Genomic DNA, 57,671 nt, shown 5'->3' on the forward strand with positions numbered 1-57,671 from the left:
GTGCTATGGGAAGATTACAGGGTTTCGGGGATCGTGCCTCCGATCGTTTCGGCGGAGTCCTCTTTGTTCCGGGAGGAGAGCACCTCTTTTTTAAGAAACCAGCAGATGAAGAACGTCAGAATAACAAAAACGAGCGAGATGGAAAACACGTTCTGGAAGGCGTGTGCGAACACGGTTTTCACTTCGGTCAGCAGCTGCGGCGAGATGCCGGGCGGGATTCCGCCCGCTGCCAGATTCTCCGATGTGCCGGGAGGAAGCTGACTGCTGAGCGGTTCTACACCTTTGCTAATGTGGCCGGAGAGCAGGCTGCCGAACACGCTGAGCCCGATGGTCGCCCCGAGCGATTGAAACAACTGGACTGTGGATAGGGCGATGCCGCTGTGTTTTTTCTCCACCGATTCCTGAACGATCAGCGTATTTCCGCCGAACATCGCCCCCATGCCGACGCCCAGGATCACAAAGCAGACGATGATGTAAAGAACGCCGGTGTGGATACCGATGCGCGACAGCAGGAAAAATCCGGCAATAGGCAGCGTGAAGAACAGGATAAACAGGTTCCGATAAGCGACGCGTGTGATCAGAGAACCGAACACAATGCTGGCCGGGATCACACCAGCCATGAACGCCAGCGACAGATATCCGGAGGCGGTCGGTGTCAGGCCCATGACATTTTGCGAAAAGAAGGGGAAGAGGGCAATCCCGCCCATAATGCCCAGCATCAGGATGAACACAAGAATGGAGAGCACAACAACATTCCGGTTCTTGAATAAATGCATGGGAATGACGGGTTCTACGGCCCGGCGCTCGATGTTGATGAACAGGGCGATCAGAAGGGCGGAGGCCGCAAGCAGCCCGATAATGACGGGAGAGAACCACCCGTAGCCCTGAATGTCAATCAGCACGGGCGCCAGCAGCAGGGACAACAGCGCCAGCATCAGCGTGCCGGCCCCGGTCCAGTCGATGGCCCGTTTCTCCTCGCTCCGCGATTCGTTCAGCCCCTTGGCGAGCAGGATTGCGGAGAGAACGCCGACCGGGAGATTGATCAGGAACACCCAGTGCCAACTGAAATGTCCGACGATGTAGCCGCCAAGTGTCGGGCCGAGCAGCTGCGGAATAATCATCATCGGGCCGGCCAGACTCTGGATTTTGGCGCGCTGCTCCAGCGGAAAGATCTCGCCGATAATGACGAGCGCAAGCGGCATCAGACCGCCAGCGCCGACGCCCTGGATGCCCCGGCCGATAAGCAGCATCGTCATGGACTGCGCGAACCCGCTGACGATGGACCCGCCGATGAACAGCGCCATGCAGCTTAAGTACACCCGCTTGCGTCCGTACAGGTCAGCCAGCTTGCCGAGAATGGGCATGAACATCGTGACAGCCAGCATATAAATGCCCGCCACCCAGCCGTAGAGACTGAGGCCGTGCAGCTCGCGGATAATCGTGGGCATCGCCGTCGCGACAATCGTCTCGTCCAGCTCCGTAAAAATCAGGCCGATCATCAGCGCGGCAAGCACCAGATACTTGTTGTTGTCAAGAACGTTGGTTTTAATGGGAACTCACCTCGAATGAAAAGAATGGTCTTATGTGCAATGAAGCCTTTACCAAATTACAACAGGACTGTAAACGGAATTTAAACGGCTTTCCCTCAGACTGGCGTCAGTACCTTTTCCAGCAGCTTCCGTCTCGCTAAGCTTCGAATTAATTATATGCTGGAGCCGTTGGCGGCCCAAACCATCCGCAAGCCGATTCTGCTCTCGGTCCGGGGATGTATATGGGAAGAAGCCAACCGCTCGGTGTTTAGGCCAAGAACGGATGATCTTTTCCTTAAAAAAGGCACTGTCGTATTCTTGCCCTCTTATTCGGCTGTCCTGCCAAGGAGCGGCGCAATGCGTTATAATGGCGGTGTGGAGGGGATGCATCATGGATCAGGCATTATTCGACCTTGTCTATCAGGCTGTCGTCCAGTGCGACGCACGGTATGATGGGATTTACTATACCGGGGTTCGGACCACCGGCATCGTATGCCGGCCATCCTGCCGGGCCAGAACGCCCAAGCCGGACAATGTAACGTTCTATCCGTCGCTGGAGGAGGCGCTTCAGGCTGGCTTCAGGCCATGTAAAAGATGCCGTCCCGAAGAGGGCGGGCCGCTGCGCCCGGACGCCGTTCTGGCGGCTCAGGCCGATGCCGTGATCACCGCCGGGTACAGAGAGCGGCTGACGCTAAGCGGCTTGGCCGGGCGCCTACAGGTCAGCACCTCTCATCTTCACCGCGTCTACAAGGAAGTGACCGGCCTTACTCTGGCCGCCAAGCTAAACCAGGTGCGGCTGGACAAGGCTTGCGAGCTTCTGCGGCTTGGCCGGATGCCCGTGTCCGATATCGGCAGGGCGGTTGGTTTTCGCGGCGCTTCCCATTTTGCCGCTTGGTTTCACCGGAACGCGGGAGCGTCGCCTACAGAATACAGAGAACGGGTTCAAGGAGGAATGGCGGATGGGCCAGAATACGATATACCGGCACACCCTTAATTTTGGGGGACGGACATGGACACTGTGGGGCGGCGCGGACGGGTTGTGCCGCCTGTCCTTTCAGCATGATACGGAGCAGACGGCGAAGGCCTGGCTGGACCGCTACGCTCCGCGCAGCAGCGTGGCCGATGATAAGCGGCCCTTTGAAGAGTGGGGGGCGATTCGTCTGCTGGAGGACTACTTTGCCGGGCTTCGTACGGACTTCCGGGAGCTGCCGTTCGATCTTAGAGGAACGGCGTTTCAGCGGGAGGTATGGACGGCGCTGGGCGATATTCCGTATGGCGCGGTCATCACATACGGAGAGCTGGCGGGGCAAATAGGGCGGCCCGGGGCGATGCGCGCCGTGGGCGCGGCGAATGGCCGCAACCCGCTGCCGGTGTTTCTTCCCTGTCACCGGGTCATCGGGGCGAACGGCACCCTGACCGGCTATGCCGGAGGGCTCCGGCTTAAGCAGGAGCTGCTGGAACTGGAGGGAATCGCCCATGTAGCGGCGGCCGGACATGAACGATTTGCTTTTTGAGCTGCCGCTGCCGGAGTTGTTCGATTGGAAAGCCTGCCTCGACTATATGGCGCGCTCGCCGCTGGAATGTCTATACAGGACGGACAGCGAAGGGGTGACCCGTTTGCTTTGGGCGGACGGCGGGGCGCTGCTGATCCGGCTGACCGCGCCGGAGCGGGGGCGGATGCGGGTGGAGCTGCTGGAAGGGAAGCGGCCAGGGGTTGCGGGGCTAGAAGACCTGGCGCGCTATATCCGCGACTGGTTCGACCTGGACCGTGACTTGCGGCCGTTCTATAAGCTGGCGGAGGGCGATTCTTTGCTCGGTCCGCTGGCGGAACGCTGTCGCGGCCTGCGCATAGTCGGCATCCCCGACTTGTTCGAGGCCCTGTGCTGGGCGATTCTCGGGCAGCAGGTTAATTTAGCCTTTGCGTATAAGCTGAAGGCGCGGCTTGCCGAAGGCTACGGCGAATCCGTCCTGTGGTCGGGTCATCGCTACCATCTGTTTCCGCCGCCGGAGTCGCTGCTTGGAGCGGCGGAGGCTGATTTGTGCGCTCTCCAGCTAAGCCGGAGCAAGGCGCGGACGATCCTTACGGTCGCGGAGCTTATGGCCGGCGGTTCGCTGAGCCGGGAGGAGCTGCTGGCCCTTGGCTCGCCGGAGGCAGCCGAGGCGAGGCTTACGGCGGTGAAGGGAATCGGCCCCTGGACCGCCCAGTACGTGAGGATGCGCTGCCTGCGCGACGCCACGGCTTTTCCCATCGGGGACGTCGGCCTGCACAATGCCGTCAAGACCGCGCTTGGGATGGACCGGAAGCCGACGCTTCCCGAACTGCGGGAGCTGTTCGCGGGCTGGCGGGGCTGGGAGGCGTACGCGACTTTTTACTTATGGCGGGTGCTGTATTAATAGAGGGAAAGGCGCCTTATCTGTGCTGCGGGGAAGAGAGCGGAAACGGAAAAGACAAATAAACTTCGGCTAAGGCCGAAGCTTGAGGTCCACCTGTGCGGTGCCTTAATCTATTTTTTGGATTGAGTGGGACTTGTATTAACTACCGCAGGGAGCATTTTCTCGCCTTTTTCCATCGGTGAGTTACACAAGGAGCAGGTGGGCTGAATTAAAAAGACAAAATTGTCCCTCATCCAACCGTTGCAGCTTTTGTTCGTACAGGACCATATGGCCGTAAGTTCTTCCGGAATATCCTCCAGAGGCCTTTTCCGTGAATAGTACAAGAAGCATCCCTCTTTCTCTCCCGGATTATTGCAGCAAAAAACAAACGCCCCAAACGCTAGGTTCGGGGCGTGCTTTCTGATTTACAGCTTAACGACGTTTTCGGCCTGCGGACCGCGGTTGCCTTGAACGATGTTGAACTCGACGCGTTGACCTTCATCAAGGGTCTTGAAGCCTTCGCTGACGATTGCGCTGAAATGCACGAATACATCGCTGCCGCCTTCAACTTCGATAAAGCCAAAGCCTTTGTCTGCGTTAAACCATTTAACTGTTCCTGTTTCCATTGTAGAAAACCTCCTTGTTTTTTGAACATGACCTTATTATTTCCTTAAAAATAAAAAATCACATATTGCGCAAAGTTATGCACTCAAAATCATAACCCTCTGCAATATGTGAGTTCAGGTCAAAATTCCAATAAACTAACCATATCATACTCCCTTAAATGATGCAACTCCATATTTAAACTTAACTTAAAATGCTGTCATAACGATGGCGTGGCCGCATCTGTTTACCTCAGCCACGCTTCCTTCAGTGCCCTGATGCCGTCGTCAATACGCTCCTCAGGTATTCCTCCGAAACCGAGAATAAACGAAGGCTCCGTCCAGGGCTATGGGAGGGAAGCGCTGCTGCTAATGCTGGAATACGGCTTCGGCATTCTGAATCTGCACCGGATCGAGCTTGAAGCATATTCGTACAACGAACGCGCGCTCCATGTGTACGAGGGACTCGGTTTTAAAAAAGAGGGCGTGCGCCGGGAAGCGCTGTACTATGATCATGAATACCATGACATCATTACGATGAGCCTGCTGGAAGAGGAATACAGGAAGAAGTTCCGTACCGAAGGTCAAAAAAGGTCAAAATAATCAAAACACGAAATTTTTGCATTAAAAATGCCTGAAGACGCCGGAATTCGGCGTTTTTTGCGTTGAAATCGGTTTTGAGCATCGGAGGGGCAGGGGCTATAATAAAGTCATAAGGTCAAATAAAGTCAAAGTCAAGAAAGGGGAATGAAAGATGTTTGATTTGGTTCCTTTTGGAAAACGGCGGGAAGAGGCTTTTGGCCAACTGACCAAATCCTTGAATGACATGTTTGGGGATGACTTCTTCGCTCCGTTCAAGAGTTCCACTTTGTCTTTCCGTACCGATATCCGCGAAAGCGACAATGCCTACCTGATCGAAGCCGAGCTGCCGGGCTTTGCCAAAGAAGATATCGAGATTGATTACACAGCGCCGTATATGACGATTAAGGCTGTGCGCAAGGAAGAAACCAGCGAGGAAAATCAAGGTCGGCAGATCGTGCGCAAAGAACGCCGGTACGGCGAGTATGTGCGCAGATTTTATGTGCAGGACATCGAAGAAGGGGGCATCCGCGCTTCGCTGAAAGACGGATTGCTGATGTTTGAAGTGCCGAAGCGGAAGAACCCGCAGGGCAGACGCATTGAGATTCGGGACGGCGAATAATCGCCGAAAGCGGTAATGGAAGACGCGTCAAGTGTTGAATAATATATACGAGGAGCGCATTGTAGATGGATTTCCGGCTATAATGCGCTTTTTTGCGAAGCGGTTCGAGCATTGGAACGGATTCGGATTACAGTACCGGGAAAACGGGGAAATAATGAATAGAGGAGAAGGGAGGGCGCCTAAGATGGCGGAATCCGATTTCTATAGTGTGCTTGGCGTCAGCAAGGATGCGTCCAAACAGGAGATCAAAAAAGCGTATCAGAAGCTCGCCAAGCAGTGGCATCCCGATGTGAACAAGGACCCGAATGCGGAGGAGCGGTTTAAAAAAATAGCCGAGGCGTATGAAACGCTTGGGAACGAGGAGAAGCGCAAAGCCTACGACGAAGCTCTAAAATATGGTTTCGGACGCGGGCCGTCGGGCGGTGGAGCCTCCCAGGAATCACCGTTTGGCGAGGGCTGGAGCGGCAGCTATTCTTTCAGCGGCGAGGACATTCCGGGCGGCGACCTGTTTGAAATGTTCTTCGGCGGCAGGGGGGCGGCGGGCCGGGCGGGCTTCGACTTTTTCTCGGGCGGAAGAGGTCCGGGAGCCAGCGGCATGGGCGGTATGGGCAGCATGGGCGGCATGGTGGAAGCCCAACTCGACATTACGCTGGAGCAGGCCTATAAAGGCGGCAGCGTCACCGTCCAGGCCGGAGGACGGACGGTGACCGCAAACATCCCGCCGCGCTCGGGTGACGGTACAGCGGTATCTGTGCCGGGAAGCGGAGAACACGGAGGGCAGGGAGCGGCCGATATGCTGATCGTTCTGCATATCCGCGCCCATGACACTTATGAAGTAAGCGGCGGAGACCTGCGGGGAATCCTGCAAATTGCTCCCTGGCAGGCCGTACTTGGCGGAGGAGCGAAGGTATCCTTACCGGACGGAAGCGCGGTCAAGCTGAAGATTCCGGCGGGCATCCGGAGCGGCAGGACGCTGCGGATACCGGGCAAAGGGCTGACGCGGGAGAACGGAACGCATGGCGACGTGCTGTTTGACATCGAGATCAGTGTTCCTGACTCCATAAGCGAGGCAGAGAAGCAGTTGTACCGGCAGCTTGAGCAGACCTCCGGTTTTCAGGCCGGGGCTAAGAAGCGGAGTACGGATTCCTGGCGCGGAAGGACAGCGGCCGGGTGAACGGATACGGCAGGCAGACTGAAGAACAACGATCCAAGAAGGGAATGAGGCCGAATGGACTTCAATAAATTAACGCAAAAGCTGCAGGAGGCGGTCGCTTCCGCGCAGTCGTTGGCTGCGGGTGCAGGTCACCAGGAAATCGATAATCCGCATCTGCTCAAAGCGCTTCTGGAGCAGCATGAGGGGCTGCTCCCCCGGCTGCTGCAAAAGATGAACGTGCCGGAAAGCGAGCTGCTCCGCCGCACGGATGAGCTGCTCCGGCGCAGGGCCTCCGTAGGCGGCGCGGGCGCCGGAACGGTGCGGCGGTACGCTTCGCCTGCGCTGATCGCCACGCTAGAGCAGGCCGAGAAGGAAGCGGCGGCCATGCAGGATGAATTCGTGGCGGTGGAGCATGCCGTACTGGCAATGGTATCCGGCAGTGGCGGGAATGCGGATATCCGCCGGATATTTGAAGCCCAGGGCGTGACACGCGAGAAGCTGCTGCAGGTCCTGGCGGAAATCCGGGGTCATCAGCGGGTGACAAGCCGGGAGCCGGAAGCAACGTACGAGGTGCTGGAGAAGTACGGCCGCGACCTCGTGGCCGAAGTACGCGCAGGCAAGGTTGATCCCGTCATCGGCCGTGACGGCGAGATCCGCCGGGTCATCCGGATTCTCTCCCGGAAGACGAAGAACAATCCGGTGCTGATCGGCGAGCCGGGCGTCGGCAAGACGGCGATTGTGGAAGGTCTGGCCCACCGGATTGTCCGCCGCGACGTGCCGGAGGGACTCAAGGACAAGACGATTTTCTCCCTCGACATGAGCGCGCTTGTCGCCGGAGCGAAGTACCGGGGTGAGTTCGAGGAGCGGCTTCAAGCCGTTCTGAAGGAGATCAAGGAAAGCGATGGCCGGATCATCCTGTTCATCGACGAGCTGCATACGATTGTCGGCGCGGGCAAGACCGAAGGCGCGATGGATGCGGGCAACATGCTGAAACCGATGCTGGCCCGGGGCGAGCTGCACTGTATCGGCGCGACGACGCTCGACGAGTACCGCAAGTACATCGAGAAGGACCCGGCGCTGGAACGCCGGTTCCAGCAGGTAATGGTCAGCGAGCCGGACGTCGAGGATACGATCTCGATTTTGCGCGGCCTGAAAGAGCGCTTTGAGGTGCACCACGGCGTCAAAATCCACGACAGCGCGCTGGTAGCAGCGGGCGTACTATCGAACCGCTACATTACCGACCGCTTCCTGCCCGACAAGGCGATTGACCTTGTTGACGAGGCCTGCGCGATGATCCGCACGGAGATTGACTCCATGCCGGGCGAAATGGATGAAGTGACGCGGCGGCTGATGCAGATGGAGATTGAAGAAGCGGCGCTCAAAAAAGAAACCGACGACGCCAGCAAACGCCGCCTGGAATCGCTCCAGCGGGAGCTGGCCGATCTCAAGGAGAAACACCTGGAAATGACGGCCCGCTGGGAGAAGGAGAAGTCGGCCATTTCCGGTGTCCGCGAGCTGAAGAAGAAGCTGGAGCAGGCGCGCATGGATCTGGAACGCGCCCAGGAAGAATACGACCTGAACAAATCGGCCGAGCTGAGTTATGGCATCATCCCCGACCTTGAGCGGCAGGTGAAGGCGGCGGAGGAAGCGGCGCAGCAGGACGGCGATTCCCGGCTGCTGCGTGAGGCGGTAACCGAGGACGAGATCGCCGACATCGTCTCCCGCTGGACCGGCGTTCCGGTCAGCAGGCTCGTCGAGGGCGAACGAGATAAGCTGCTGCGGCTGGAAGAGACGCTGCATCAGCGCGTCGTCGGGCAGGACGAAGCGGTATCGCTCGTGTCCGACGCCGTGCTGCGGGCGAGAGCGGGCATCAAGGACCCGAACCGGCCGATCGGTTCGTTCCTGTTCCTCGGTCCGACCGGTGTCGGCAAGACCGAGCTGGCGAAGGCGCTGGCGGAGGCGCTGTTCGACCGCGAGGACGGCATGATCCGCATCGACATGTCGGAGTACATGGAGAAGCACAGCGTGTCCCGGCTCGTCGGCGCGCCTCCGGGATATGTCGGCTACGAGGAAGGCGGCCAGCTTACGGAAGCGGTGCGACGCCAGCCTTACACGGTCGTCCTGCTGGACGAAGTGGAAAAGGCCCATCCGGACGTGTTCAACATCCTGCTGCAGCTGCTGGATGATGGCCGCCTGACCGATTCGCAGGGCTGGATCGTCGATTTCAAGAATACGATTGTCATCATGACCTCGAATATCGGCTCGCCTCATCTGATTCAGGGCACCGACGACAACGGTGATCTCACGCCTGCGGTCAAGGAGCGCGTCATGCGCGAGCTGCGCGGCCATTTCCGCCCCGAGTTCCTGAACCGGGTGGATGATATCGTCATGTTTAAGCCGCTGTCGCTTGACGAAATCCGGCAGATCGTCGGCAAGCTCGTGGACGGCCTGCGGGCGCGTCTGGCCGAGCGTCAGGTCGGCCTTGTCCTCACGGACGAAGCAGTGCGCTTTATCGCGAAGGAGGGCTTCGACCCCGTATACGGCGCAAGACCGTTGAAGCGGTTCATCCAGCGCAGCCTGGAGACCCGGGTCGCCCGGGCGCTGATCTCCGGCGAAGCGGGCGAAGGCTCCGTGCTGAAGGTCGGCGAGTCGGACGGAGGACTGACGGTCATGATCGAGAAGCCGGAAGCCGCGCCGATTGGCAAAGCGTAATACCGATTTCGAATGCATGCCCGCGAACAGGGACTGATGGCGACGGATATTTGCCGGCAGGACGTTCCTGCGCTCCGGGAGATTTCTCCCGGGACGCAGGCCGTTTGCCATTATGTGTGAAGCCCGTGCATAAATGGGACCGTGCCTATACGGGATAAGATAGGATTAAGGGGTTGCCACATAAGTAGTTTTGAGACTACTGAGGGGCAGCCCCTTCTAATATTTTCCGCTAAGTATGACTCATCAATTGTTTCTTAAACCCTCTCTGGTCGGTGGAATAGCCGATGGATTCATAAAATTTATGCGAGGATTGGCGTTTGCTTTCGGATACCAGGATGACATATTTGCAATGTTGGATTTCCCCAAAATCCTCAAGCGCTTGCATAAGCAGCTTTCCTACCCCTTGGCCCCGGTACTGATGCAGTACGACTACGTTTTCGATCAGCAGAAAAGAATTGCAATCGCCAACAAGGTCATAACAAGTGATTCCCATCGAAGTGCCAATAACTTTTTTTCCTTCGCAGGCGACTGCAACGTAATAGTTCGGATTAGCGGATATGACTTCAAGCTGTTTTTTCATTGCGGCTAGATTAGACTCTTTGCCAATAAAGTCAACGAACAATTCGGAAAGTCCTGCAATATCATCGATTTCGGCTTTTCTAACTGTAATATGCTTCAAAGATAGCACCTCCCATGATTTTCTGAATCAGATTACCATATTATGGGGAGCGGTTGGACAATCTTTTTTAGGAAGAAAAAGATGTTCGGCGATCATCCCCTTAAAATGGAATTCGGCGCTGCCATTCGCACAGAAAGACAGGGTTTTCCCTAGGCCGGTAAGGCAGTGGTAGGGCCCTGTTTTGTTGCGTGAAAGAAACCTTTAACGCCGTTCATCGTCTAATCAGATGGGATATTTTTGAAAATATGTAGGGAGGTAAGCATATGACGGTTAAAAAAATGCCGAAACCGGCAGTGTGGCTGGCAGTATTCGCGTTCTTGACGGGAGCGGTTGTCATTCCGGTCCGGGATGTCAAAATCTCTGCCGCCGGCGCGGAAGCCGTAGTGCCAGCCGCTTCAGCACTAACGGCATCCGGCGCCGTGAGTTCCACGGACGCGGTTCGGTTCGACTTGATCAAGCATGAGATGAGAATTAATCTATCAGGCGGCGAAGCGTCGCTGGATGGAAAGGCTGTCAAGGCGGCTACGCCCATAAAGCGAAACGGCCGATTGTATGTACCGCTGCGCGCGCTGGGGGAATCGGGAGCGGTATCCTCCGTTGCCTGGAATTCCGTAAAACGGCAGGTTCGGGTCGTTTCGCGGCGGGAAGAGCTGAATTTCCGCATCGGCTCGACCCGGATATACAACGGGCAGGGCAAGGCTCTGCCGGCGGAGAACTTTACGATTCCGGCGCCGCTGTTGATAGGCGGCACGGCCTATGTGCCGGTGCGCGCGCTGACCTTCTTCGGTCTGACGGCGGGTACGGAGAACGGCCAGCTCTTCTGGAGATGGAGCGAGAAGAAGGCGCAGGTGCTGCAGCCGTACTGGGAGACGGGAGAAGATCAGGCAGTGTTTACCGTACTCTACGCCAAGGAGCTGTATGCGCCGGGAGCCGGGTCTCCAATCGGTTCGGGGGTCTGGTTCAGCTTGGTAAGGAAGATTGTGGGGAAGGACATCTCTCTGGACGGCTCGCTCTATAACCGTATCCAGCTGTCCATGCCGCTGGAGCCGGGCATCAACCCGGTCGAGATCAGTACTATGGGGATGGCAGCGGCAGGAATCCGGATCAGACGCAATGTAAGCGACCCGTCCGCGATTCCGGTGAATATTACAGATGAAGGGAAGAGATTTTTGACTCTGGAATCTCCGGTAAGCGGCTACCTTAAACTTAAATCCGGAGACTCGTTCACGATTTCGGGCAAAGTGATCAATCCGCCCAATCTGCCTATCGATAAATTGACGGTTACGATTCAGCGCTATGTACCGGATGCGGGGGATATAAGAAAGGATTTTACAACGGTTTCCACAAAGGAAATTCAGGTAAAAAACGGGATGTTCAGCGGAAGCGTAACCTTCTCTCAGTCCGGTTCATACCGGATTTATGTGAACGGCTTGACCTATACGACCTTTCCGGGACATGGCCCGGCTTCCGTTACCTGGGCGAACCTGTCGGCGGAAGTGGTGGAATAAGGGCAGTAAATCGCTCGGAGGCCGGATCTGCTAATCAATCGATCCAAGAAACCACTGGCCCTGAGCATTTTTGACAAAATAGAAGTATAGATATTGGTCGCTTACCCCGGCATCCTGCTTGACTTTGCCAATGATTTGAACCTCTATACGGTTCGCATGATCCTGCCTAACGGTGCCGAGCTGATCGAAAGCATAGTCACGGTTTAACAAATAAAGCTGGGCGCTGCCCGATCGGTCGTCGGCAAATACGCTGCGGAACCCCTTCGTATCCTTATCGGCCATGGAGGTTAGTGCCGTTTGCAGCAGTCTTTTGATCTCTTCGTTCAATAAAGGATGACTGCTGTTCTCGATATTTACGAACACTCCCGCTTTAAAAGAGTTTACCGATCCGTCTTGGACAGAGGCTGGACTTACGCTTGGGGCGCTGCTCGCCTCCTGAATGCCGGTATCGGAACTCTTGGTACAGGAGGTTATTAGAACGGCAGCCAACAATCCGGTCAAGCCGGACACGATCAACTTTTTCGTTTTTTACACATCCTTGTGGATTCTTGCTGCTACAGCAGCTCGCCCCGCTGCTTCAAATACCGGAAAAGCGGCACTGCGGACAAGGCGCAGAGCAGGGCACACAGGCCGATGAACACATAGCCTGCCTGAAGTCCGAGCAGCAGGCCGCTCTCGGCACTTCGGCTTGAAGCGACAATGTCTTTGATGCCGGTAATGATCGCGCCGATCAGATAATTGCCGATGACGCTGGATACGCCCATCAAGGTGACAATGAACGTAATGGCGGTGTCGCTACCCTTACGGTAGCGCTGCGCGATCAGTGCCATCACGATAGGATAGATCGGCGCGATGCCGATGCCCGCCGCAGCGAATAGGAACGCCCCCGGTTCACCAGCCGCAATAGCGGCGAAGGTAAGCAGACCGGACAGGGCGGAGAAGACGATAATCGACAGCGTAAAGCCGATTTTATCGGTGACGGGACCGAGAAACAGCCGGGCGAAGGTGAAGCAGAGGAAGAAGACGGACAGCATGCCCGCCGCAGCGGTTCCGCTCCAGCCGTAGGCTTTTTCCAGGAAGTTGACCAGCCAGCCGCCTACCGCCATTTCGGAAATGACACCGAAGGACAGAATAGCGATCAGCATCCAGATCACGGGATCGGCGGCGATCGTTCGCAGTGGAATCCGGTCATCCTCTGTATTGCCGCCGCTAGGGAATTTGCCCGCAATCGCCGGAATCATCGGCAGGACGGCCAGCAGCAGAATCAGCAGATAGACATCCCGCCAATCGATAGCCCGGCCGCCAATGGTCAGTGTCATTAAGCCCGATGCGATCATCGGCGCCACCGTTGAACTCAGTCCATAGAAGAAGTGGGACAAATTCATCATCGTCCCGGTATTTCGGACAAAGATTCGCGCGCCGAGTACGGCCAGCCCGATTTCCAGCATTCCGTTGCCGATATACATCAAAAAGAAGGAGCCGGATAGCGCCGGATAGCTGCGGGACAAGAAGATCAGCACCCCGGATACGACCATGGAACCGAACGACAGCAGGCAGACGGCCTTGATACCGATTTTGCGGATCAGGTAGGCGGTGAAGGAGCAGGCCAGTAAATAGCCGAGCGAGTTCAGCGACAGCAGCGTGCCGATACGCATCTCGTCGAGACCCAGTTCCAATTGGATACGGGGAATGGCCGGGCCTTTGATATTCTCGGAGAATCCGAAGATCAGAAATCCGATAAAGACGGTGAGAAGCTGAAAAATATATATGCGTTTGGACGAAGCGCTTGAAGGTGCTTTTGTTTGACTGATTTCTTTTGGCAGAGTATCCAATGAATTCCTCCATACAGAAGTAATCCGGCGGGCCGTAAAGGCGGGGCAGCCAATATATTGTATTATACACGGCCCTGACCGTCCGGGGAAAGCGCCGACTGGAGCGTAATCATCCGATAATCATGAAACATGAAACCGATTAGGCCGTATAAGCTGTTCATAAGGTGTAATGGGCGCGTTGGCCGTTATTCGCCGGTTGCGTTCATTGTTTTTGTTAAGGTAGACTATACTCAGTGTCAAATGCAGGTGAATGGAGAGAGACAATGGAATTATTTAAGCACTTTTTTGCGGATTTGACTGTGCGCAGGTTTGGAGTTTTGCTGCTGGTAATCTTGTTGCTGTACGGAATCAGGGATATGCTCAACTTGGTGCTGCTGACCTTTCTGATCGCTTATATCATGAACAGCTTTCAGGTGCTGCTGTCTAAGAGGATCGGCAAATACATACGGGTTAACAGCAAGGTTATCATCATCATTCTTTATCTGGCGATGATTTCGACACTGGTGCTCGCGCTGGTGCATTATTTGCCCAAAATATTTGTTCAGGTCAAACAGCTGACCAATTTCCTCACTTCGTTGACCCCGGAAAATATTCCGCAGAACGATATTGTTCAATATTTATTCAGTACCGTCAAGGATCTGAATTATGAAGAATACATGCAGAGCGGCCTCAATTACATCACGACGATCGGCAACTGGGGCACGAGGTTCGTTCTGGCCATTATTCTCAGCTTCGTCTTCATTCTGGAGAAGAACCGGATTGTCGCGTTCACGTCGCGGATGAAGCAGAGCAAGGTTGCCTGGTTCTATAATGAACTGGAGTATTTCGGCAACAAGTTTACGTTGTCTTTCGGCAAAGTCATCGAGGCGCAGATTCTGATTGCCATGTTTAATACCGCTTTTACGGTCATTGGGCTGATCATTCTCGGGTTCCCGTATTTATTTGCGCTTGGGGTTATGATCTTCCTGCTCAGCCTCATTCCGGTGGCGGGCTTTCTCATCTCGCTCATTCCGCTCTGCATCATCGGCTACAACATCGGCGGGCTGATGATGGTCATTTACGTGCTGGCGATGATCGCCGTGCTGCATTTTATTGAGGGCTATTTCCTGAATCCGAAGCTGATGTCATCCAAAATGAATCTGCCGATGTTCTACACATTCATTGTGCTGCTGTTCTCCGAGCATTATCTCGGCGTATGGGGACTCATTCTGGGCATCCCGATCTTTGTATTCGTGCTGGATATTCTGGAGATCCGGCGGGCAAAGCCTGAGGGCGAGCTTCCGGAAGAGCAATTGGAGAAACAGCGGTAAAATCGGAACCAAGACGAAACGAACCTTGTCCTTCGGGCATTTTAGGCTCCTGTTAAGAAGCTCCCCGTTAACCTTAAGCTGGCGCGGGAAGATTTCTTTATAACGAGAAGAATCCCCAAAAGGGGCCGCAAGCCGTCCTTTTGGGGATTTTCGCCTCAGTAGAGCCAATCGCTTAAAGAGTCTGTGCTGCGTTCTTAGCGAACTCGGAGGCCGGGCGGATTTAGAGACTGTACACGCTGCTCCGGATAATATCCGGCACTTCCGCCATGTAAGCCTTATACTGCTCTAGTGTAATGCCTCCGGAAGCAAGGCGCTGATCTAGTTGCCGGGTAAGCTGCTTTGTCTGCAGGTCGATGACCTGCTGAACGTCCGCACTATTCTCCGAGGCGACTTTGGCAAGCGACTTGCCTTCGTACAAGGAATAGTACAGATCCTCGCCGGAAGGCTGCTTCAAAGCCTCCAGCAAATTATCACGGTCCGTTGACGCGGCGGATAAGGAAAGCTTGGCGACCGGACTGGCGTTCACTGTACTGCTTCCCCATGTATTTCCTCCAAATGATATCGCTACGATCATTGAACCGACAATCATCACCCGTTTGATATTCCGTTTGATATTCATAATTTTGTCCCTCATTTCATAGCTCGTATACGTGTTTGGCAGAGCAAAAGATTCATCAATCGCGAAAAAGCTGAAGGTTAAGCGGCTCGGCGGCTTCTTTGGGCCAGGCTTCCAGCAGGAGTTATTCTTATTGTAACCGCCCAATCTGACAGCAGCATTAAGGGAAATTTAAAATAACCTTAAAAATCCTTTTTAATCCATACTTGACAGGTAAGATTAATAGGTTTATGATTCGTTTATAACCTTTTAACGCTGAATAAATGAACAGTGAGATAATACTTCGAGCCGATTGGATCGCCAAAGGCTCCCGAAGCGTCACCCTACTGATGGGCGCGCTCCGGGGGCCTTTTTTGACGCCTTGCGGCGAATTTAAGGAGCAGAGTCTATGGAAAAAATGGATTGGGATGTGCTGGAGGAAGCCGACTGGTTGTTCCGCAAGATGGTCAGAAGGTTCATGAAGGAGCGGGACCGGATTAACATTGAGGGCATCGCGCTGCCGGGCATGATGATTCTGCATAAAATCATCCGCGAGGGCGAGCAGCGTCTCAGCGATTTGGCGGAGCAGTTGGATCTCACATCAGGAGCGATCACCGCGCTGTGTGACAAGCTGGATGCGGCCGGGTATACTGTCCGGCGGCGCAAGGAGGGAGACCGCAGAACGGTGCTGCTGAGCATTACGGATAAGGGGCGGGCCATGTTCGAGCGCAACCGCAGCGTCGGTTCGCGGTGTATCACGCTTCTGTTCGAAGGCTTCGAACAGGAGGAGCTGACCGCCCAGAACCGGGCGTTCGAGAAAGTCATCGGCAATCTCGAAGGGTTCTCGGAAGCCATTCTGGAGCTTGCCAAGCAGCATGACGATGTTCCCGCCCCGGGCGGTCCTGAAAGGAAACAGAGCCGGGTATCGACGCAAAGCCGTTATTTGACCTATTAGAATTCATTCATTTTTAACCCGCCGCTCGCCTTCATCACGCTGGTGCTGTACCGTTACGGTGTGGCCGGATCGGCGGTTCGACGGGGATAGACAATTTCAGATAGGACGGACAAGGACATAAATAGGGACAAGTACACGTTACAAATTTAGAAAAACCTGGTATAATTCTTTGGAAAAAGGAAACGAAGGGAAGGTATGCTTGTGTTCCCCGATAACCTGAATGCCAAAGAAGATCCCGATTGGGAGGAAGCCACCCGCCGGGAGGACGCTCCGCAGGAGTACCGAGGAAGAAGCGCAAGGATTGCCGAGGAGTCCCGTAAGGGCTCGTCACTGAACTTTTTTAACGCTTTTGTCGCGCTGAGCACGACCGTTTGCGTCATTATGCTGTTTCTTTGGCTGATGAATCTGATAAGATAGACATACTATATAAGATGAACTTGAAAAAATAACATCAGGGTAAGGAGTAACGAAGGGGAAGTTTGGAACTGAAGGAGCGATAGCGACCACCCGAAAGCTTTCCGAAGGAAAGCTCGGTTCGAAAGCATAAGCTGTCTCGGGATTTCATCCACTTAGGGCGGTATAATCAAGAAATCTGGGGATGGGCAGCGGCCGGAAGTCCAAACATTCCTCGCAGTTACGAGTGATACCCGAATGGGAAAATCTCAAGTTCATTTTATATAAGCCACCAGAAAAGAGGACCCCAGTGGAAGCGACAGCCCAGGATGTGGCGGAGTGGATGGTGAAGGAGATTCGTTTTACGGGAACCCTGTACCAGACCGACGCAATTGATTATGTAAAAAGAAATTTCGGCGAGCAGTTCGTCTTTGTGAACGAGAACGGCAACGCCTCGCTGTCGAAGGAAGTCAAAAAGGCGTTCCGCAAGCTGCACGGCGGACGGATCGCCTGGGACCGGGACGGCTTTCTATGGGCCTGGACCTGAGGATGCGCCCGGGCTCAGCCGGACGGTCAGCGGCGCCGGGTCACCTTTTGCAATGGTAACCTATGGTAAGGGCAACGGATATCATGTGCCAGAACCGCCGTGGCAATCAGTGCCGGAACCAGCTGGGTCTGAGCCTCTGGGCGCGGCGATCTGCGCTAAAGAGAACCGGCGGCCAAGGCTGCGGTAATATGAAAATCTCCAGCTGTATCCCTTAAACGGATGCGGCTGGAGATTTTTGCGTCCTGGGGCGCTGCTTGCGATATCATCTAATGAATAAGCCGGAATTTCTCCCGGTTATTCATGGGATAAAGGCTTGTTTTTTAATTAAGCTGGAATTCCTCACTCTTATTCTTGTGATTTTGCTGAAAACAGAGGGAAACGCCCTATTAAAGTGGAGAAAATCCTTTTCGTAACCGGTAAAGCTACAATTGCCCAGAAATAAAAGGGAGGAATTCCGTTTGACGCCGGTCTACACAGGGGAAGTGATGGTTGGCGGTACGTACCGGATGGCGATGGTCCAGACCGGATGCCGTCGGTCTACACCGGGACATCCCGGGTGCCCCTCTCCATCGGCGAGCCGCACAGCGGGCAGGGCTTGTGCGCCAGGTGGTCCTCGGCGCCGCCTGTCTTGACGCGCATCCAGCCCGGGCAAGCAGCGGCCGGGCAGCTCCAGACCGCGACCGTGCGCGTGCGGCCGGAGGGGGCGGCTGCATCGGCTGCGCCGTCCGAGCGGCGGAGGCCGCCGAAGCTGCCGGCGCCGCCTGTGCCGGCGCCAGTGCGCTCATCGCGGGCAGCGCTATATCCGCTGCCCGCGCCGCCTCCGCGCGCGGCACCAGCGTATGCCGCGCGGCCGCCCCTGCCGCCGGCGCCGCTGCCAGGCCCGGCTGCGTTCCCGCCGCCGGGCAGCGCTCCTTGCCGCGCGCCGCCTCCGCGCGCGGCGCCGGCGTATGCCGCGCGGCCGCCCTTGCCGCCGGGGCCGCTACCAGGCCCGGCTGCGCTCCCGCCGCCGGGCTGCGCTCCTTGCCGCGCATCGCGTGCGCCGACGCCGAACGCCGCCAGCATAAAGCGGGAGACCGGGGCCTTCCTCCCCCGGTGCATCGCGGGCGAGCTGATGAAGAGCTCTTCCTTGGCGCGGGTGACCGCCACATACGCCAGGCGGCGCTCCTCCTCCAGCAGCGCGAGCGCTTCTCCGCCGCCTTCCGCCGTCTGGCGGTCCTTCAGGCGGCCCGCTTCCAGCGCCGAGCTGTGCGGCAGGATGCCCTCGGACGCGCCGAGCAGCATGACGACGGGGAATTCGAGCCCTTTGGACTTATGAATCGTCATCAGGGCAACGCGGTCCTCCTGCTCTGTACCGCCGGGAGACCGGTGCTGCTCGTTCCTTGACGTTATCTCGTCCAGAAAATCAAGAAAAAGAGGGATGCTGCCGAAGCGTCCCGCCGACAGCTCCAGCTCGTCCAGCATTTCCTTCAGCGTCTCCCGGTGCAGCGTCGCCTGATGGCGCTCGTCCGCCAAAATGAATAGATCGTAGAACCGGCTGCGGATCTGCCGGATCGCCTGAAGCGGCGTAAGCTCCCGCAGATGCCGGAGCATGTCCAGCCGCTCCCGAATGGCAGCTTGACGGAATTCCGCCAGCCCCGGCAGGCTCAGCAGATGGATCAGCGGCCCCCGCTTCGGCTGAACCGCTTCCATCCGGTGGATATGTGCCATTCCCTGTTCCCGGCTCACATAGAGCGTGGGCAGCATGTCCTCAATGGCGGCAAAATCGCGCCGGTTCACGGTCAGCCGCAAGTGGCTGATGACCGGCGAAATGAGCCAATGCTCGTACAGCAGCTGCCCTTCGCCGTAATCGACATAGGGAACATCTCGCAGCAGCAGCCGCTCCAGCACGGCGCGGCTGCTGCTGGATGCCCGGTACAGCACGGCGAAATCGCCGTAGCTCCGTGCGCCTTGCTCCACGGCGGAAGCGATGTACTCCACGATGGCTTCGGCTTCCTCGTCGGCGGTGTAAGGGCGAAGATACCGGGGCTGGAGGCCGCCTTGCGCCGCCGCCCGCAGCGTCTTGGAACGTCGCTGCGTATTGCCTTTGATAATCCCGTTGCCAAGGCCGATGATGGCGGGCCCGGAACGGTAGTTGATGTCAAGCGTAATGACCTTGGCATCCGGGTACAGCTTCTCGAACTCCAGAATGAACTCGCTCCTCGCCCCGTTAAACGAGTAGATCGTCTGATCGTCGTCGCCCACCACCATCAGATTGTTCAGGGGACGGGCGATCATGCGGATCAGCTCATACTGCAGCATATTCGTATCCTGAAATTCATCAACCATAATATATTTGTATTTTCTTTGCAGCTCCGCAAGCAGCTCCGGCCGTTCCTGCAGCATCCGGTAGGCATGCAGCAGCACGTCGTCGAAATCGATTTTGCCATTATCCTGCTTCCACTGCTCGTAGCGCTTCAGAATTTCCTTGATTTCCTTATCCGCATTCGTAAGCTGGGGAAGGGTGTCTACGCCGCCCATGTTCATTTTGCAGGAGGAGAGAAGAGAGAGCAGGCTTTCCGGCGGATACGCGTCTTTGGGCAGGTCCAGCTCGCGCATGATCGCTTTAAGCAGAATATGCTGGCGGCGCGTATCGTGGAATATCTCCTGGCTTGCCCCCTGTCTTCGCAGAAAATACAGAAAAAAAGAATGAAACGTGCGGGCCTGCAGCCCCGAAATATCCCGCCCGCTGATTCCCGGGAGCCTGCCGATCCGCTCCCGCATTTCTGCCGCCGCCCTGCTGGAGAACGTCAGCAGCAGAAGGCATCCGGGAGGAACGCGGCGAACGGACAGTAAATAGCCGGTCCGGCATACCAATACGCTCGTCTTGCCGGACCCGGCCCCCGCCAGCGTCAGCAGCGGGCCGTCGCCATGCCGGACCGCCGCGATCTGCGAAGCGTTCAACAGAATGCCTTCCTGCTCCAGCGTCTGGAAATAACCGGCGTCCGGCTCATCTCCGCGCACCAGCTCCCGGCTCGTCTTGGCGGAAGCCGCCGCTGCCTGCGGCACGCGGGTTCCGGAGGCTCCCTTCGGAACAGGATGAAACAGCAGTTTGTCCATAATGAGTGTCACCTTCACCTAACGTTCGAATTCCATTTTTGCCAACCTACACTATACCATCTTAAGGGAAAGTCGGCTATCTTCCTCCCAGAACTTGAAGCAGTCGTTGATTGAACAGCTCCAGTTCGTCATAGAACACGGCATGCCCGCTTTGTTCAAAGGTCAGCAACTGCGAGCCCCGAATCCCCTGATGCATCAGCCGGGCCAAATCGTAGGGACAAATCTGGTCGAGAAGGCCGTGGAAAATTGTGGTAGGCACCTGAATCCGGGGAAGATCGGCGCGTAAATCCTCGTCCCGCAGCATCAGTGCGCCATAGGCGGTTCCGTGATTGGAGGCAGTTAGGTTTATCGATTGGAACCAATCGCGAAAGGCGGGTGACACCGGCTTGGCAAAAAACATCTCCCCAAACGAGGCAATCGTCTGCGGACGGTCGGTATAAATCCCCGCGATCAATTGATCTATGGCCGATACCGGCATCCCGTACGGGTACCCCTCACCGCGGGCAAACCGGGGCGCCGCCGCCGCGAGCAGAAGCAGTTGCGACAGGCGGCAGCCCCGGTGCCGGGCCGTGTAGTGCAGGACGATAGCGCCGCCCATGGAGAAGCCGACCAGCCGTACACCTTCCAGGCGAAGTGTGTCCAGCACCACCCGGATATCGTCGGCCATCCGGTCATAGGTGTAGCCTTCCCAGGGCCGGTCGGATTTGCCGAAACCGCGAAGATCAATCGAAATACAGCGATAGCCGTATTTGGGAAGATGCGTCACCTGGTATTCATACATTTCATGATTCAGCGGCCAACCGTGTACCAAGACGACCGGCGCTCCGCTGCCGATATCCTCCACGAACAGCTTGACGCCCGGTTCCGTTTCAATATAATACTGCATAGCCTCATCCCGCCTTTCCGTATCATTAATAATCCGATTGAAAAAAGAGGCAGCACGCGGGCCGCCGTATTATTCTGCTATACGATGTATACGCGAAGACGGAGGGGGCTATGATCAAATAACCGGGTCAGGAAGGTTGATTTTAAGCGCGATTAATATTATCATTATCGATAATGATAATATTAACGAGGTGAGATTATGCCAGAGTCGAAGGCTGATCTGATTCTGCACCCGATTCGGATGCGCATCATCCAGGCGCTGCTGAATGGAAGGCGGCGTACAACGCAGCAGCTTCTTCATGAGCTTAAGGATATTCCGCAGGCAACCATGTACCGGCATCTGAACAAGCTGCTGAAGGCCGGCGTGCTTGAGGTTGCCGAAGAGAACAAGGTGCGCGGCGCGGTGGAGAAAGTATATTACTTGTCCCAGGGGGGCGAAGACGCCACGCCCTCCGATACGACGGAGCAATCGGCGGGCGAGCATATGGCGCTTTTTCAAAAATTCGTCTCGTCGCTTGCCGGCGACTTCAGCGCGTATTTGCAGCAGGAGAAATACGACTTGAAAAAGGATGGTTTCTCCATGCGCCAGGTGCAGCTTCATTTAACCGACGACGAATATGCGCAGCTGTTGACGGAAATGAGAGAGTCCATGCAGAAATTTGCCGGGAACGAAGCCGGAAGCGGACGCAGGCGGCGGATGATCTCCACGATCGTCATTCCCGGAGCGCTCTCCGGTTCATCTGAAGGCGTGAATGAAGGGGAGGGGGAGAAAGAGCAATGAATATTAGAACAGAAGCAGGAGAGATGGAAGTCATGAGTACAGCTGAAAAGGACCCGTTTGCGGGAGTATCGGAAAGAACACTGAAATATGTGCCGCTGTACATTCTGGTGCCGGTCATGTACGGGGCTGTGTTCAGTACGGCGGGCTACGCCATAGAGTGGGCTATATTCGGGCTGGGGGCGCTTGGCTGGCTTGTGGCGTTATTCCTGCGGGGGCCGCTTGCCGCGCTTGTTCGGGGTTGGCCGCAGGAGCGGGCCAAGCTGATCGTCGGCGGAAGCTCCGGCGTGCTGGAGGAAGGCGTGAGGCTCGCGCTGCTCTCCCTCCTTGCCGCTTCATTCCCGCAGGCGCTGTCGCTCGGCCAAGGCTGGGCGGCCATTGAAGTGCTGCTCGTCATCGTTAACGTGATCATTATCGTATCGCTGATCAAACGGACCGATGAGAAGGCCATGCAGGCGAAACAAATCCTCCAGGCGCAGGGCAATTTGCAGGCAAGTCCGCTGTGGGGCATCCTGGAGCGGATCTGGGCTTCGGCCTTTCATATCGGAGCCGCGCTGATTATCGCCCGTACCCCGTGGTCGGCGGCGCTGCTGATTCCGCTGCACAGCGGATTCAACCTGGCTGCGGTGCGACTTGCAAGAACCGCAGCGCTGCCGCTGGTCAGCCTCTTTGCCGCCGTGGTCGGCCTGCTGACGCTTGCAGCGGGCCTGCTGCTCTGGTAAAGCGGCTGACAGCCGCTTTTACGCCCATACCCTTCATCGCCATCGTTCATACGCTAGAGTAAATAGACGACTGGAGATGAGCGTATGTCCCAAGCCCATGAAGGACCTGCCATAGATGTACTGATTCCGGCGATTGAGAAGGATCTGTCCACTCTGCCGCATGTGGTTGACGCTGTAAGGAAGCATGTTAGGCATCCGATCCGCAGCATTATGATCGTTGCTCCCCGCAAGCCGCGTATCCTCGATTTTTGCCGCAGGAAAGGCTGCACCTTTGTCGATGAAAATACGGTGCTGCCCATCACCAAGAAGGATATTCACTACCGCTCGCGTACCTGGGAGCGCTCGGGCTGGCTGTTTCAGCAGCTGCTGAAGATGGGCGGCGACAAGCTGTGTACGGCGGATTATTTTTTGGTCATTGACGCCGATACGGTCCTGATCGCGCCGCACCGGTTCCGCTTGAGCGGCAAGACGGTATTCTACTGCCGGAACTGGAGCCAGCCGGAATACTTTGTGACCTACCGAAAGCTGATGGGTAAAAAGCCGGTCCGCCCTTCCTCTTTTGTAACCCATTACATGCTGTTTGAGCGCAGCCGGCTTGCCCGGATGAAACGGGAGATCGAGGCCAGACACGGGACTTCATGGTATTCCGCCATCCTGCGCAGCATCAACCGCTCCCGGCAGTTTGGGTTCTCCGAGTTCGAAACCTACGGCAACTACCTGTATGCCAAGGACCCCGGGGGGATGATCCTAAAGAAAGCCCGCAACAAAAGCCTGAATATGAGCGGCTCGCAAATTTCCGCAGCCACAGCGGCAAAGTACGCCCGCACCTACCGGTCACTTTCTTTTCACAAGCGGAAAGGTTACACTCGGACGCCGAAGCCATAACGGGAGAGACGTAAAAAGACTCCATCCGCACAGGCACGCCGCCGGCAGCTACCCTCGTCATTAGACAAGCGCAGCTAAGCGTTTTATCAACAATTAGGAGAGGCCGGGCTCTTTCCGCCCGGCGAATGGCGGAAAAAATTATAAGTTCCTTTCTAAAAGTTCCCCTACTTTTTCTGCCATTTCCCGTGGTGGATAAGGCATCCCATTTTTTAGCCACCATTCCACTACACCTACATAAGCATTTGCAACAAATTCGACAACTATATCTTCGCTTTGACCTAGATTTTTGCCTTTTGTTACATCCACATCTTTTTTGTACTCTTCGATATTATGTTGAACAAACCGGCTCCGAAAATACGCAGCTCCTTCACTCGCCAACATTGTCGAAAAAAACAAATAGTTATTTTCCAGATATTCCATACAGTGCACAGTCGATTCGATCCAATCCATTTCAGCTTCCGACTCACAAAGATTACTCATGTTATTGATATGTTCTTCCATGATCTTATCCAACAGATCGAATTTATCCAAGTAATGAAGATAAACAGTTGCACGGTTAATATTTGCCCTGTCAGAAATATCCTGAATGGTAATGTTGTCAAAATTTTTTTCTCCCATCAATTCAAGAAATGCTTTTTTTATTGCTTCTTGAGTTCTAACTATTCTTCTATCCACTTTTGCCATTGTTTTAACACCATACCTTTCTTGAAAAAGTCGACAATTTTTGTTGATTTGTTGTTTAAACAACGAAACTGATTAAATTAGCGATTTATCTGCCTTGCTTTGTTTATATTTGTAATATAAATTATATACAGATGTCGAGAAAACATCAATCGTGGTTTATATTTACCATGAAAGGATGTTATTTAATATGTCAACCTAAATTTTGAGTTAAGCGATAAGGTAACAAGGAAATCGGTTGGTACGCGTCCATTTTTAGATAGGAATCGAATTGGTGTAATCGGTATGTGTGGTAGCGGTAGTTTTGGGATAGTGCAGCGCAAGTTGATAGACGAATCAAGGCTGTCGCCACAGTCAGCATGTACGATATAGGGGATTGGATATAAATTGAAAAAGAGGGGGGATTTAGCATGCAAAATGTTACGCTGAACAATGGTGTTGAGATGCCGATACTCGGATTTGGGGTTTATCAAATTGATGATGAAGATGTATGCGAAGAATCGGTTTATAACGCCCTAATGGAAGGTTACCGCTTGGTTGATACCGCTGCTGTTTATGAAAATGAAGAAGCAGTCGGCCGTGCCATCAAGCGGAGTGGCGTGCCTAGAGAGGAGATATTTGTTACAACAAAGCTTTGGATTCAGGATGCAGGTTATAAGAGTGCAAAGATAGCATTCGAAACATCACTGAAAAAACTGCAACTGGATTATCTGGATCTGTATCTCATTCATATGCCGTTTGGCGATGTCCATGGTTCATGGCGTGCGATGGAGGAATTATATCATGAGGGTAAAATCAGGGCAATCGGCGTAAGTAACTTTCTAAATGACCGCTTGATGGATCTAATCGTTCATCATGAAATCGTTCCTGCCGTAAACCAGGTTGAAACGCATGTTTTTACACAACAAGCAGAAAATGCTCAATTTATGAAGGATCACCATGTTCAGATTGAGTCATGGGGGCCGTTTGCTGAAGGAAAAAATAACATCTTCAAAAATGAAGTATTGGGTTCAATAGCTGAAAAACATCATAAATCTGTGGCCCAAGTGGCTTTACGTTGGTTGATACAAAGAGGAATTGTTGCGATTCCAAAGTCCGTTCATAAGGAAAGAATCATCGAAAACTTCAATATCTTTAACTTTGAATTAAGTGAGGAAGATATGGGGAAGATTGCTGCGTTAGATACCAAAGAGAGCTTAATCTTATCTCTTCACGATCCTAAAAACGTGGAACGGCTCAGCAACATGAAATTTCATGACTAATTTTGGGTAGTACCAGCAAAGCTGAATCCGCAATCACCAAAATGAGGAGCTATCTAAATGAGTGTAAAGACCAATAACCATCCTGTCCTATTTGCCTTGATGTTATCCGCCTTTTCTGCATTAGGGCCATTTACGGTCGATATGTACCTTTCATCGCTTCCGCAAATGATGGATTATTTTGGCACGAGTGCATCTATGATCCAAACGAGCTTAACTGCCAGCTTGTTAGGGTTAGGTTTAGGGCAGCTCGTCACAGGCCCTTTAAGCGATGTTTATGGCAGACGAAAACCTTTGTTAATTTCCATGTTTCTCTATTTACTGGCTTCTTTGGCTTGTGCCTTTTCGCCAAACATCGGTATTTTTATAACCTTGCGCCTCATCCAGGGATTTGTCGCTTCCGCAGGGCTTGTCATCTCCCGTGCGATTGTTCGTGACCGGTACAGTGGAGTAGAAATGGTCAAATTCATTGCACTGTTGACGATGATTAGTAATGTTGCTCCATTGATTTCCCCTACTACCGGAAGCGTGGTAACTACGTTCAATTCATGGATCGGCGTATTTATCTTTTTAGGGTTTTTAGGGCTTTTTCTAACGGGCATGACCGTGTGGGGAATCAAAGAAAGCTTGCCTGCAGATCGGCGTGTTCCGGGCAACTTTATGGAAGTGTTAAGGAACTATGGTTCCTTGGTTCGGGATCGGGGCTTTATGGGGTATGCTCTTGTCAATGGCATTTTGTTCTCTGGTGTATTCGCTTATGTTGCCGGTACTCCGTTTATTTATCAAAATATGTATGGCATATCACCTCAACTGTTTTCGGTTCTGTTTGCCTTAAATGGTCTCGGTATCATTTTAGGATCACAGTTCGTCAAACGGCTGGCCGGACGGATGGATGAACGCCGTATTTTTCGGATCGGGTTGCAGTTAGCTTTTATCACTACCGCTGCCATCTTGATTGTTGTTTTATTCCATGGGCCATTCTTTCTTTTGTTTATTTCGATCTTCTTGTTTGCAGCATCAATTGGAATTATCGGCCCAGTTTCATTTACGTTGGCTATGGAGTCACAAGGGCATATTGCAGGGAGTGCTGCCGCCGTATTAGGCACTTTGCAATTTGCATTAGGAGCTGTCACTTCTCCCCTCGTAGGGATCGCAGGAGAAAACTCCGCATTGCCTTTCGGAGTCACGATTTTCATGACAAGCATATTGGCTGTCATCTCCTACTTATTCTTGGTTAAAAAGCCGGCTTCAGCTTCACAATAAATTAAAAAATTGCTTATTAACCTATTGGAGCAGTTTTTTACTGATGGCATTTTAGCTAATTTTTATTTTTTTAAGATAGGAGTTGTTTTTTTGGCTGAACGAAATAAATTGTTGATTTTCATATTAACCATAGGCGTTTTCGGCATTTTAAATACTGAAATGGGGGTTATTGGGTTATTGCCTTCCATTGCTGATCACTTTAATGTCAGTGTATCTCAAGCAGGGTTGCTGGTGAGTATTTTTGCCCTTGGTGTTGCCGTATCTGGTCCAATTTTGCCGTTATTGTTCTCGGGTATAAATCGTAAGAAGGTCATGTTACTTGTTCTTGGCATTTTCGTTCTGGGGAACATTGTGTCCATAATTGCATCTAACTTCACCATTGCATTGGTTGCCCGTATCATCCCAGCCTTTTTTCATCCAATTTATTGTTCTTTGGCATTTACAGTAGCTGCTTCCTCAGTAAGTAAAGAAGAAGCTCCAAAAGCTGTTTCTAAAGTATTTATAGGAGTATCTGCTGGTATGGTAGCCGGCGTACCGATTGCAAGTTTTATTGAAAGTGCCGTTTCATATGAAATGGCGATGGCATTCTTTGCTATTATTAATGCTTTTGTATTCATCGCTACATTGATTTTTGTACCATCTATTCCTGTTGAAGAAAGACTTTCTTATGGTACACAAATTTCCGTAGTAAAAAAACCTATTCTATGGCTTTCCATCGTGACTGTCATTTTATTAAACTCAGCTATATTTGGGGTCTATAGTTATCTTGCTGAATATCTGCAAGCAGTAACGAATATGTCTCCGAATACCATGAGTTTAACGTTATTCATCTTCGGTGGAGCCAATATTATTGGAAACATTGTCGCAGGAAAGTTACTTACGCATAGTGCCATTAAGTCTGTAGTATCTTTTCCTTTGTTATTGGGTGCTGTTTACATCATTTTATTCTTCGCAGGACAGTTTACCGTACCTATGGCAATTATAACTTTTATTTGGGGAATATTAGCTGGAGGAATAATGGCAAATATTAATCAATATTTGATTGCGTCTTCAGCTCCCGAAGCGCCTGATTTCGCCAATGGCTTATTTATATCATCCTGTAACGTAGGAACAACAATTGGTGCAGCTGCAGGCGGGTTATTTATATCAGAAATGGGTACCGGGTACGTCGTATTAGTGGGAATCCTATCATTGATACTAAGTTTGGTAACTATTTTACTTAGAATCTACATGTTTACTCCTACACAACAACAACTTTCTAGATAAGGATTGAAACCCTAGATTACCCAAATGCAGTTTTTTAAGCTTCGAGTTTGGCGGCTTTGGTCCCGGGCGGCATGAGTGCCAAAACGTCCCTATCCTACTGGAAAATCATCTAATAGTTTGCAATAATTTGTCCCCATAAGTGTGCTATATCTTGAAGGGGCTGTCCGAAAAGTGATATGCTCCCCATACGGCAAGAATCCCCTTCCTCTCCCTCTGGTCAAGCATAAGCGTAGGGAGGGGAGTGTTCAAAGTTAGTGGATATACGCGAAACGATGGGAGTAGAGAACATTGGTCAGAGCAACAATCGGGGACGTGGCCGCAAGGGCCGGTGTATCCAAAAGCACGGTATCCCAATATTTGAATAAACGGTATCAGCATATGGGGGCGGAGACTCGCGCCAAGATCGCAGAGGCCATTGAAGCGCTGGATTACCAGCCGAATGTGCTCGCGAGAGGGCTGAAGCAGAAGCGGACTTCAACGGTCGGCGTTATTGTGGCTAATATTATGCACAGGCTCTCCACCGAAATTTGCCGAGGCATCGAGGATTACTGCCAGGAGCAGGATATCAACGTTATTCTGTGCAACAGCGATGAAGACGGGGAGAAGGAGAAGAAGTACGCCGAAATGCTTCAAGCGAAGCAGGTGGACGGCATGATTCTGCTTCCTACGGGGAAGAACGGTTCCCTCTATAAAAAGCTTGCCAGGCACGGGTACCCCATTCTGTTCATGGACCGGCGGGTGGAAAGCGTCAAGGCCGACACCATTGTCGTCGACAACCGTGAGTCGGTCTATGAAGCGGTGTCGCATCTGAAGGAGCGGGGACACCGGAGAATTGCGCTCGCTACGGCGCCGCTGACGATCAGCACCCGGCTTGAGCGGACGGAAGGCTTCCGGAAGGCGATGGACGATTTCGGATTAACATACGGCAGCCGGAGCATTATTAATGCGGAAATCTCCGCCTTGCGGGGAAGATTCGAGAAGCTGTTTGACGGCCCGGAGCCGCCGACGGCGCTGATCGCGGGCAATGACCTGGTGCTGCTGGAGGCGCTTGCTTTTGTGAAGGAACGGAATCTCCGGGTGCCGGAGGATCTGGCGCTGGTCGCCTTCGACAACATTCCTTTTGCCCACCTGCTGACGCCGACGCTCACTACCATTAACCAGCCTTCGCTGGAAATGGGAAGAAAGGCGGCCGAGCGGATCATCAGTCGCATTCGTTCCGAGGAGGATCTGGAGCCGGAAGAGCTGGTCTTTAAATGCGAGCTGGTAGTGCGGCAGTCGTCGGATTTGAGGCGGCAGTGACATTTTAAAGTGTAAAGAAACGCCTTCTCCGCTGCGGAGAAGGCTTTTTTTACATAACCTTGCTGTATTTGACGAGGTAATAATAACGGATGCTGTAGGAGAACAGATAGAACGCCACCACGGCAAGCGTAATCCAAAGAGGCGAATCCGCAAGGATCAGCAAAAAGGGAATCAGCATCATGATTTTTACTGTAATATCAAAGGCTTTGGCTTTCGACAGGTTGTTGATGGAGACGCTGCGTTCATCTCCTGCTTCAATCTCCTGCTGTCTCTTGATTGCCGGACGCTTCGCATAATAGCGGATCATGATAAGGTTGGCAATGCTCATGCCGATCAGCCCGGAGCCTATACCTATGCATAGGCCGGATACGTTCCTGGCCATGTCCCCCACTCCCAATAGACCGGCACCCAACAGCAAAATCCCCGTTGCCAGCACGATAGCATTACGCACAGCAGAGCCTTTTTTCACAAGTTATTCCTCCTCATAGATAAAAATCTCTTCAATCGGCAGTTTGAAATAGCGGGCGATCTTGAACGCCAAAATGATCGAAGGGTTGTAGCGCCCGTTCTCCAGCGACCCTATCGTCTGTCTGGAAACCGCCAAAGCCTCGGCCAATTCCTCCTGCTTGATTCCGTGTTGTTTTCGGATTTCCTCCAGACGGTTTTTCAACATCACACCTCTATTCGATGGAAAGTAAGCTTTACATATCCAATATAACATCCGACGCATAAAATGTAAAGCTGACTTTCCATTATGGGCAGCCTATTAACAGAACCTGATGCTGTGAAGCAGGCTTGTAATAAAAATGACAGCGCTTCAAAGAAAGGGCTTGCAAAGATCGCAAGGCTGAATTATAATTTGAGCATAAACAGTAAATCGGTTTACTAAACCGGTTTACAAACGGCAATATTCGACGAATGGATGCAGCAGAATTGATAATCAGACGTAGACGTAGGCATGGCCCCGGTGGGCTAGATACGGCACAATCCGATATACAGGGTCTACATTTTGGTTGAAGGGGGACGTTATGATGAATGCGGTTTTTATTCCAACCTCCGTATTTGGAAGCGCTTGCGGAACACAGTATGGCCTGACGGAGCCGATACGCTCCGGGGGAGCGGATGGCATTGAGATTCGGCGCGAGCTGTTTCCGCCCGGGGCTCTTCCGCTGGCCGAGTGCCGCGAGGCGGTCCTGCGCAGCGGTCTGCGCTGCATATACTCTGTTCCGATGGAGCTGTGGAACCCGGAGGGGAAGCTTAATGAAGAGACGCTGTCGCACATTCTTGCTGAAGCCGAAATTTTGAAGCCGGAAATGCTGAAAGTATCGCTCGGGCACTATGCGGGCATTCCGGGATTTGCATCGGAGGATGAGCTGAAAGAGGCTGAAAAGGAACGACTCGGCCAGCTTGAGCGGCTGCTTCGGCAGTACCGAAAGACAGCAGGAGCGCTGACGCTGCTGATTGAGAACGATCAGACTTCTTACGGAGGCCGAGCCGAGAATTTGAAAGCGTTTTTTCGGGCGGTGGAGCGCTGCGGGCTTGACGGTGTGAAGATGACGTTCGATACGGGCAACTGGTTGTACAGCGGAGAGGACCCGCTAAAGGCGGCGGAAACCTTCGCTCCTTATGTGGCCTATATTCACTGCAAGTATATCATCCGTTCGGGCGGGATGTGGGTTGCGCTGCCGCTGCCGCAGGATGAGGATGCCCTGTGGAGGAAGCTGCTTCGGCTGCTGCCGGGCGATGTGCCCCGCGCGATCGAGTTCGGGCTCCCAGGGGAAGGATGCCTTGAAGGATATATCGAGATGCTGCGCGAAGGCTATTCTGGGACAACAGGGGCAGGAGCCGCAGAAATCACCGCAGAAATCGGAAAGGGGATTGCGTGATGAGCCTGAAGGATGTGGTCACTTTTGGAGAAGCCATGGTGATGTTCGTCGCCGATAAGCCCGGGGATTTGAAGGACATCGACAAATTCAGCCGCCGTCTAGCCGGAGCGGAGGTGAATACGGCGGTCGGCTTCGCCCGGCTGGGGCTTTCGGCGGGCTGGGTCAGCCGATTGGGCGACGACGTTTTTGGGGAATATATCCGCGAGTATCTGGAAAAGGAGAACATCGATATTTCCGGCGTCACGCACGATTCCCGGCATCCGACCGCCTTTCAGCTGAAATCGAAGGTGCTGGAAGGGGATCCCCAAATTCAGTACTTCCGCAAAAATTCGGCGGCAAGCACACTCTCGGGCGCAGACGTGGACCCCGGCTACTTGACGGGCTACCGCCATCTGCACATGACCGGTATTCCTCCGGCACTGACGAAAGAGACCCGCGAATTCAGCTATGCGGCGCTGGCAGCGATGAAGGCGGCGGGACGAAGCGTTTCCTTCGATCCGAATTTACGGCCTTCGCTCTGGTCTTCCCGTGAAGAGATGGTGTCGGTCATCAATGACCTGGCTTGCCGCGCCGACTGGGTGCTGCCGGGAGTGGAAGAGGGCGAGATTTTGACCGGATCAAGGGACCCGCGTGAGATCGCCGGATTTTATCTGAACAAAGGCGTCTCGCTCGTTGTCGTCAAGCTGGGGCCGAAGGGCGCGTACTTCCGCACACAGACGGACGAAGGGACCGTACAGGGCTTCAAGGTGGAAGAGGTTGTGGACACGGTGGGAGCCGGAGACGGCTTTGCCGTCGGACTTGTCAGCGGCATGCTGGAAGGGCTTACCGTCCCTCAGGCGGTGCAGCGGGGGAACGCGATTGGCGCGCTGGCCGTGCAGTCGGAGGGCGATCATGACGGTTACCCGACAAGACCTGAGCTTGAAACCTATCTTCAACATTATCTTACGGGAGTGAAATAATGATGAATAACAACAAAAGTGGCGGCTTCGTCGCTGCGCGCTGGCTGCGGCTGATGCCCATCGTCTTCATTACGTACAGTCTGGCTTACCTCGACCGGGCGAATTACAGCTTCGGCGCGGCGGCCGGCATGGCCAAAGATTTGCAAATTACGGCCTCGATGTCTTCGCTGCTGGGCGCGCTCTTTTTCCTCGGCTACTTCTTCTTTCAAGTGCCTGGCGCGCATTACGCCGAGAACAAGAGCGCCAAGAAGCTCGTCTTCTGGTCCCTCATTCTGTGGGGCTTGCTGGCTGCGGCCACCGGTATTGTCCATAACGTTCATTTTCTAATCGTCATCCGGTTCTGTCTCGGCGTTGTTGAGAGTGCAGTTATGCCGGCGATGCTGGTCTTCCTAAGCCACTGGTTTACGAAAAAAGAGCGCTCCCGCGCTAACACGTTCCTAATCCTCGGCAATCCCGTAACCGTGATGTGGATGTCGATCGTATCCGGTTATCTCGTATCCTCCGTCGGCTGGAGATGGATGTTCATTATCGAAGGGCTGCCGCCGATTATCTGGGCATTCTTCTGGTGGAAGCTGGTCAACGACAAGCCTTCCGAAGCGAAATGGCTGAACGATGAAGAGAAGAAGGCGCTGGAAGGCGCTCTTCAGGAAGAGCAAAAAGGGCTCAAACCTGTGAAAAACTACGGTGAAGCGTTCAAGTCCCCGCTCGTTATCAAGCTCTGCTTGCAGTATTTCTTCTGGAGTATCGGCGTGTACGGGTTCGTAATGTGGCTGCCTTCGATTATCAAGTCGGCTCCCGATATGAACATGGTGACGACCGGCTGGCTGTCGTCCGTTCCTTACGTGCTGGCGGTTATCGGCATGCTGACGGCTTCCTATTTCTCCGACAAGACGCTTAACCGGAAAATATTCGTCTGGCCTTTCCTGATGGTCGGCGCCATCGCTTTCTACGCTTCGTACCTGCTGGGCGCGGATCACTTCTGGCTTTCGTTTATCCTGCTCGTGATCGCGGGCGGCGCCATGTACACTCCGTACGGACCGTTCTTTGCGATCATGCCGGAAATTCTGCCCCGCAACGTGGCGGGCGGCGCGATCGCGCTCGTTAACAGCATGGGTGCGCTCGGATCTTTTGCCGGCTCGTATATCGTTGGCTACCTGAACGGCTCCACCGGTGGATTTGGCGCTTCCTATATCTTCATGGCGGGTTCGCTGCTCTTGTCGGCGATTCTGACGATGACAGTCGGCAATTCCCGCAAAGCGTCTAAGCAGCGGCCTGAGCCGAAGCTGGAGGTGTCCACGCGGTGAAGATCCAATTGGCGCTCGACCGGATGAGCATAGAGGAAGCGGCAGCGATGGTCCGGCGCACGGAGCCCTATATCGACTGGATCGAGGTGGGCACCTCGCTGATCAAGGAGTTCGGCATGGCGTCCGTGGAAGCGCTTAAGCGTGAATTTTCGCATAAAGTCATTGTGGCGGACATGAAGACCTTCGACAACGCCAAGTACGAATTCGAGCTGTGCTATGGTGCCGGGGCGGATGTCGCGACCGTCATGGGCGCGGCCCCGACGGTAACCGTGGCGCTATGCATGGAGACGGCGCGGCGGATGGGGAAGCAGGTCATGATCGACCTGCTTCATACTTCGCCGGAGCAGCAGCGGGAGCTGGCGCGGCATGACGGCGCGATCCACTGCCTGCATGTCAGCAAGGACCAGCAGGAAGGCGGCGGCCTCCGGCTGGAAGGCAAAGGCAACGCAGATGCGGGGCAGGAGAGCGGTGGCGGAACGGGTGGCGCTGCGGGAGTTCAAGGCGGCAGCCGCGCAGGAGCGCATGGCGCTGCCGGGGGCCCAAGCGGCGACCGAGCCGGAGTGCAAGGGTCTGCCGGGGTTCGGGAGGGCAGCGGTGAAGGCGCATACGGCGGCGATCTGGGCGCCGAAGGCGCGGCTGGCCTCAGGATTGCCGCCGCCGGAGGCATTACGCTGGAGTCGCTGCCGGGTCTGCTGCCGCTGAAGCCGGAGGTCATTATCGTCGGCTCGGCGATTACCAAGGCGCCTGATCCGGAGCAGGCGGCCCGCGAGTTCAAGGAGCGTATTCGGGAATATACCGGAGCGGGCCGGGAGAGCGGACGTTCTATATACGATGAACTTTAAAAATGACATCAGGGTAAGGAGTAACGAAGGGGAAGTTTGGAACTGTAGGAGCGATAGCGACCGCCTTTGTCTTCGGATTTCATCCGCGAAGAGCGGGTTAAATCGAGGGAATCTGAAGATGGGCAGCGGCCGGAAGTCCAAACGTTCCTCGTAGTTACGACTGATATCTGATGAGAAAATCGTAAGTTCAGCTTATATAGCTGACAACGTTAATTGTGAAACGAATACAGGGAGCATCCCCACGGGATAAGTTAGTTAATTCAGCGATTCATAAGCAGATAAGGGGTGACGCCAAGATGAGCAAGCTGAAGGAAATCCTTTCGGAAGCCAAGGAAGTGCTGGAGCGTGTGGATGAAGCGGCTGTAACCGAGACGGCCGTGCTGCTGGCGGGAGGGAAACGGATTTTTGTTGTGGGCGAGGGCAGGTCGGGCTTTGTGGCAAAATCATTCGCCATGCGGATGATGCATTTGGGCGCGACCGTCTACGTCGTCGGCGAGACGATTACTCCGTCCATCTCCCCAGGCGACATTCTGGTCGCCGTATCCGGGTCGGGAACGACGCACGGCGTCGTCTGGACGGCGCAGAAGGCGCGGGAGCTTGGCGCGTTCGTGATTGCCCTGACGACGGATGATGGCTCGCCGCTGGGCCGGTCCGCCTCCCGGCTGCTGATCATTCCGGCGGCGACCAAGCACCGCCGGGAGGGTGAACGCCGAAGCGTCCAGCCGCTCGGCTCCCTGTTCGACCAGTGCGTCCATCTCGTGCTGGACAGCGTCTGCCTGAGCTATGCGGAGCTGCGGGGCGTCGATCATGCCGCGGCGTACAAGCTGCACAGCAATGTCGAATAGCGGCGGCTTCCCGCATCTATAGAATTTTAGCAGTCCCCTGCGCCTTTGCGGCGGGGGACTGCTTTTTTTTAATTGGTTGTGTTAAATTAACAACCCAAAGGGCGGAGGCACAAATAGTTCATCTTGCCGCCGTCATATACTTATTGTAGATTGTTGACTTTAATTGAAATAACTCGTATAAGAGATTTCTAACTTCTTCATCTTGGCTGAATACATACTTGTTTTTCAATACATTAAACATTGTTATTGCTCGATCCGAAACTATATTTAATGCCCAAGGGAATAGGCACTCTTGCTCCATAGATCTCCTTGTTAAATAGGTGCATACGGGTAAAGGTGTATGCCTAAGCAGATAATTAATGCATTGTCCTACGCTGTTATCGTTACTGCTTAACTTTCCAATCGATAACCATTCTGTGTAATTATTATCTTTCTCCGCAGTTATGACGACTGTTTTGTCGAACGATATATATATTTCAATGCGAAAATTACTAGGGTTAATATTGTATTTTGGAGTCATTTGTTCCATACCCGATGCCAAATTTTTCATAGATCCTGCACATCTCCTTTTGGTCATTGCTAGTCCCACGGTACTTAGCTTTGTCAGCATGTTTATAGGCTTTTCGTTCAATGATACTCCTTTTTACCCTTGACTTCCTACCCAGCCGGATTTTTCCGGGAGCGTGAATTTCCGAAACGGGGATTATTCGTGGTACAATATTTTTTAGTGTTTAAGCTTGTCGATAGAATGTAGGAGGCAGTTATTTGATATGAAATCCAGAAACTTGGCTGCAATTTCACTTGTGGCAATGGCGTGCGGCTTTCTGCTGACACTGTTCTTGCCTGAGAATACAGCGGTAAAGCTGCTCCGGGGCGGCTTTGAGGCCGGACTGGTCGGCGGCATTGCCGACTGGTTCGCAGTTACGGCGCTGTTCCGCCATCCGCTGGGCCTTCCTATTCCGCATACTTCCTTGCTGCTGAAGAACCGGAATAAGATTGTAGAGTCTCTAATTTCGGCAATGGAGAACGAACTGCTGAACAAGGAGAGCATCGAGAACAAGCTGCGCGGAATCAGGTTCATCTCGCTGGGGTCTTCGATGCTCACAAAGTTCATCAGCCGCAAGCAGACGCGAATGGACATTTTGGCCCGCCTGAGTGGCCTTGTGACCCAGATTCCGGCGGAAAAGGCGCTGCCGTATCTTCAGTCGGCGCTTGCGGGTTATGTCCGGAACGCGGACCTCAAGCAGACCGCCGATACGGTCGTTACGAGGCTGCTGCATGACGGCAGGGACAAGGAGGCCCTTGATTACGGGCTCGGACAGGCAGAGGTCTGGATCAGCCGTCCGGAGACGAAGGCCATGCTCGGCCAGCTCGCTTCCTCCAAGCTTGCCGAGGTGAAGCTGGGCGGATTTAAGGGAGTGGCTTTTCAGGCGTTCGTCGGCTTCGTCGATGAAGAAATGCTGGGCGAACTGCTGCAGAACATGCTGCGGTCTGCCATCCGCGATATTCAGGATGAGGATAACGTCTACCGCGAGGACATTATCCGGGAGATCCGCGTTGCCCTGTTCCAGCTGGTAAATGACGAAGAGCGGATGAAAGCTCTGGCGGACTGGGCTGCGGCCGAACTTGAGGGGCAGCAGGCGGGAGCCTTTCTGCTGGCCCGGCTTGAGGAGATTCGCGGCAGGGTACTCGCTCTGCTGGAAGAAGACCGCGTTCACGGGGGGCGCGGGCTGTTCGCCGCCTATGCGCTGCTTGCCCGCCGCATCGCCGGAGAGAAAGAATGGGTCTCGGAATGGGAGGATAAGATCCGTTCCTCGCTCGTCGCGTTCGCGGAGGCGAACCATTACCGGATCGGCGTGCTGGTGAAGGAAAACCTCGACAAAATGGACGACGCCAGCCTGGTCGCTATGCTGGAGCAGAAGGTCGGGAAGGACCTGCAATGGATCCGCGTAAACGGCGCGGTGTGCGGGTTCGTGGTCGGTCTGGCGCTTACTTTAATTCAATGGATTCCGTTCACTTGAACGGGATGCGCTAATATTTAAAGGGCAAGGCTGCCGGAGCCTATATATAAGCATCCGGGGCCTTGCCCTTTCTCTTTTAGTCTATCTCTTTTATGAAAAATAATGCCGACACATCCGTACAGTCATGGCAGGATTTGGGGTTCGGGGTTCCTGCCATAAGGGGGTTCCGCCGCTGAATCGCCGTTAATTACAGTTCTTTTTTGCCGGTACTGATTGTATACGCTTCCAGCACGGGGAGTACGAAAATTTTACCGTCCCCGAAAGAGCCGTGATCGCCGGTTCTTGCCGTCCGCTTCACAATGTCGATGACTTCCTCCTTGTCATCCTCAGGAATGACCATCATCAGCATTTTTTTGGAAATCTGGTCGTAGTGGTTCGTGCCGACTTGAATTCCCTTTTGTTTACCGCGTCCCAATATATCCATTTTACTGATGGAAGGAAAACCTGCGGCCAGCAGTTCCGCCATCACTTCATCGGCCTTCTCCGGTCTTACGATAATTTTGAGCATCAACATAACAATCCACCCTTTCCACGGACAAAAGATATGCAGGGTGTTGCCGACTAGGGGGCTAAGATGATTATTTCGGCATGGCAACGCTTACATCATCATTATACAACGGATAAGAATGCCTAAAAGTGAATATTGTCATTGCATAACATTTAATTTTGTTGCCGGCGCTGGCAGAGTCCGGAGTACAGAAGCTCCAAGCGATCAGCCGTCCGCGCCCAGCCGAAGGCCTGAAGCGCGTCCCGCCGCCCTTGCATCCCGATGGCAGCGGCCCGCTTCGGGCTGCGGGCAAGCGGCAGCATCATTCGGGCGAAAGAAGCGGCCTCCCGGTAGCGGTCCACTAGGAAGCCGCCCCGGCCGGGTGATATGATTTCGCGGATACCGCCATTATTGGAGGCGATGACCGGCAGTCCGGCGGCCATAGCTTCCACATTAACCAGCCCGAATGATTCATGCCGCTGTGAAGGGCAGACCAGACAGTCGGCGATCTGGTAAATCCGGTGAATTTCCTCGTGCGGAACACTGCCGATAAAGGAAACGGATAAACGCAGCTGCCGGGCGAGCAGCTTGAGCCTCTGCACATAGGCCGGATTCCCCGTGCCGGCGATAACAAGATGCACAGGCAGCCGTCTATCCAGCATAGCGGCCGCCCGCATCAGGACGCGCACGCCTTTGCGGGGGATGAGCCGGCCGACGAACAGAACCGTAAAGCGGCGGCGGGGCAGCCGGTATTCCCGGCGGAGCAGCTGCCGCTGATCGTCAGGAAGCGGCGTGAACCGGGACAGGTCGGCGCCCAGCGGCACAACCTCAAGCGGGAGGCGGGCAGCAGCGAATCGGCGGTCCAGCCTGCCGCGCAGCGACTGGCTGTTGACGGCGATAAGATCGGCGAAGCCAAGGCTTAGGGCGACCTTGGGGTCCCTGGGCACAAAGGTCAGGGAATGCAGGAAGAGCACGACCGGAATGTGAGGAAAGGCCCGCTTCACGGCGGCCGCCAAATGAGGACGGTTATCTGCCTGAATAAGCTCATACGGCTCCTCCCGGAGGGCCTTCAGCGTTTCGGCAAGGTACAGGCCGGGAGTATCCGCAGGCAGGCGGATCAGCCTGACTCCTTCGCGTTCTTCCAGCCTGGGCAGTCCCGGCATAATCCGGCTGATTACGGTAACGTTGTGGCGGCGGGCAAGCAGCCTGGCTGTCTCCCAGATACAGATTTCCACGGAACCGCTGCCCGGAAGCGGAAACCGTCCCGGCGCTATCATGCAGATGTTCATCGTTAGGCTCCTTTCCCATGCAGCGATTTTCTTCCTGCTTGCACTATATGCTCATGTCTCGACGGGAGACACTTTCTTTGCCGGAGAGCGGCGTCTATCCAATGCGAAAACTGCCGCCGAAGCATAGCTTATCTTGTGTCATATCATGCTTCGGCAAGGAAGTTTGTAGACGGGAGTGTGGAATGCAAGGATGAAAGCCATATCGACACTGACAAGCAAATGGATCAAGACGAAGGTGCTGCTCCGCAGTCCGGAGATTTCGGCGCTAATTCCGGAGACGGTAAGACTGACCCGCGAGAATGCCAAAAGAATGCTGGACAAATACGGAATGGTGTATATCAAGCCGGAGGTGGGCACTTACGGAAACGGAGTAATTCGGGCCGAGCGCCGATCGGGCGAAAAGGGAGCTGCATACTGGTATCAGAGCGGGACCAAGCAGAGAACCTTCGCCACCTTTGAGGCCTTCTACACCTCGCTTAAAGGGAAGACAGGCAGCCGCAGGTACCTGATTCAAAAAGGGATTGACCTGCTGAAAGCGGGGGGCCGGCGCTTTGATATCCGCATCATGGTTCAGCGCAGTCCCAGCGGAGTCTGGGAAACGACAGGACTGATCGGCAGAGTGGCCGGGGAGGGAAAGATCGTGACGAACTACCATGCCGGCGGTAAGCCGACGGCGGTGGAGAAGCTGCTTGCTCCGCATATGAACGATACGCTTAAGGCTGAGACGATAAAGCGTTTGCGGAAGCTCGGCAAGGATGTCGGACAATTTTACAAGAAAAACTATCCGGGGTTCAAGCAGCTTGGGGTCGATGTCGGCCTCGACCGTTCCCTGACTCCATGGATCATTGAGGTCAACACCAATCCCGATCCGTACATTTTTAATCAGCTCTCGGATAAATCCATGTACCGCAAGGTTATGGCCTACCGCCGGGCACAGCAGACAACTAGTCCCAAGCGCTAGAACCTGCACTCTTTTCTTTCTGAAAATGAATTAAATCTAAGAAAAACTTGCATATTGCGTTTCATCCTGCACAATAAAGGGTAATTACAAAAAAATTGCGGAAAAGATCAAATTTCGTCAGAAGCAGTAACAACGCAGTCTGTAGAACAGTCCGTCTATTATTCATTTTTGGAAGAAGGGGTGGGAGTTTGAACGGATCGCTGACGTTGTCGATAGCCATTTGCACCCGGAACAGACATGAGGATTTGAGGAAATGCCTGAAATCGATATTTAGCCAGCGGGATATTGCCGGTACGGAGATTGAAATTCTGATCATTGATGACGGCGATACGCAGGAATCCTGGCTGGAAGAGGTTAGGAGGGAACTGCCTTCCGGTATGGAGCTGGGCTATCACCGGAAGAATCGGGAGGAAGCGGGCCTGCTTAAATCACGGATTTATGCGACTCATGCCACTAAGTATGAGACCCTTCTGTTCCTGGATGACGATGTGGAGCTGGAAGCGGATTATTTGGCCGTACTTCTGCGGACTTTTGAACGCTATCCTGATGCCGTCGGCGTCGGCGGCGTGGACCAGAGCTTCTCCTGCTCCCTGAAGGGCAGACTGCTCATGCTGATCAGCGGCCGAAGCCGGTTCGCCCCCGGGAAGCTGTCTTACAGCGGATTTGCCTCCGCCATGAATTTGTGGAACCGGCAGAAACGGATCTTCCGGACCGAATTCTTGCACGGATGCAATATGTGCTTCCGTAAATCGGCGCTGCGGGATGTAAAAGTGGTTGAATGGCTGAACGGCTACAGCCTTGGCGAAGACCTGTATCTCTCTTATCTTGCAGGGCTGCACGGACCGATGATTATAAATCCGGAGCTCAAGCTGGTGCACCACGGGTCGCCGGCTTCCAGAGACAAGGAGGAACAGGTCGCCTATACCAAGGTTATCAACCACTATGAGCTGCTAAAGCTCAGAACCGGCATAACGCCCTTCCGCTATGCCATGCTGCTGTGGACAGCGGGATTTTTATACGCGGAAACGGCCCTTAGGCGCCGGAAGGAGGCAAGCAGCGGATATCTCCGAGGCATACGGGAGCTCAGGGGGGCGCAGACCCGAAGCTGATCCCCTGGTGCGCATTCGCGGCCTCTGCGCGGAGACTGTACCGTACTTATATCTGCCTTTTACGAAATACCGGAGCACCCGAATCATGGGCGAAAGAAGCCTTGGCGGGTGCTTCTGTGTTGAATGAGCCGTTAACAATTCCGGATTAGAGAGGCTTTTCCCTAATAGCCTTCATGCTCCCTCGTATGTTTACCTTCCTGTTATCGTATACTTGGTATGTTAGAGTTCTTCGTATATCATCGGCTTTACGCTACTCGGAAAGGGGCCTTATGGAATGAACTGCGTGGCAGTGCCGGCATACATTAGCAGAGAAGTGCACGACCGCGGACAGCGGGATTTTGCCATGAGGCCTCCTCTTGCATCGGAAACCGGAAGGGTCCGGCTCTGGCGGCGGGCTGCTGCTGCTTTATGACGAATACCGTTACCGGAAAAAAGCTTAATCTTGAGCCTTATACCCAATGGGCGCAGGGTGTCAGATTTGCCTCGTCCGCCTGCGGACCCTCCACGATGGCCGCGATCACGGAGTACTGGAGCCGGAAGCTGGGGAAGCCGGACCTTATCGGCAAGGAGCGTTTCGGCTCGAAGGCGGAGCATATCAATTATTTGTACGGGAGATATGGAGGAAGGCCTTGGGGGATGAGCGCGCGCGGTTTCGCCAAGGGGATTAAGACGTATCTCCGGGCGTCCCTCGGAAACGCACCCGCGATTCGGCTGCGGAGCTTCAATGATTTCGCCTTGTACAAGGCGGAAATCGACGCGGGCCGTCCGGTGGCGGTAAAGTTCGACAAATGGTTCTCCCTGCGCTGGTTCGGGGACTACGCGTACGACTATCACTGGACGGTGGGAATCGGCTATGAGATGACGGGGCCCAGTCCCCGGCTGATTGTCCAGGACAACGGAGCGAAACGGGCGAACGGAGCGTTTGCCGCAAGCCGGGAACGCCGGATTGAATACGCTGCAAATCGTAAGGTAATTACGATGGTGGCTGTGGATTTGCAGTATTTTACAGAAAATCGGATAATTAGCTTGCAAAAAACGGAAATTTAGCAGATTGACACCAGATTAGGCGCATTATATAATCCCGGGGAATACAAGAAAAAACGGCGTGCCTGTCCATTCAGAGACCGCATCCGTTATGATAACTAATCAAACGTTTGCTCTGCGCGATCGGGCAGATCGCCAAGAGCGAGAGCATAAAGGAGCCATGATCGATTTGTCGGTACAAGGGGGAAAAGGGGAGCCGATGGATTACGGCGATCCTGCGGTCGTGGGGGGTGTCCCCGTCCATGTTGGCGGCTTTGACGGTTTGCCCGGTTACGAGGGCGACGATTTGGGCGTGAGCTACACGCCGGAGCGCTCAGCGTTCCGGCTATGGGCGCCGACATCCCGGCAGGCGGAGCTGGTGCTGTACGATTCCTGGCAGGGAGATGCTTCAGCCGTTCTGCCGATGACCCGCGATATCGGGGGAACCTGGATATTGACGGTAAAGGGCGATTTGGAAGGCAAATTTTATACGTATCGCGTATGGTTCGAAGACCGGTGGAACGAAGCGGTCGATCCCTACGCCAGAGCCGTCGGCGTAAATGGCGACCGGGGGGCCATTCTTGATCTGCGAAAGACGGACCCGCTGCGCTGGACCGAAGACAAACCGCCTTTTGATAATCCCGTGGACGCCGTCATCTATGAGCTTCATCTGCGGGACTTATCGGTCCATCCGGCCGGAGGTATCCGGCAAAAAGGGAAGTATACCGGCCTTGCCGAGAGCGGCACACGCGGACCCGGGGGAATTCTTACCGGACTGGACCATATCGCCGATCTTGGCGTTACCCATGTGCAGCTGCAGCCGATTGCCGATTACGCGACGGAAAGTGTGGATGAAACGAAGCTCGATCAGCCGCACTACAATTGGGGCTACGACCCGAAGAACTACAATGTTCCCGAAGGCTCCTATGCGACTGATCCTTACGTTCCGGGGGTCCGGATCAAAGAGCTGAAGTGCCTGATTCAGACGCTGCATGACCGCGGACTGCGGGTCGTCATGGACGTTGTATATAACCATGTTTATGACAACTTCCGTATGAATCTGACCAAGCTTGTTCCGGGCTACTACTTGCGTTATAAAGCGGACGGTACGCTGTCGAACGGATCGGGCTGCGGCAATGACTGCGCCACCGAGCGCAAGATGATGTCCCGCTATATTGCCGATTCCGTGCTGTATTGGGCTAGGGAGTACCATATCGACGGCTTCCGCTTCGATCTGATGGGCCTCATGGACATCGGAACCATGACGGAGATCCGCCGGCGGCTCGATGAGCTGGACCCTTCCATCCTGACGATCGGGGAGGGCTGGGTGATGGACACGGAGCTTGCGCCTTCGCAGCGGGCGAACCAGCAGAACAGCGCCTCGCTGCCAAGGTTCGGCCAGTTTAACGACGGCTTCCGTGACGCGGTTAAGGGAAGCATTTTTCTGCATAACCGCAAAGGCTTCGTCAGCGGAGGAGCCGGAACCGAGAACGGGGTTATGGCCGGAATCGCCGGAGGAATCACTTACGGGCCGGGGATCTGGCAGTTCGCCCAGGAGCCGCAGCAGTCCGTCAACTTTGTGGAATGCCATGATAATCATACGCTGTGGGATAAACTGCTGCTGTCTACCGAAGGGGCGACGGACGAGGAACGCCGGGCTATGCACCGGCTTGCTTCCGCAATGGTGCTGACGAGCCAGGGCATTCCGTTTCTGCATGCCGGGCAGGAGTTCATGCGGACGAAGAACGGCATTGAGAACAGCTATAACGGTCCGGAAGACATCAATTGGCTCGATTGGCAGCGGTGCGCCGCCCATCAGGATGATGTTGAATATATGAAGAAATTAATTGTGCTGCGCAAAGAGCATCCGGCGTTCCGGCTGCGGAGCGCGGAGGAGATTCGCCGGGGTCTTTTCTTTGAACGTAGCCCTGGCGGAGCAGTAGCCTATACGCTGCGTAATCACGCAGGGGGAGATTCGGCGAGCCACTTGTACGTGGTTTATAAAGCGAATGTAGGTGAGATGTCGCTGGCGCTTCCGAAGCTGGGAGAATGGCAGCCGCTGCTGGGCGGAGAACAAATTGTCCGTCTAACCAAAGAACAGGCCATTATCCGGGGCATCGGAATGACGGTGCTGGCGGTGCCGTGATTGTTCGGACCCCTAGACCCCTTTTGGGGTCTTTTTCTTATTCGAAGAGACTCACGGGTTGTGCCGCCAGGAATCAAGTTAAATTGATTCAAATTTGAAATTTATGTGATAATGGCAAAATGATGTTCTCGATTTCAACAAAAGGTGACATTGCTCACGTTCGGATACGGAAAGCGGATGGTACTATGTAGTCACTTATTACTTCTAATTTTAAATGTGGCGGACAACCGTACAGCCGGCGTCAATCGCCCGGTTGCGGCCTGCTGCTTTGCTGCTTTACAGCGTCATACGAACGGGCGCTCGGAAGGGACTGAAGTCCTTGGTGTAAGCGGCACCCTAGAATACATCGCCGGCCGGTCCGGCGGAAATCCAAGAAGACACGGAGGATGACAGGGATGGGTAAATCTACGGGATTTATGGAATATCAGCGTGTAACGCCTTCGGAATGCGAAGCGCTGGAGCGGATCAAGAACTGGAATGAATTTTCGGTACCGATGGATGAGGAGCAGCTGCGTGAGCAGGGTGCGCGCTGTATGGACTGTGGAACGCCTTTTTGTCATGTGGGGCGTCTGCTGTCGGGCATGGCCTCCGGCTGTCCCCTTCATAATCTGATTCCGGAATGGAATGATCTTGTATACAAAGGGAATTGGGAGGTAGCCCTGAAGCGGCTGCAGAAGACCAATAACTTCCCTGAATTTACGAGCCGTGTATGTCCTTCGCCTTGTGAGGGCGCTTGTACGGTGGGAATGAACGGCCAGCCCGTGACCATCCGTACCATCGAGAAAGCAATCGTGGACAAAGGCTTCGAAGAAGGCTGGATCAAGCCTGAGCCTCCGCTTGCGCGCACCGGTAAAAGCGTGGCCGTCGTCGGCTCGGGACCGGCGGGTCTGGCGTGCGCGGCGCAGCTTAACAAAGCGGGCCACACGGTCACCGTCTATGAACGGGCTGACCGGATCGGCGGACTGCTAACCTATGGCATCCCGAATATGAAGCTCGACAAGAAGAAGGTACAGCGCCGGGTTGATCTGCTTGAGGCCGAAGGGGTTAACTTTATAACCGGAAAGGAAATCGGCAAGGATATTTCGGCTGAGGAACTGAAGGCGCAGTATGATGCGGTTGTGCTCTGCGCGGGTTCGACGAAGACCCGGGATCTTCCGATCGAAGGAAGAGGGCTGTCCGGCATCTACCAGGCGATGGAATTCCTTACCCTGAATACGAAGAGCCTGCTTGATTCGGAGCTTCAGGACGGCGAGTACCTGTCTGCGGCCGGCAAAGATGTTGTCGTGATCGGCGGCGGCGATACCGGCACCGACTGCGTGGCGACCTCCATCCGTCATGGCTGCAAGAGCGTAATCCAACTGGAGATCATGCCGCAAGCGCCGCTCACCCGCCAGCCGAGCAATCCGTGGCCGGAATTCCCGAAGGTGCTTAAGGTGGACTACGGACAGGTGGAAGCGAAAGCATTGTATCAGGAAGATCCGCGCCGCTATCTTGTATCGACGAAGCGGTTCGCCGGGGATGAGAACGGGCATGTGAAGGAACTGCACACGGTACGGATCGAATGGGTGCGCAGCGAAGATGGCCGTATGGTGCCCAAAGAAGTTCCGGGCAGCGAGGAAGTCATTCCCGCGCAGCTCGTGCTGCTGGCGCTGGGCTTCACCGGACCGGAAGATCCGCTGGCAAGCCAGCTTGGTCTGGAGCGCGACGAGCGGTCCAACATCAAGGCCGAATATGGAGTGCATACGACTAATGTAGACGGCGTCTTTGCCGCCGGCGACATGCGCCGCGGACAGAGCCTTATCGTGTGGGCGATCAGCGAAGGCCGCCAGGCTGCACGGGAAGTGGACCGTTATCTGATGGGCTCCTCGAATCTGCCTTAAGGCCTAAGCAGCCGCAGACAAGAAGCAAGCACGATAGCAGCAGCGGGGCGTCCGGCTAAGGAGCCGGCCCCCCTTTACCGGTATTATTTTCGGGGTCCAGGCATAATATCTGACCAACATCAAGGAAAGGCCTCACTTTGTGGGGCTTTTTGCGTGTCCGGGACGTTGGTATAGTGGTAATAGTACATATCCAAAACAGGAAAGGGCGGGAAATGCATGAAGCTGATGTTTATTTCCGATATTCACGGTTCGCTGCACTGGTTAAAGAAAGCGCTGGAGAAATTTGCTGAGGAGAAGCCGGACGGCCTCGTTATTCTGGGAGATTTCATGTACCACGGTCCCCGCAATCCGCTGCCCGAAGGTTATGACCCTAAGGGAGTGGCGCAGGAACTCAATGCGATTAAGCGGCAGATTACAGCTGTGCGGGGGAACTGCGACTCCGAGGTGGATCAGATGCTGCTCGATTTTCCGATGATGGGCGACTATACGCAAATTCTGTATGAAGGCAGACGCATTTACGTCACGCATGGACATGGCTTCAGCATTGAGAATCTGCCGGACCTCAGCGAAGGGGATATTTTCATCCAGGGGCATACCCATGTTCCGGTGGCCGACGTCAAGGAAGGCATCTACGTGCTTAACCCCGGCTCCATTTCGCTCCCTAAAGAAAACAATCCCAATTCCTATGGCGTACTTGAGGGCGGAGAGTTTACGGTAAAGAGCTTTGCGGGTGAGACGGTGAAGTCGATCCGGATATCCTGATTCGCAAAAAGAATACGCCCGCCGCTGCGGGCATGAATGAAGACCGGGCGCATGCGTCCGGTTTTTTATGCGGCCGATCATTCCTCTGCCGGAAAATGCCGGATTTCAGTCGTCCTGGCGCAATTGAGCCCGCGTTGATAATATTGTATGATGGGTAAGGAATGCCGGGAAAGTGTATTCCGAAGACTAATGTAAAGTGAGCTAAAATGATGAATCCTAAAGCTTTAAATTATAGCATGCCGCCCGAATGGGCGAAGCATGAGCGTACGTTTATTTCCTGGCCGGTGCAGGCATCCATGTGCTTTCCGGACGACCATGAATCCGTATGCCAAGGATATGCGGATATTATCCGGGCCATCGCCGAATTCGAGCCGGTGACGGTCGTTGTGGGTCCGGACGAGCAGGAGGAGGTCATGCGCCTGGTAAGCGGGCCCGGAATCACCTTCCTGCCGATTGAACACAGCGACGCTTGGCTGCGGGATAACGGGCCGACCTTTGTCATGAACACAGGCGGGCAGCTTGCCGGTATCAACTGGAAGTTCAATGCCTGGGGCGGCAAATACTCGCCATGGGATCTCGACGACAAGGTTGCTCCGCAAATAATCGAGACGGTGAAGGTTGCCCGGTTCGACGCGCCGATTGTAATGGAAGGAGGTTCCTTTCATACCGACGGCGAAGGGACGCTGATTACGACCGAGGAGTGTCTGCTGAATCCGAACCGCAATCCCGGGCTGGGACGGGGAGATATTGAGGAGGTTCTTCGCCAGTACACCGGCGCGGACAAGATTATCTGGCTGAAGCGCGGCCTCAGCGGCGACGAGACCGACGGACATGTCGATAATATCGCCTGCTTCGCTGCTTCAGGCAAGGTTATCATTCAGGTCTGTGAAGACCCGCAGGACGAGAATTATGAAATTACGCAAGAGAATCTGCGCATTCTAGAGAATGCGACGGATGCTAAGGGCCGGAAGCTGGAGATCGTCAAAATCCAGCAGCCTCCGCGCGCGGATCATGAGGGTAACCGGTTGACGCTCAGCTATCTGAACTTCTATTTTGTTAACGGCGGGATTATCCTGCCTGTGTTCGGTGCGGCCGAGAGCGATACGCTCGCGGAGGAGACGCTAAAGCGTCTGTTCCCTGACCGGCGAATCCGCACGGTGAATGGAATGGCGGTCATCCGTGAGGGCGGCAATGTGCACTGCACGACGCAGCAAATGCCGGCCCCAATAGTTCATGCATTTTGATTTCAGTCATAGCAAGGAGGAACAAGCTTGAGAAACGTAAAAGTAGCCGCAACGCAGATGAGCTGCTCCGGAAATATCGAGGAGAATATTGCCAAGGCCGATAAGCTGGTTCGGGAGGCGGCAGCGCAGGGAGCGCAGATTATTTTGCTGCAGGAGCTGTTCGAGACGCCGTACTTCTGCCAGAAGGAAAAATCGGATTATTATGAGTACGCGACGGAACTGGAACAGAATAAAGCCGTGAACCATTTTAAAGAGGTGGCAAAAGAGCTGAAGGTCGTGCTGCCGATCAGCTTCTATGAGAAGAAGAACTATGCGCGCTACAATTCCTTGGCCGTCATTGACGCCGATGGCAGCATCCTTGGCAAATATCGGAAGAGCCATATTCCGGACGGTCCCGGCTATGAGGAGAAATTCTATTTCAATCCCGGGGACACCGGCTTTAAAGTATGGAACACACGTTACGCCAAAATCGGGGTAGGCGTATGCTGGGATCAATGGTATCCGGAAGCGGCGCGCGTCATGACGCTGATGGGCGCCGAGCTTCTGTTCTATCCGACGGCCATCGGCTCGGAGCCGCAGGACAGCTCCATTGATTCGAAGGATCACTGGCAGATGTGCATGCTCGGCCATGCCGCGGCCAACCTGATTCCTGTGGTGGCCTCCAACCGCATCGGCCCTGAAGAGGACGAAGAATCGAGCATCAATTTCTACGGGTCCTCGTTTATCGCCGGTCCGCAGGGCAACAAGATCGCCGAGGCCGGACGGGACGAAGAGACGGTGCTGGTCGGCGAGTTCGATCTGGACGCGCTGGAGACTCTGCGGATTGAGTGGGGCATCTTCCGCGACCGCCGTCCGGAGCTGTATCGCCTGATTGCTTCCTATGACGGAGACCTAACTTTTTAACAAAATTTCACAGATTTTTATACCAGGGCACTGACCAAGATGTTACACTCTTGGCAGTGCTCTTTTTTGAAAGATAAATTGTTACAAACTTCCGATAATGTGTGATGTAACATAACATCATGAGGAAATGATAATTGTCATCTGCGCTTTAATCTGTTAAAATCTCTTTGTATTATAGATAATTTCTCAGGGGGATTGAGAGAGTGGAGACCAGAAAAGAGATGAAGACCCGAAATAAATGGATTTTGTCAGCTTTAATCGCAATTTTGGTATTGGCTATAGCGGGCTGCGGATCGGATAACGCAAATAATGCAAGCAGCGCAAGCAATACAGGCAGCAGCGCCGCAGAAACAAACGCCCCAGAAACAGTCGTTAAGTTCGCGAGCGACGCTACTTATGCGCCGATGGAATACATGGACAAGGATACGATCAAGGGCTTCGACATCGACTTTATCGCTGCGGTTATGGAAGAAGCGGGAATGAAATACGAAGTGGTAAATACCGGCTGGGATACGATGCTTCAGAGCGTGCAGCAGGGTACGGAATATCAGGCAGGCCTGTCTGCTGTGTCCATTACCGATGAGCGCAAGCAGACTTATGATTTCTCTATTCCTTACTTTGAATCGACCAATATGATTATGGTCAAGGAAGGCAGCGACATCAAGAGTGCGCTGGACCTGAAAGACAAGACGGTTGCCGTACAGACGGCCACTACCGCCGATGAACTGATGAGCAAGATTATGGGCGTGGGCAACACGAAGCTGAAGCGCTTTGACAGCAACGCGGTAGCGATGATGGAGCTGGACAATGGAGGTGCGGACGCGGTTGTGGCCGATATCGCGATCGTTCGCGAGTACATCAAGAACAATCCTAAGATGAAGCTGGTCGGCATCAAAGATACGCCGAACTTCGGCTCCGAGTATTACGGGATTCTGTTTCCGAAGGGCAGCGAGCTGAAAGCAAAGCTTGATCCGGCGATCCAAAAGGTAATTGAGAACGGCAAGTACGAGGAGATCTACAAGAAATGGTTCGGAGAAGCTCCCGATCTAACTAATTTGAAGAATGCGAAGTAAGCGGTGCAAGACGACAACAAGCATGCGTAATCAACACTATTGCGCGTGCTTGTTTTTTTGACAGAGAAGCTACAGGGAACGGTGGCATACCGTCTACCCGCGAAAAGAAGAGAAGGGGAAGAGAAAGATGGATTTCAATTTCGACATCATTTGGGGGTACTTGCCATTATTTTTACGGGGAACCTTGTATACGATCGGTTTTTCAATCGCCTCTATTATACTGGGGTCCATACTCGGACTGGGGATCGGATTCGGCAGAATGCTGAAGAGCCCGCTTTGGCGCTGGCCTTTTGACGTCTATGTCAATATCTTTCGGGGCACTCCGCTGTACGTGCAGATTTTGATCGTACATTTCGGGCTGGTGCCTTTCCTTTACGGAAGTACGAACGCGCTGATTTCCGGCGTTGTCGCGCTGTCGCTCAACTCGGCGGCCTATGCGGCGGAAATCTTCCGGGCGGGCATTCAGTCGGTCGATTCCGGCCAGCGGGAGGCGGCGCTGTCTCTGGGTATGACCAGGCGGCAGTCGATGCGGTTCGTGGTGCTGCCGCAGGCCATCAAGCGAATGGTGCCGGCTTTCGGCAATGAGTTCATCGTGCTGGTCAAGGATTCTTCGCTGCTCGCGCTCGTCGCGGCGCCGGAAATCATGTACTGGGGCAATACGATGAAAGGCCAGTACATGCGAATTTGGGAGCCGTATTTGACGGCGGCGGTTATTTATTTTATTCTCACCTATTCGCTGAACAAGCTACTGGCCTATATCGAACGGAGGATGTAAACTATCATGGAACCGATTATTTCAGTGAGACATCTTCGCAAGTCGTTTGGAAGCCATACGGTGCTTGGCGATATCAGTATTAACATTAACAGCCGGGAGGTTGTCGTCGTAATCGGGCCTTCGGGCTCGGGCAAATCGACCTTCCTCCGTTGTCTGAACCTGCTGGAGCAGCCGCAGGGAGGCGAGATCGTGATCGAGGGCGTCAACTTGATGGACAAGAAGACGCGGATCAACGAGGTCCGGACCGAGGTTGGGATGGTATTCCAGCAGTTCAATCTGTTTCCGCATAAAAAGGTGATCGAGAATATTATGCTGGCGCCGATTCAGGTTCGCAAATGGCCAGAGGAGCAGGCCCGCCGCAAGGCGCTGGAGCTGCTGAAAAAGGTCGGGCTCGCCGAAAAGGCCGAGGCATATCCCGCTTCCCTGTCCGGCGGACAGGCTCAGCGCGTAGCTATTGCCAGAGCGCTGGCCATGGAGCCGAAAATAATGCTGTTCGACGAGCCGACATCGGCGCTCGACCCGGAGATGGTCGGCGAGGTGCTGGCCGTCATGAAGGATCTGGCCCGCGAAGGGATGACGATGGTCGTCGTCACGCATGAGATGGGCTTTGCGCGCGAGGTGGGCGACCGGGTGCTGTTCATGGAGCAGGGCGCCATTGTGGAAGAAGGGGCGCCTGAGGCGCTGTTCGGAAATCCGCAGCATGTGCGGACCCGGGAATTTTTGTCGAAGGTATTGTAGGCAGCGGGGGAAATGATTGTCCGCCGTATTGAAACAAATTCCATTTCTAAGCGTATGACTTTGTATATGCATTTTTTGAAAGTGAGGGATCACGCTTGGCTGGAATTCATTTGGCAAAGGGCCAGAACATTGATCTGACCAAAGGCAATTCAGGTCTGAAGAACGTGATCGTCGGTCTGGGCTGGGACCCTGCAGAGAACAAGGAATTGTTCGGCTCCAGGCAGAAGGCCTATATCGACTGTGACGCCTCGGCCCTGCTGCTGAATGTTGATGGGAAATTGACGAAGAAGACCAATCTGGTCTGCTTCCATAATATGCAGAGCGCTTGTAATTCGGTCGTTCATTCCGGCGATAATCTGACGGGCGATGATGACGGGGATGATGAGCAAATCAGGGTGAACCTGGACGCGGTCCCATTCGATGTGCATCGGATTCTGGTTGTCGTCAATATCTACGACGCCATGGATCGCGAACAGGATTTCGGTATGATCAAGTCGGCGTATATCCGTGTGAAGAATGCTTCAGGCGGGGCCGAGCTGGTGAAGTATAACCTGTCGGATAACTACTCCGGGTTCACCGCCCTGATCAGCGGAGAGCTGTACAGACACGAATCGGAGTGGAAATTTGCGGCGATCGGCGAAGGCAGCCACGCGGCGCATATCAGCCAGTTGGCGGAGCGGTATGTATAACCTGGGACGCGAACAAATAATAATATGATTTTACCGGAGGCAAGCGAAGATGGAGGGATTATCAAATTTTTTTAGGAGCATGAGCGACAGCTATGGCCATTTTTTCTCATGGCATGATGTAATCGCTACGCTGTCGGACCCCGTAAGCTGGGGCATTATCGCAAGTCTGGTCCTGCTGGAAGGTCTGCTCTCGGCGGACAACGCGCTCGTGCTTGCCGTAATGGTCAAGCATTTACCCAAAGAGCAGCAGAAGAAGGCGCTCTTTTACGGGATTCTGGGAGCTTATCTATTCCGTTTCTTGGCCATCGGTCTTGGCACTTACCTCATCAAGTTCACATTGGTTAAGGTGCTCGGCGCCCTCTATCTCTTCTACATAGCCTATAAAGGAATCTTCAAGGGCGGCGGGAACGAAAAGGTAGAGAATAAGGGAGCCTCCTTCTGGAGAACGGTGCTGCTCGTTGAACTGATGGATATTGCCTTCAGTATCGACAGTGTCATTGCCGCCTTCGGCCTAAGCAGCGAAGTATGGGTGCTGTTCATGGGCGGTATTCTGGGCGTGCTGATGATGCGCGGCGTGGCGCAGATCTTCCTTAAGCTGATCGAGAAATTCCCCGAACTGGAGCAGATGGCTTTCCTGCTGATTGCGATTATTGCCGGTAAAATGCTGGCCGGCGCTTTCGGATACGAAATGCCCCATGTTATCTTCTTTGCCGTCATTATCGCTGTCTTTGTCGGAACAATTCTGTACAGCGCAGGCCGTAAGCAGAGTGAAGCGAAGAACGAAGTCCGTCATTAAACAGCCGGTCCCCGATATGCAGATGCTAAAACAGCTGCAGCGGACCACAGGCTACGGCAGCTTTCTGAACCGGGACAACCCCCTTCTATTGAATAATTGCCAGGCTTGTCCGATTTGATCGAACAGGTCTTTTTTTCATGCCGCTGCAATCATAATCCCTCTCTCCTGCACATACATTGCGACAGGGCGCGGCAAATACGGGGGGAGGGGCTGTCTTATGATCCTGGGGGGCCTGATTCTCGTGCTTCTTGTAGCGGCAAGCAGTAAGAAGGCGGCAGGAATCGCCGAGCTTAATAACGACAGGAATTCCTGACAATAGAGATTATTCGCCAATCTTCGAGGTTTGTTGTTTCAAGCGTTTTTTTGCGGTTTATTGGGTATAATAAGTCCGAAGCTCGCGTTATCCCAAAAGGCTGCTAAAAATACGACAACCTACGGAGGAACTATGGAGAATGAAGCCCTATTAAAAGTCGAGCAGTTGGCGCTCAAGAAGCAAAAGGTATACCGCAACAGTCTATTCCGCTACATTGCCCGCGCGATGCTGGCCAGTATGTTTATCGGGTTCGGGGTTATTGTGGCATTTAAAACCGGGAACTTTTTTTACATGGAGCATTCTCCAATGACCTATCCCATGGCCGCCGTTACATTTGGAGCCGCTATCATTCTTATTTCATATGGCGGGGGCGACCTGTTTACCGGTGATACGTTCTACTACACCTATGCGGCGCTCCGCAAGAAGATGCAGTGGACGGATGTAGGGCGAATGTGGGTGTGGAGCTACATAGGGAATATTCTGGGTGCAACAGCGTTTGCACTGCTCATCTATTTGACCGGTCTATTCTATGATCCGAATGTAAACGGGTTCCTGCTCAATGTCGTTGCTCATAAAATGGAGGCTCCGGCGATCCAGCTGTTCTGGCGGGCGGTCCTTTGTAACTGGCTCGTTTGTCTCGCTTTTTTCGTGCCGATGTCGATGAAGGCCGACGGCGCCAAATTGTTCGCCATGGTATTGTTTGTATTCTGCTTCTTTATTTCGGGCTATGAACACAGTATTGCTAATATGTGTACGTTCGCGATTGCGCTTGTGCTGGATCACCCGGGAACGATCTCCTGGGGCGGTGTCGTGCACAACCTGGTTCCAGTCACCCTCGGCAATTTGATCGGCGGCGGCGTGCTGATGGGCGTCATGTACTTTTATGTGAACAAGCCTTTCCTGGACGATGAAGCACACTAAAAATAGGGATGGGAAGCTCGCGGTCTGCACGCTGCGGGTTTCCATAACAAGCAAGATCTTTGCCTGCAGCCAGCATAGAGGGCTCTATTTATCAGCGAGGGAAACTCCGGATCTGGTCATTCGTCATAAAGAATAGTTTAGTACAAACCGATAAAAGAAGTGGTAAACTCACTTTCTACCAGCCTCTGGCCTCTAGAAGCGCAGATGGGGAGAGTGGTTGGTGCGTCCAGTAATTTGATGACGCCAAGGCAAAATGCAAAGTCGTGATCTTGCAACGCCAGGAATTATCCAAAAAATGGTCACAAGGAGTTTCTAAGAATGAAAAGAAAGTTGCTCTCAATTGCTATAATTATCACAATTTCAATTATGCTTTTATCTGTCTCTGCTTTTGCGAATGATCTTGGGGGTGTGGGTATACCGGACCCTGTTCCAAATTCAAATTTTGACATACCAATTGACCCGGGCCCAGCTCCAGTTAACGCGGTAGCGGTATCTCAGGAATCCGAGGACAAGGAGTTTTCCCTATTACAAAATGATCGTGTTCAATTGCAAGAATATATCGCTGCCCATTTTAAAGATTCTTATGCCGGCGCATATACTGAAAAAAACGGAAGTAATGTGGTACTCTTAACTAGCAAAGTCAAGTCTAATAACCTTGAAACTGTATTAAAGAAAAAAAGTAAACGGAAAGATAAACTGAAATTCAAATATGTGAAATACTCCGAGGATGAACTTTACAAGGGAAAGGAAAAAATTTTAAAAGCTGCAGAGTCTTTAAACCTTGAAGGCGTCGGAATTGATAACAAACAGAATAAAGTCAATGTTTATATTACGCAAGAGAATTTAAATGAAAAAAAGAACAAGATTTTGAAATATTTAAATGAAGACATAATTAACTGGATTGTTGGCGATTTAGAAATTAAAGATAATGCCTATAATTTATACCCGGGTGAACAGATTGAAAAATACAGTGATGGATCTTCATGGGAAAGATGCAGTCTTGGTTTCAATGGAAGAGTGAATGGTTATGATGTGGGTGTTACAGCAGGACATTGCTTAAACGGAACGTACTATGATTTGTCCGATGGAGCTATTTCCATAGGCTCAATATCAAACGCAAATAGCAATTCGGCTTCGAATTATGATGCAGGGTATGTTACATATAATTCTGGACTTAATCCAAGTGTACATCTTAGTGGAAGTACAATGACCATTGGTACTACTGATTATTCCGGACAGTATCGCCAAGTGGGTGATTACGTGAAAATTCATGCGACATCTTTAGGCGGTACTGGCACTCCTCTTTTAGAAATACTAGATAGTGATTTAAGTCTTCCTGGAGTCACTATGCATTTAGTGAGAACAGAATATGGCGGACTTACTCCTGGTGATAGCGGAGGTCTGGCTTATTCGATCGCAAATAATGGGGTAAAGAATTATGCTCGCGTAGAAGGCATCTATAAAGGGAGTTTTACTTCTGGCGGGACTCCGGTAGGAGAAGTTTTTTCTAAATATAGTTATGTCTTTGATGGCTTAGGTTTGTCTGGAGTTTATACGGATAATACTTATTAGACCCAAACCAATCGCCACCAAAAAAGCGGCCCTCATGCGGCTGCTTTTTTGGTGTGCCCAGCATGGACGCTATCTAACCTTTGCAGACAGCAGGATTTAAACCTGCGGCGGCATTGGCGGCATATGCCAGCAGAGCGGCGCTTCCTCCCGAAGCGCGCCTTCCAGCGGGCCGCCTTCCCGCCGCCAATACTCGATGCCGCCGAGCATCTCTTTGACCCGGTAGCCCTGCGCGGCCAGCCGAGCGGCCGCTTTGGTGGCCCCGTTGCAGGCCGGACCCCAACAGTACAGGACCAGCACTTTATCCTGCGGAAGTGCTGCAAGTCCGCCGCTGCCAAGATGTCCCGAGGGGAGAGAGACGGCGCCGGGCAGATGCGCTTCTTCATAGGAACGGGCGTCGCGGACATCGACCAGAGTAAAGCTTTGGATTCCTTCGCGGATATCGTAAGCGACGTCAGCCACATCGGTCTCAAATCTTCCTTTTGCGGCAAAATAGGCTTCGGCCTCGGCAGGAGAGGTAGCCGGGGCGGCCAGCACCTGCGATTTCGGTTTGAAATTCATGCTGTCATCCTCCTTGAAATTATGAATTGGCTGTTTTCTTTATTTTAGCTTGATTCGGTCATTGTAGTTATCTATAGTATTGGATAACAATTATCGAAATTAATGATATTTAAATGGGAGGATGCGGGATGGAGCTTACCTATTTGCGTACCTTTTGCGAGGTTGCCGCTAGCGGCAGCCATACACGGGCGGCGGAAAACCTGGGGTACGCGCAGTCCAGCGTAACCGCTCAGATCGCTAAGCTGGAGGAAATGTACGGGGCGAAGCTGCTGGAGCGTTCGGGGAGAGGCATGGCCCCGACCTTTGCCGGCCGAACGCTGCTCCGTTATGCCCGCCAAATGCTGGCGCTGAGCGAGGAAGCGAAGGAGGTCATCGCCGAAGGGCAGACGGGAGAGCTGGCGATCGGTTCGATTGAGACGCTTGCCGCCTATTTTTTGCCGCAGCGGTTGCATCATTACCGTAAGCAGTATCCGGATATCCGCATCCGTGTGCTGCCGGGCTCCGAAACTGACATTATTGCCGCTGTACGAAATAAATCCGCCGATTTCGGCCTGATTTTTGACATGCCCTATGCATCGGATGAGCTTCAAGTCTTGGCTCTTCAGCCGGAGGAACTGTTCATCATCGTCCATCCCGGACACCCGCTGGCGGGCCATGGTTCGGCAGAGTTATCCAGGCTTGCCGCCGAGCCGCTCGTTCTGACCGAGGATACGTGTACGTACCGGAATTTTTTGCTGCAAAAAATGAGAGGTTTGGGATTGACGCCGAGAGTGGAGCTGGAGTTCGGCAATCTGGAGGGGATCAAGCAGGCCGTCAAGCATGAATGGGGCATTGCTTTTCTTCCGGGCTACACGGTTTCAGAAGAACTGCGGCGGGGGGAGCTAAAGGCGATTCCAGTGTCGGAAGACGGCGGCAAAGGCTTCTTCATCCAACTGATATACCGCAAAGACCGCTGGCTGTCCTCCTCCTTCAAGCGATTTATCGAATTGATGCAGGCAGGCGGGTAGAATAAAAAAAGTTAAGCCTTTGGAGTTACACGCATACGGAAGGTG

At 53.7% G+C, this 57,671-nt stretch carries 56 protein-coding genes and 1 pseudogene; 41 read left to right on the forward strand and 16 right to left on the reverse strand.

From position 1 onward, the window contains the following. Positions 1-14: 14 nt before the first annotated feature. The gene (locus tag VK70_RS23440) at positions 15-1,499 is read right to left on the reverse strand and encodes an MDR family MFS transporter (RefSeq protein ID WP_081754870.1); all 1,485 of its coding nucleotides are present in this window, start codon (positions 1,497-1,499) and stop codon (positions 15-17) included. A gap of 421 nt (positions 1,500-1,920) precedes the next feature. Between VK70_RS23440 and VK70_RS23445 the strand changes: the two genes are divergently transcribed. Genes VK70_RS23445 through VK70_RS23455 form a run of 3 tightly spaced genes read left to right on the forward strand, consistent with a single transcriptional unit; the run spans position 1,921 to position 3,923 of the window. Then, positions 1,921-2,523, forward strand: a complete 603-nt coding sequence (locus VK70_RS23445) for a bifunctional transcriptional activator/DNA repair enzyme AdaA (protein WP_025695900.1) — start codon at positions 1,921-1,923, stop codon at positions 2,521-2,523. Beyond that, positions 2,489-3,043 carry a methylated-DNA--[protein]-cysteine S-methyltransferase gene (locus VK70_RS23450; RefSeq protein WP_025695901.1) on the forward strand — a complete coding sequence of 185 codons (555 nt, stop codon included), beginning with the start codon at positions 2,489-2,491 and terminating at the stop codon, positions 3,041-3,043. The genes VK70_RS23445 and VK70_RS23450 overlap by 35 nt, the downstream gene beginning before the upstream one ends. Next, complete coding sequence (locus tag VK70_RS23455) at positions 3,024-3,923, forward strand: DNA-3-methyladenine glycosylase family protein (protein WP_046723821.1); 900 nt, start codon at positions 3,024-3,026, stop codon at positions 3,921-3,923. The genes VK70_RS23450 and VK70_RS23455 overlap by 20 nt, the downstream gene beginning before the upstream one ends. 110 nt (positions 3,924-4,033) lie before the next feature. Here the strand turns inward: VK70_RS23455 and VK70_RS27525 are convergent, their stop codons facing one another. Together VK70_RS27525 and VK70_RS23460 are read right to left on the reverse strand one after the other, a co-directional pair. After that, complete coding sequence (locus VK70_RS27525) at positions 4,034-4,246, reverse strand: cold-shock protein (RefSeq protein ID WP_081754719.1); 213 nt, start codon at positions 4,244-4,246, stop codon at positions 4,034-4,036. Between the two features lie 81 nt (positions 4,247-4,327). Then, a complete protein-coding gene (locus VK70_RS23460; RefSeq protein ID WP_025332779.1) occupies positions 4,328-4,528 on the reverse strand; it encodes a cold-shock protein in 201 nt (66 codons plus the stop codon). A gap of 318 nt (positions 4,529-4,846) precedes the next feature. Between VK70_RS23460 and VK70_RS23465 the strand changes: the two are divergent. The 4 genes and pseudogenes from VK70_RS23465 to clpB form a co-directional block, all read left to right on the forward strand. Then, positions 4,847-5,107: pseudogene (locus VK70_RS23465) on the forward strand (GNAT family N-acetyltransferase); the annotation flags it as partial. A gap of 151 nt (positions 5,108-5,258) precedes the next feature. Then, positions 5,259-5,705: an Hsp20/alpha crystallin family protein gene (locus VK70_RS23470; protein ID WP_025694074.1), complete on the forward strand. Its 447-nt coding sequence runs from the start codon at positions 5,259-5,261 to the stop codon at positions 5,703-5,705. Positions 5,706-5,889: 184 nt separating this feature from the next. Further along, positions 5,890-6,879, forward strand: coding sequence for a DnaJ domain-containing protein (locus VK70_RS23475; protein WP_025694075.1), 990 nt, complete (start codon positions 5,890-5,892; stop codon positions 6,877-6,879). A gap of 54 nt (positions 6,880-6,933) precedes the next feature. Beyond that, on the forward strand, positions 6,934-9,570 hold the full coding sequence (gene clpB / locus VK70_RS23480; protein ID WP_046723823.1) for an ATP-dependent chaperone ClpB: 2,637 nt from the start codon (positions 6,934-6,936) through the stop codon (positions 9,568-9,570). A gap of 229 nt (positions 9,571-9,799) precedes the next feature. On the opposite strand, the gene VK70_RS23485 is transcribed toward clpB, so the two are convergent. Beyond that, positions 9,800-10,249, reverse strand: a complete 450-nt coding sequence (locus tag VK70_RS23485; RefSeq protein WP_233277727.1) for a GNAT family N-acetyltransferase — start codon at positions 10,247-10,249, stop codon at positions 9,800-9,802. A gap of 263 nt (positions 10,250-10,512) precedes the next feature. Here VK70_RS23485 and VK70_RS23490 point away from each other — a divergent pair, with 263 nt between their 5' ends. Continuing rightward, positions 10,513-11,757: a stalk domain-containing protein gene (locus VK70_RS23490; RefSeq protein ID WP_025694328.1), complete on the forward strand. Its 1,245-nt coding sequence runs from the start codon at positions 10,513-10,515 to the stop codon at positions 11,755-11,757. 30 nt (positions 11,758-11,787) lie between these two features. Here the strand turns inward: VK70_RS23490 and VK70_RS23495 are convergent, their stop codons facing one another. Together VK70_RS23495 and VK70_RS23500 are read right to left on the reverse strand one after the other, a co-directional pair. Beyond that, positions 11,788-12,267: a hypothetical protein gene (locus VK70_RS23495; protein WP_155986867.1), complete on the reverse strand. Its 480-nt coding sequence runs from the start codon at positions 12,265-12,267 to the stop codon at positions 11,788-11,790. A gap of 44 nt (positions 12,268-12,311) precedes the next feature. Beyond that, a complete protein-coding gene (locus VK70_RS23500; RefSeq protein WP_411431711.1) occupies positions 12,312-13,580 on the reverse strand; it encodes an MFS transporter in 1,269 nt (422 codons plus the stop codon). Positions 13,581-13,852: 272 nt separating this feature from the next. Between VK70_RS23500 and VK70_RS23505 the strand changes: the two genes are divergently transcribed. Continuing rightward, entirely contained in the window at positions 13,853-14,899 is a 1,047-nt protein-coding gene (locus tag VK70_RS23505; protein WP_025694331.1) for an AI-2E family transporter, read from the forward strand. Positions 14,900-15,119: 220 nt separating this feature from the next. Here the strand turns inward: VK70_RS23505 and VK70_RS23510 are convergent, their stop codons facing one another. After that, entirely contained in the window at positions 15,120-15,518 is a 399-nt protein-coding gene (locus tag VK70_RS23510; protein WP_036638716.1) for a hypothetical protein, read from the reverse strand. A 385-nt stretch (positions 15,519-15,903) separates the two neighbouring features. Between VK70_RS23510 and VK70_RS23515 the strand changes: the two genes are divergently transcribed. The 3 genes from VK70_RS23515 (at position 15,904) to VK70_RS23525 (ending at position 17,389) form a co-directional block, all read left to right on the forward strand. After that, the gene (locus tag VK70_RS23515) at positions 15,904-16,449 is read left to right on the forward strand and encodes a MarR family winged helix-turn-helix transcriptional regulator (protein WP_025694333.1); all 546 of its coding nucleotides are present in this window, start codon (positions 15,904-15,906) and stop codon (positions 16,447-16,449) included. 201 nt (positions 16,450-16,650) lie between these two features. After that, positions 16,651-16,866 (forward strand): hypothetical protein, encoded by a 216-nt coding sequence (locus VK70_RS23520; RefSeq protein WP_144415295.1) that lies wholly within the window; start codon positions 16,651-16,653, stop codon positions 16,864-16,866. A gap of 286 nt (positions 16,867-17,152) precedes the next feature. Continuing rightward, positions 17,153-17,389, forward strand: coding sequence for a DUF6953 family protein (locus tag VK70_RS23525; RefSeq protein WP_025693967.1), 237 nt, complete (start codon positions 17,153-17,155; stop codon positions 17,387-17,389). 537 nt (positions 17,390-17,926) lie between these two features. Here VK70_RS23525 and VK70_RS23530 read toward each other — a convergent pair. Both VK70_RS23530 and VK70_RS23535 read right to left on the reverse strand, forming a co-directional pair. Then, positions 17,927-20,485, reverse strand: coding sequence for a UvrD-helicase domain-containing protein (locus VK70_RS23530; protein WP_082210256.1), 2,559 nt, complete (start codon positions 20,483-20,485; stop codon positions 17,927-17,929). A 76-nt stretch (positions 20,486-20,561) separates the two neighbouring features. Continuing rightward, the gene (locus tag VK70_RS23535; protein WP_025699300.1) at positions 20,562-21,371 is read right to left on the reverse strand and encodes an alpha/beta fold hydrolase; all 810 of its coding nucleotides are present in this window, start codon (positions 21,369-21,371) and stop codon (positions 20,562-20,564) included. Between the two features lie 198 nt (positions 21,372-21,569). Between VK70_RS23535 and VK70_RS23540 the strand changes: the two genes are divergently transcribed. From VK70_RS23540 to VK70_RS23550, 3 genes are all read left to right on the forward strand, one after another. After that, complete coding sequence (locus VK70_RS23540; RefSeq protein WP_025699302.1) at positions 21,570-22,151, forward strand: helix-turn-helix domain-containing protein; 582 nt, start codon at positions 21,570-21,572, stop codon at positions 22,149-22,151. Continuing rightward, complete coding sequence (locus VK70_RS23545) at positions 22,148-22,870, forward strand: YhfC family glutamic-type intramembrane protease (RefSeq protein ID WP_025699303.1); 723 nt, start codon at positions 22,148-22,150, stop codon at positions 22,868-22,870. Before VK70_RS23540 ends, VK70_RS23545 begins: the two co-directional genes overlap by 4 nt. A gap of 84 nt (positions 22,871-22,954) precedes the next feature. Then, positions 22,955-23,755 carry a DUF6492 family protein gene (locus VK70_RS23550; protein ID WP_025699305.1) on the forward strand — a complete coding sequence of 267 codons (801 nt, stop codon included), beginning with the start codon at positions 22,955-22,957 and terminating at the stop codon, positions 23,753-23,755. Positions 23,756-23,893: 138 nt separating this feature from the next. On the opposite strand, the gene VK70_RS23555 is transcribed toward VK70_RS23550, so the two are convergent. Continuing rightward, positions 23,894-24,439, reverse strand: a complete 546-nt coding sequence (locus tag VK70_RS23555; protein ID WP_025699307.1) for a TetR-like C-terminal domain-containing protein — start codon at positions 24,437-24,439, stop codon at positions 23,894-23,896. A gap of 407 nt (positions 24,440-24,846) precedes the next feature. Here VK70_RS23555 and VK70_RS23560 point away from each other — a divergent pair, with 407 nt between their 5' ends. From VK70_RS23560 to VK70_RS23575, 4 genes are all read left to right on the forward strand, one after another. Beyond that, a complete protein-coding gene (locus VK70_RS23560) occupies positions 24,847-25,698 on the forward strand; it encodes an aldo/keto reductase (protein ID WP_025699309.1) in 852 nt (283 codons plus the stop codon). A gap of 57 nt (positions 25,699-25,755) precedes the next feature. After that, the gene (locus VK70_RS23565) at positions 25,756-26,958 is read left to right on the forward strand and encodes a multidrug effflux MFS transporter (protein WP_025699311.1); all 1,203 of its coding nucleotides are present in this window, start codon (positions 25,756-25,758) and stop codon (positions 26,956-26,958) included. A 90-nt stretch (positions 26,959-27,048) separates the two neighbouring features. Further along, positions 27,049-28,224: an MFS transporter gene (locus VK70_RS23570; RefSeq protein ID WP_025699313.1), complete on the forward strand. Its 1,176-nt coding sequence runs from the start codon at positions 27,049-27,051 to the stop codon at positions 28,222-28,224. A 288-nt stretch (positions 28,225-28,512) separates the two neighbouring features. Then, a complete protein-coding gene (locus tag VK70_RS23575; RefSeq protein WP_025699315.1) occupies positions 28,513-29,523 on the forward strand; it encodes a LacI family DNA-binding transcriptional regulator in 1,011 nt (336 codons plus the stop codon). Positions 29,524-29,572: 49 nt separating this feature from the next. On the opposite strand, the gene VK70_RS23580 is transcribed toward VK70_RS23575, so the two are convergent. Both VK70_RS23580 and VK70_RS23585 read right to left on the reverse strand, forming a co-directional pair. Further along, on the reverse strand, positions 29,573-29,992 hold the full coding sequence (locus VK70_RS23580; RefSeq protein WP_025699317.1) for a hypothetical protein: 420 nt from the start codon (positions 29,990-29,992) through the stop codon (positions 29,573-29,575). A gap of 3 nt (positions 29,993-29,995) precedes the next feature. Beyond that, entirely contained in the window at positions 29,996-30,193 is a 198-nt protein-coding gene (locus VK70_RS23585; protein ID WP_025690607.1) for a helix-turn-helix transcriptional regulator, read from the reverse strand. A 358-nt stretch (positions 30,194-30,551) separates the two neighbouring features. On the opposite strand from VK70_RS23585, the gene VK70_RS23590 reads away from it, so the two are divergent. The 5 genes from VK70_RS23590 (at position 30,552) to hxlB (ending at position 35,359) form a co-directional block, all read left to right on the forward strand. Further along, positions 30,552-31,409: a sugar phosphate isomerase/epimerase family protein gene (locus VK70_RS23590; protein ID WP_081754999.1), complete on the forward strand. Its 858-nt coding sequence runs from the start codon at positions 30,552-30,554 to the stop codon at positions 31,407-31,409. Beyond that, a complete protein-coding gene (locus VK70_RS23595) occupies positions 31,409-32,368 on the forward strand; it encodes a sugar kinase (RefSeq protein ID WP_025699321.1) in 960 nt (319 codons plus the stop codon). Before VK70_RS23590 ends, VK70_RS23595 begins: the two co-directional genes overlap by 1 nt. A 2-nt stretch (positions 32,369-32,370) precedes the next feature. Continuing rightward, a complete protein-coding gene (locus VK70_RS23600) occupies positions 32,371-33,672 on the forward strand; it encodes an MFS transporter (protein WP_046723826.1) in 1,302 nt (433 codons plus the stop codon). After that, positions 33,669-34,514, forward strand: coding sequence for an orotidine 5'-phosphate decarboxylase / HUMPS family protein (locus tag VK70_RS29095; RefSeq protein WP_046723827.1), 846 nt, complete (start codon positions 33,669-33,671; stop codon positions 34,512-34,514). Before VK70_RS23600 ends, VK70_RS29095 begins: the two co-directional genes overlap by 4 nt. Positions 34,515-34,810: 296 nt before the next feature. Further along, positions 34,811-35,359: a 6-phospho-3-hexuloisomerase gene (hxlB, locus tag VK70_RS23610; protein WP_025699688.1), complete on the forward strand. Its 549-nt coding sequence runs from the start codon at positions 34,811-34,813 to the stop codon at positions 35,357-35,359. Positions 35,360-35,477: 118 nt separating this feature from the next. Here the strand turns inward: hxlB and VK70_RS23615 are convergent, their stop codons facing one another. Next, a complete protein-coding gene (locus VK70_RS23615) occupies positions 35,478-35,909 on the reverse strand; it encodes a hypothetical protein (RefSeq protein WP_025699686.1) in 432 nt (143 codons plus the stop codon). A 220-nt stretch (positions 35,910-36,129) separates the two neighbouring features. Here VK70_RS23615 and VK70_RS23620 point away from each other — a divergent pair, with 220 nt between their 5' ends. Beyond that, positions 36,130-37,380: a DUF445 domain-containing protein gene (locus VK70_RS23620; RefSeq protein ID WP_025699685.1), complete on the forward strand. Its 1,251-nt coding sequence runs from the start codon at positions 36,130-36,132 to the stop codon at positions 37,378-37,380. 187 nt (positions 37,381-37,567) lie between these two features. Here the strand turns inward: VK70_RS23620 and VK70_RS23625 are convergent, their stop codons facing one another. Both VK70_RS23625 and VK70_RS23630 read right to left on the reverse strand, forming a co-directional pair. Continuing rightward, positions 37,568-37,894, reverse strand: coding sequence for a P-II family nitrogen regulator (locus VK70_RS23625; RefSeq protein ID WP_025699684.1), 327 nt, complete (start codon positions 37,892-37,894; stop codon positions 37,568-37,570). A 146-nt stretch (positions 37,895-38,040) separates the two neighbouring features. After that, positions 38,041-39,156, reverse strand: a complete 1,116-nt coding sequence (locus tag VK70_RS23630) for a glycosyltransferase family 4 protein (RefSeq protein ID WP_046723829.1) — start codon at positions 39,154-39,156, stop codon at positions 38,041-38,043. A gap of 190 nt (positions 39,157-39,346) precedes the next feature. On the opposite strand from VK70_RS23630, the gene VK70_RS23635 reads away from it, so the two are divergent. From VK70_RS23635 to VK70_RS23705, 15 genes are all read left to right on the forward strand, one after another. Then, complete coding sequence (locus tag VK70_RS23635; protein ID WP_025696242.1) at positions 39,347-40,117, forward strand: YheC/YheD family protein; 771 nt, start codon at positions 39,347-39,349, stop codon at positions 40,115-40,117. A 188-nt stretch (positions 40,118-40,305) separates the two neighbouring features. Continuing rightward, positions 40,306-41,226, forward strand: a complete 921-nt coding sequence (locus VK70_RS23640) for a glycosyltransferase family 2 protein (RefSeq protein WP_051505118.1) — start codon at positions 40,306-40,308, stop codon at positions 41,224-41,226. A 408-nt stretch (positions 41,227-41,634) separates the two neighbouring features. After that, positions 41,635-42,273 (forward strand): C39 family peptidase, encoded by a 639-nt coding sequence (locus VK70_RS23645; RefSeq protein ID WP_025696238.1) that lies wholly within the window; start codon positions 41,635-41,637, stop codon positions 42,271-42,273. 166 nt (positions 42,274-42,439) lie between these two features. Then, positions 42,440-44,395, forward strand: a complete 1,956-nt coding sequence (gene pulA / locus VK70_RS23650) for a type I pullulanase (RefSeq protein WP_025696236.1) — start codon at positions 42,440-42,442, stop codon at positions 44,393-44,395. A gap of 395 nt (positions 44,396-44,790) precedes the next feature. Continuing rightward, entirely contained in the window at positions 44,791-46,275 is a 1,485-nt protein-coding gene (locus tag VK70_RS23655) for a glutamate synthase subunit beta (RefSeq protein WP_025696235.1), read from the forward strand. A gap of 216 nt (positions 46,276-46,491) precedes the next feature. Next, a complete protein-coding gene (yfcE, locus tag VK70_RS23660; protein ID WP_025696233.1) occupies positions 46,492-47,037 on the forward strand; it encodes a phosphodiesterase in 546 nt (181 codons plus the stop codon). A gap of 209 nt (positions 47,038-47,246) precedes the next feature. Continuing rightward, positions 47,247-48,281 carry an agmatine deiminase family protein gene (locus VK70_RS23665; protein WP_025696232.1) on the forward strand — a complete coding sequence of 345 codons (1,035 nt, stop codon included), beginning with the start codon at positions 47,247-47,249 and terminating at the stop codon, positions 48,279-48,281. 27 nt (positions 48,282-48,308) lie between these two features. Further along, positions 48,309-49,184, forward strand: coding sequence for an N-carbamoylputrescine amidase (aguB, locus tag VK70_RS23670; protein WP_046723832.1), 876 nt, complete (start codon positions 48,309-48,311; stop codon positions 49,182-49,184). A gap of 221 nt (positions 49,185-49,405) precedes the next feature. Beyond that, on the forward strand, positions 49,406-50,257 hold the full coding sequence (locus tag VK70_RS23675) for a basic amino acid ABC transporter substrate-binding protein (protein ID WP_025696228.1): 852 nt from the start codon (positions 49,406-49,408) through the stop codon (positions 50,255-50,257). Between the two features lie 127 nt (positions 50,258-50,384). Then, the gene (locus tag VK70_RS23680) at positions 50,385-51,032 is read left to right on the forward strand and encodes an amino acid ABC transporter permease (protein WP_025696227.1); all 648 of its coding nucleotides are present in this window, start codon (positions 50,385-50,387) and stop codon (positions 51,030-51,032) included. A 15-nt stretch (positions 51,033-51,047) separates the two neighbouring features. Continuing rightward, on the forward strand, positions 51,048-51,770 hold the full coding sequence (locus tag VK70_RS23685) for an amino acid ABC transporter ATP-binding protein (protein WP_025696226.1): 723 nt from the start codon (positions 51,048-51,050) through the stop codon (positions 51,768-51,770). A gap of 95 nt (positions 51,771-51,865) precedes the next feature. Continuing rightward, complete coding sequence (locus VK70_RS23690) at positions 51,866-52,459, forward strand: TerD family protein (RefSeq protein ID WP_025696224.1); 594 nt, start codon at positions 51,866-51,868, stop codon at positions 52,457-52,459. 49 nt (positions 52,460-52,508) lie between these two features. Beyond that, positions 52,509-53,255, forward strand: a complete 747-nt coding sequence (locus tag VK70_RS23695; RefSeq protein WP_025696223.1) for a TerC family protein — start codon at positions 52,509-52,511, stop codon at positions 53,253-53,255. A gap of 445 nt (positions 53,256-53,700) precedes the next feature. Beyond that, positions 53,701-54,489: a formate/nitrite transporter family protein gene (locus VK70_RS23700; RefSeq protein WP_025696221.1), complete on the forward strand. Its 789-nt coding sequence runs from the start codon at positions 53,701-53,703 to the stop codon at positions 54,487-54,489. Between the two features lie 318 nt (positions 54,490-54,807). Next, complete coding sequence (locus VK70_RS23705; protein WP_025696220.1) at positions 54,808-56,061, forward strand: chymotrypsin family serine protease; 1,254 nt, start codon at positions 54,808-54,810, stop codon at positions 56,059-56,061. 96 nt (positions 56,062-56,157) lie between these two features. On the opposite strand, the gene VK70_RS23710 is transcribed toward VK70_RS23705, so the two are convergent. After that, on the reverse strand, positions 56,158-56,619 hold the full coding sequence (locus tag VK70_RS23710) for a rhodanese-like domain-containing protein (RefSeq protein WP_025696218.1): 462 nt from the start codon (positions 56,617-56,619) through the stop codon (positions 56,158-56,160). Positions 56,620-56,747: 128 nt separating this feature from the next. On the opposite strand from VK70_RS23710, the gene VK70_RS23715 reads away from it, so the two are divergent. After that, on the forward strand, positions 56,748-57,626 hold the full coding sequence (locus tag VK70_RS23715) for a LysR family transcriptional regulator (protein WP_025696216.1): 879 nt from the start codon (positions 56,748-56,750) through the stop codon (positions 57,624-57,626). Positions 57,627-57,671: the final 45 nt, after the last annotated feature.

It is taken from the genome of Paenibacillus durus ATCC 35681, from assembly GCF_000993825.1.
Taxonomy (GTDB): domain Bacteria; phylum Bacillota; class Bacilli; order Paenibacillales; family Paenibacillaceae; genus Paenibacillus_AQ; species Paenibacillus_AQ durus_B.

Coding starts and splice junctions, on each gene's coding strand:
- VK70_RS23535 (WP_025699300.1), bottom strand. CDS start 21,371: ATGCAGTATTATATTGAAACGGAACCGGGCGTCAAGCTGTTCGTGGAG.
- VK70_RS23635 (WP_025696242.1), top strand. CDS start 39,347: ATGAAAGCCATATCGACACTGACAAGCAAATGGATCAAGACGAAGGTG.
- VK70_RS23675 (WP_025696228.1), top strand. CDS start 49,406: ATGAAGACCCGAAATAAATGGATTTTGTCAGCTTTAATCGCAATTTTG.
- VK70_RS23540 (WP_025699302.1), top strand. CDS start 21,570: ATGCCAGAGTCGAAGGCTGATCTGATTCTGCACCCGATTCGGATGCGC.
- VK70_RS23645 (WP_025696238.1), top strand. CDS start 41,635: ATGACGAATACCGTTACCGGAAAAAAGCTTAATCTTGAGCCTTATACC.
- VK70_RS23615 (WP_025699686.1), bottom strand. CDS start 35,909: ATGAAAAATTTGGCATCGGGTATGGAACAAATGACTCCAAAATACAAT.
- VK70_RS23555 (WP_025699307.1), bottom strand. CDS start 24,439: ATGGCAAAAGTGGATAGAAGAATAGTTAGAACTCAAGAAGCAATAAAA.
- VK70_RS23445 (WP_025695900.1), top strand. CDS start 1,921: ATGGATCAGGCATTATTCGACCTTGTCTATCAGGCTGTCGTCCAGTGC.
- VK70_RS23515 (WP_025694333.1), top strand. CDS start 15,904: ATGGAAAAAATGGATTGGGATGTGCTGGAGGAAGCCGACTGGTTGTTC.
- VK70_RS23630 (WP_046723829.1), bottom strand. CDS start 39,156: ATGAACATCTGCATGATAGCGCCGGGACGGTTTCCGCTTCCGGGCAGC.
- VK70_RS23490 (WP_025694328.1), top strand. CDS start 10,513: ATGACGGTTAAAAAAATGCCGAAACCGGCAGTGTGGCTGGCAGTATTC.
- VK70_RS23450 (WP_025695901.1), top strand. CDS start 2,489: ATGGGCCAGAATACGATATACCGGCACACCCTTAATTTTGGGGGACGG.
- VK70_RS23510 (WP_036638716.1), bottom strand. CDS start 15,518: ATGAATATCAAACGGAATATCAAACGGGTGATGATTGTCGGTTCAATG.
- VK70_RS23565 (WP_025699311.1), top strand. CDS start 25,756: ATGAGTGTAAAGACCAATAACCATCCTGTCCTATTTGCCTTGATGTTA.
- yfcE (WP_025696233.1), top strand. CDS start 46,492: ATGAAGCTGATGTTTATTTCCGATATTCACGGTTCGCTGCACTGGTTA.
- VK70_RS23625 (WP_025699684.1), bottom strand. CDS start 37,894: ATGTTGATGCTCAAAATTATCGTAAGACCGGAGAAGGCCGATGAAGTG.
- VK70_RS23455 (WP_046723821.1), top strand. CDS start 3,024: ATGAACGATTTGCTTTTTGAGCTGCCGCTGCCGGAGTTGTTCGATTGG.
- VK70_RS23550 (WP_025699305.1), top strand. CDS start 22,955: ATGTCCCAAGCCCATGAAGGACCTGCCATAGATGTACTGATTCCGGCG.
- VK70_RS23700 (WP_025696221.1), top strand. CDS start 53,701: ATGGAGAATGAAGCCCTATTAAAAGTCGAGCAGTTGGCGCTCAAGAAG.
- clpB (WP_046723823.1), top strand. CDS start 6,934: ATGGACTTCAATAAATTAACGCAAAAGCTGCAGGAGGCGGTCGCTTCC.
- VK70_RS23655 (WP_025696235.1), top strand. CDS start 44,791: ATGGGTAAATCTACGGGATTTATGGAATATCAGCGTGTAACGCCTTCG.
- VK70_RS23560 (WP_025699309.1), top strand. CDS start 24,847: ATGCAAAATGTTACGCTGAACAATGGTGTTGAGATGCCGATACTCGGA.
- VK70_RS23715 (WP_025696216.1), top strand. CDS start 56,748: ATGGAGCTTACCTATTTGCGTACCTTTTGCGAGGTTGCCGCTAGCGGC.
- VK70_RS23710 (WP_025696218.1), bottom strand. CDS start 56,619: ATGAATTTCAAACCGAAATCGCAGGTGCTGGCCGCCCCGGCTACCTCT.
- VK70_RS23460 (WP_025332779.1), bottom strand. CDS start 4,528: ATGGAAACAGGAACAGTTAAATGGTTTAACGCAGACAAAGGCTTTGGC.
- VK70_RS23600 (WP_046723826.1), top strand. CDS start 32,371: ATGAATAACAACAAAAGTGGCGGCTTCGTCGCTGCGCGCTGGCTGCGG.
- VK70_RS23620 (WP_025699685.1), top strand. CDS start 36,130: ATGAAATCCAGAAACTTGGCTGCAATTTCACTTGTGGCAATGGCGTGC.
- VK70_RS23705 (WP_025696220.1), top strand. CDS start 54,808: ATGAAAAGAAAGTTGCTCTCAATTGCTATAATTATCACAATTTCAATT.
- VK70_RS23680 (WP_025696227.1), top strand. CDS start 50,385: ATGGATTTCAATTTCGACATCATTTGGGGGTACTTGCCATTATTTTTA.
- VK70_RS23590 (WP_081754999.1), top strand. CDS start 30,552: ATGATGAATGCGGTTTTTATTCCAACCTCCGTATTTGGAAGCGCTTGC.
- VK70_RS23665 (WP_025696232.1), top strand. CDS start 47,247: ATGAATCCTAAAGCTTTAAATTATAGCATGCCGCCCGAATGGGCGAAG.
- VK70_RS23545 (WP_025699303.1), top strand. CDS start 22,148: ATGAATATTAGAACAGAAGCAGGAGAGATGGAAGTCATGAGTACAGCT.
- VK70_RS23470 (WP_025694074.1), top strand. CDS start 5,259: ATGTTTGATTTGGTTCCTTTTGGAAAACGGCGGGAAGAGGCTTTTGGC.
- VK70_RS23695 (WP_025696223.1), top strand. CDS start 52,509: ATGGAGGGATTATCAAATTTTTTTAGGAGCATGAGCGACAGCTATGGC.
- VK70_RS23505 (WP_025694331.1), top strand. CDS start 13,853: ATGGAATTATTTAAGCACTTTTTTGCGGATTTGACTGTGCGCAGGTTT.
- hxlB (WP_025699688.1), top strand. CDS start 34,811: ATGAGCAAGCTGAAGGAAATCCTTTCGGAAGCCAAGGAAGTGCTGGAG.
- VK70_RS23595 (WP_025699321.1), top strand. CDS start 31,409: ATGAGCCTGAAGGATGTGGTCACTTTTGGAGAAGCCATGGTGATGTTC.
- VK70_RS23475 (WP_025694075.1), top strand. CDS start 5,890: ATGGCGGAATCCGATTTCTATAGTGTGCTTGGCGTCAGCAAGGATGCG.
- VK70_RS23440 (WP_081754870.1), bottom strand. CDS start 1,499: ATGATCGGCCTGATTTTTACGGAGCTGGACGAGACGATTGTCGCGACG.
- VK70_RS23530 (WP_082210256.1), bottom strand. CDS start 20,485: ATGGACAAACTGCTGTTTCATCCTGTTCCGAAGGGAGCCTCCGGAACC.